Origin of the sequence: Caballeronia udeis, assembly GCF_044909315.1 — a bacterium.
Classification (GTDB): domain Bacteria; phylum Pseudomonadota; class Gammaproteobacteria; order Burkholderiales; family Burkholderiaceae; genus Caballeronia; species Caballeronia udeis_A.
Map to the genome: position 1 here is coordinate 169,279 of NZ_JBIYEB010000014.1, position 57,671 is coordinate 226,949.

Consider the following 57,671-nt stretch of genomic DNA (forward strand, 5'->3'; position numbering starts at 1 on the left):
CGGTGTTACACACGATTAAGGACGTTTATTAACTGCCATGTAACGCCGTCACAAGCATGCGAACGCGGAATAGCACACCTTCCCTCAAACCGGATCCGCGACGCACGCCTAAGTCAAAACTCGATCGATAAAAACAATAGGGAAGCTTGTTTATAAACTTGGAGCCGGCTTCCGGCATTGTCCTGGAGAGGGATTGTTGTCGATCGATGACTGCAGTGTCGTCGTTAACCGAGGTGGCCGAAACCGTGCAAATGGAGGATAGATCCGGATTTTCTGGGAGGGGACCGGAGCCCCGCGAAGGGAGGGTAAAGCCACAGTCACGGCTCATTTCCCGGAACGATAGCAACAGCCGGCAGTGAACGAGACGTCGGAGGTGCGCCTCATGTTCCTGGCTCGAGAGCGGGTTAACCTGCTCCGCTCGAATAAAAAAAGGCGCTCGGAGAGCGCCTCAAAGTGAATCCCGTTATTGTTTTTGCTTTCTCCCTACTGACCTCCAATGCCGACGGCGCCTCAACAAACGAATTGAAGCCATTACCGTGGTGACTTGGAGATACGCCGACACATGAAGGTATTAACGGCATGAATCGGTCAAACTTGAGGGGATAGGGAATCTACGTATACCAACAATATCAACGTACCCGGACACAGCACTCCAAAAAGCGTCTTTCGTCCGTTCTGCCTTCTCTCTGCAGGCAACCAGCGCTCTCGATCCCTGCGCTCCTGATCTTTATTATTTGTCATACCGTGATGGTTCAAAAGAGGAATTTTCGTAGTACACGGACCTCCGCAGTCGCTGCCCGCCGAGTTTATTTCGGTTTTTCGCTATATTTAATGATGACCTGGCCTGCCGCTTCGCTGCCATGACCGCCCGGAACCGGTTCAGGCGATATCTTGATATATGTCATAATCGCATACTATTACGATGCATTCGGCAACAGACGCTGCCCGACAGCGAGGACGTTCCATGTGACCTCGCCCGCTCACGATATCTTCCAAGTTTTCCAAGCTTATGATCCGACCTGCTCTCGCACGCTGGCTTCTCAGCTTCTCCCCCTCACCCGTCACGCTTGGTTGGCCCGAACGTTTAAGGTCCTGTCTCGGCGCACTGATCGGCATATCCTTCACCGCGGGCGTGATGCATGTTTTCCTGGGAGATCACGCGCTCATCCCTCTCCTGGTCGCGCCGATGGGCGCCTCCGCAGTGCTGCTGTTCGCGGTGCCGGCGAGCCCGCTCGCCCAACCCTGGTCGATCATCGGCGGCAATATGATGTCGGCGTTCATCGGCGTGGCGTGCGCAACCTGGATCGCGAACCCGATCGACGCCGCGCCGATTGCAGTGGCAATGTCAATTGGTGCGATGTTCGCGTTCAGGTGCGTGCATCCTCCCTCGGGTGCAGTCGCGCTCACTGCCGTGCTCGGTGGGCCAGCCGTGCATGCTCTCGGATTCGGCTTCGTCTTTGCGCCAGTAGCCGCGCAGTCGTTTGCGCTGTTGGGAGTCGGCATCGTGTTTCATGCGGCGACCGGGCATCGCTATCCTCATGCGGCGCGCTCAGCCAGGGAAACCCGCCGCCGTTCGCCAGGGGCCAGCCCTGGATTCACGCGTGAAGACCTCGAGGCAGTACTCGGCCGTCGCGACGAATTGCTGGACATCGACCCGGCCGATCTCGAATCGCTGCTCCTGGAAATACAGCTGCAATCGTATGTCCGCAGCCTCAACGGACTGAGTTGTGCGGACATCATGTCCAGCCCCGTTGTTTCCATTACACGCGGCACGACGATCGCAATGGCCGCCGCGACACTCAAGCGTCATGGCATCAAGGCGCTTCCTGTCGTTGACGACCGCGGGTCCGTGGCCGGTATCGTCACCCGGGCCGACATCGCAAGAAATATGGCGGCCGGAAGACTTCGAGCGCTGGCGACATTTTTCGAGAGATGGTTCGCCCGCCCTGACTCAACGCTGACAGTAGCGTCCATCATGACGACCCACGTGTCCACGGTCAGCGTCACCACTTCGATCGCGAAACTCGTGCCCATGTTCGCCGCTTACGGCCATCACCATATTCCGGTGCTCGATGCGCGGGAGAAACTCGTCGGCATGATCACGCAAGCGGACCTGATCCGGGGCCTCTACCGGCAAACACACGCCTAGCCGCCGTGAATGCACCGTATATATATCACTATGTGATACAATTCCGATCCAGGAACCTGACTGGACTATCCCCATGAAAGAAACTTCTCGCGCCCTGAGAAAGGAAGACTTTGAACAGCTGTCCCAGTTTCGTTACCAGATGCGCCGGTTCGAGCGGTTCTCCGAGCAGGCTGCTCAGGACGAAGGCATTACTCCGCTGCAGTACTTACTGTTGCTGCATATCAAGGGCTACCCGGACCGGGAGTGGGCGACCGTCGGCGAACTCGCTGAAAGGCTTCAGGCCCATCACCACGGAATAGTCGCGCTCGTCACGCGGTGCGAGGCGCTAGACCTGGTCAAACGAAAGCCTAGCGAGACCGATCGCCGCCAGGTCGAGGTTCATTTGCTGAAACCCGGAGAGAAAATCCTCTCTCGGCTAGCCGAATTGCATCGGGCGGAACTGAAGTCGCTCGCGAACACGTTCCGCGTTCCGCAGATCGATTTTTAAGTCGGGGCATGGCGACACCGCTTGCCTTCAGTGACCGTGCAGCAAGGTCACGCCGCTCCATCAGCCGACGCGGACACATAAATCTGAATTGATGAGGAGTCGAGGTGCACGAAAACGCTTCACGAGGTGATTTTGCAGCGAATGCTCATCTGTTGCGGATCACAGCCATTGCAATAGTGATCGGCGCGCTGAGCACGGTCACGGCCTATGTCCTGCTCCACCTGATCAATTTTTTCACCAACCTTTTCTTCTTCCAGTCCCTGTCGTTCGCCAGCCGCTCGCCCGCGGGCAATACCCTCGGTCTTTGGGTAATCGTGATTCCCGTGATTGGCGGGCTGGTCATCGGATTGATTGCTCGCTATGGCAGCGAAGCCATTCGTGGACACGGCATTCCGGAAGCAATCGAAGCAATCCTGTTCGGCAAGAGCAAGATGTCGCCGAAGGTTGCCGTGCTCAAGCCACTTTCCTCGGCGATCGCCATCGGCAGCGGCGGCCCGTTCGGTGCGGAAGGGCCCATCATCATGACGGGCGGTGCGCTGGGGTCCCTGCTCGCACAATACTTCCATCTGACCGCGGGAGAACGCAAAACGCTGCTCGTCGCCGGCGCCGTAGCCGGGATGACGGCAGTGTTCGGTACGCCTGTGGCGGCGGTCCTGCTCGCGGTCGAACTGCTGCTGTTCGAACTGCGCCCGCGCAGCCTGTTGCCCGTTGCCGTCGCGTGCGCGGTGGCGGGTTTCACGCGCCCTCTCCTGATCGGCAGCGGTGCCCTCTTCCCGTTGCAAACCATCCCGTTGGGTCCGCTCGGCCTCATCTCATGCGTGGTTGCGGGTCTCGTGGCCGGCGCCATGTCGTGGGGCCTGTCATCGGCGCTATACAAGGTCGAGGACCTCTTCGGCAAATTGCCGGTTCACTGGATGTGGTGGCCCGCGCTTGGCGGTATTGCCGTGGGCATCGGCGGATATTTCGAGCCGCGCGCGCTCGGCGTGGGTTATGACGTGATCGGCGATCTGCTGCACAACCATCTTGCTGTCAGCGTCGTGGCCGGCTTGATACTGGTGAAGGCGATCATCTGGGTCATCGCCCTCGGTTCAGGCACATCAGGAGGCGTACTCGCTCCGTTGCTGACGATGGGTGCAGCCATGGGAACCATCCTCGGACCGTTCCTTCCCGGCGGGGAGCCCGCAGTGTGGCCGCTGGTATTCATGGCGGCGACGCTCGGCGGGATGATGCGGGCCCCGATCATGGCGACCGTGTTCGCGTTCGAACTCACTCACGACGCCAATGTGCTGTTGCCGCTGCTCATGGCTTCGGCTGTCGCATACGGATTCACAGTGCTGCTGATGCGGCGCTCCATCCTTACCGAAAAGATCGCGCGGCGGGGTTATCACATCTACCGGGAGTACGGTATTGATCCTCTTGAGCGCCATTTCGTCGAGGAGGTGATGACGCGCAAAGTCGAAACGATCGATGCGGATATGCCGGTCGCGCAAGTGCTGGCGACCCGCTTTGGTGAAAAGCAAATGCATCGCGCGTTTCCGGTGACACGGAACGGCGCCTTGGTAGGCATGATCGATCGCGAGGGATTGATCGCGCGAACCGGCAACCCGGCCGTCCACGTAATGAGCGACCTGTTCGGCGCAAACGCGCCGATCATGGCGTTGCCAGGGGAAACCTGCCGGATCGTGTCCAACCGGCTGGCCGTGCATGGACTCGAGCGCTTGCCAGTAGTGTCGGATGCGCAATCGCGCCATCTGGTGGGCTTGATAAGCCGTAGCGACCTGGTGAAACCGTCGCTCGCCTTCTTCGAGGAAGAGGAGCGGCGCGAGATGTTCCGCCGCTCTCCCCTGCACCACCTGAAACAACGGTTTGCACCGGTGAACGGGCACAAAGACGCCGCGACCCGGGAACGTCCATAAGCCTCCCGGCACGCGGTTCATCGGGTCGGATGACGCATTGATCGAAGCCGCGAGCGGCCATACGGTTATCGCGCTCGCAACGGCAAGCGCGATCGTGCGTCATCCTTCAGTACCGGCAACAGCCTGATCGCCAAGCGGCGCATGGTCGAACGATCGACCGCGACCCGACTCTCGCCCCCCTTTCTTCAAGATCACGCAGGCCCGTGCGCACGCGCCCGGTCGTGATATCGCCATTCACCCGGTGTTTTTCGAGCGCCGGCGGACGAAAAAGTCCGAATCGTGACCGCCCCCCATCTCCGCCACAATCCAATCGTAATAATGATCGATTCGATCGTTTTAGGGTTAACATTGATCGATTGAGTCATTTTTGATCTTATAATGACCGTGTCGATCAATGCATGACCGACTTCTGATCGATAAGATCACGACGCTTTGAACATCAAGAAGCGCCAGAGGCGCTCAAAAAAATTAACGGAGAACACATGCAGATGAAGCGTTCCATGCAGGTCCTGGCCACTCTGGGAGCAGTCGGCGCGTCACAATTGGCCGCCACATGCGCTCACGCCCAGAGCTCGGTCACGCTCTATGGCTTGATCGACACCTCGCTTGTTTACTCGAACAATCAGAAAGGCAGCGCCAACTACCAGATGTCGAGCGGAACGCTTTCCGGAAGCCGTTGGGGCCTGAGAGGACAAGAGGATCTGGGCGGGGGCATGCAGGCGTTGTTTGTCCTGGAAAACGGCTTCAGCAGCACAGCCGGTACGCTCGGCCAGAACGGCCGCGAGTTTGGGCGGGCCGCTTATGTTGGCCTTGGAACTCCATTCGGCAAGTTCACGGCCGGCCGTCAAAACGAAGCTTCAGCCGACTTCCTTGGTACGCTCGTTGCGTCCAACCAGTGGGCCGGTGGCATCGGTGCGCACCCGGGCAATACAGACAACCTCTACGTCAACGCCCGTATCAGCAACAGCGTCAAATATGTCAGCAACGACTACGCCGGTTTTCGCTTCAGCGGCCTTTACAGCTTCGGCGGCACGGCCGGCAACTTTGGCAATAATCGCGTCTGGAGCCTTGGTGCGACCTATGTGAACGGCCCGTTCGTCGTAGCGGCTTCGTACCTGAACGCAGCGCAGCCCAATACGTCGCTCTACGACGGCACTGCCGGGACCGCCGCGATTTCGCCGAACAACACCCCGATCTACTCGGGCTACACGTCGGCGCGCACCTTGCAGGTAGCAGGTCTCGGTGGCGCTTATACGCTGGGCGCGGCGACCTTCGGCGTGGTGTACTCGAACTCGAAGTACAAGGATTTGGGAACCGCTGCGGGCACGCTGCCGGTCACGCGGTTTCTCGGCGATACAGCCACCTTCGACAACGTCGAAGCCAACTTCCGCTATCAACTCACGACGCCATTGCTGCTCGGGGTCTCCTACAACTACACCCGTAGCCACGGCGCGGGCGAAGCGCACTACAACCAGGTCAATTTGGGCGCAGACTATTTCCTGTCGAAGCGCACTGACGTGTACCTGAGCACCGGCTGGCAGCAGGCGAGCGGCACGGATTCGACGGGTCACGCAGCAACGGCAGCTCTTTGGCCGATTACGGCATCGAGCAATTCGCATCAGATCGTGGCTGCGCTCGGCTTGCGCCACAAGTTCTGACTATTTAACTCGCGGCGCGTGCGGGTCTCTCCTGCGTGCACCGCTTCAAATACGAGGACGGCCCCTTGCGTGCCGTTCGCTTAAAGCTTAGGGGAGCCCAGGCATGCCAGTTTCGTTCAAAGGGATCATCCCTGCCCTTATTACACCGATGACCTCATCCGAAGCCGTCGACGAGGACGGGTTGCGCGCACTGATCGAACGTTTGATCGAAGCCGGCGTGCATGCGCTTTTCGTGCTTGGCACGAATGGCGAATTCATCGCGCTGAGCGAAGCGGAAAAGCTTGAAATCGCGCGGATCGCCGTGGACCAGGCACGCTCACGCGTGCCGGTGATTGCGGGCACCGGCGCTTACGCCACCCGCGACGTCATCGCGCTGAACCGCAAGATGCAGGATCTCGGCGTGGACGCTGCGTCGGTGATTACGCCGTACTTCAACGGCGCGACGCAAGCGGAACTCTTCACGCACTACGCGAAGATCGCGGAAGCCACGACGCTTCCCATCATGCTTTACACGATTCCGGCCAAGGCGGGCGTAACGCTCAACGTGGACACCGTTCGCCGTCTTGCCGACATTCCCAACATTCGCGGCATCAAGGACAGCGGCGGCGACTTTGACCGCCTGCTGCAACTGATCAACCTGCGCCGTGACGACTTCGCCGTTTTCACCGGCACCGACTCCATGATCCTCTGGACGCTGATCGCGGGCGGAGACGGTGCGGTTGCCGCGACCACCAACGCAGTGCCCGATGTCGTCATGTCGATCTGGAACAACTTCCAGGCGGGAGATGTAGCGGCTGCTCGCCATGCCCAGGAGTCCCTGCGCGCGCTGCGCGATGCGTTCGCGCTCGGCACCATGCCCGTGGTGCTCAAGACCGCGGCCGAGATGCTCGGCATGCCGGCCGGCCCCGCACGCTCGCCCGCGCAACCGCTCGACGAGAAGACCCGCGAGCGTCTTTTCGAAGCGCTCGCGATCTATCGCGGCGCGGCCAACACGAAGTAGTGGAAACGAGACAACCAACAATGAGCAACCCTTATCATTTCCAGACTGTCAAACACATCGTGCATGGGGCAGGCAGCCTGAACCTGTTGCCCGAAAAGCTTGCCCTGCTCGATACACCCATCAAGCGTATCGCGCTCATCACCCAGCCCGCGATTGAAGCGCTTGGTGTGATCGAGCAGGTCGTGGCGGGCCTCGCCGCGAAGGATGTTGAAGTGCTGGTCGTGCGCGATGTTGAACCGGAGCCGACTATCGGCAATGTGGAAGCCGTGTTCCGCGATCAGATCGCGCCATTCGCGCCGCAAGCCATCCTTTCGATCGGCGGCGGCAGCGTGCTCGACGCCGCCAAGCTCTTCGCGGTGCGCCTGACCAACGACCAGCCGCTACGCGAATGGCTAGGCATTGACCTCATCCGCAACCCCGGCGTGCCGATGATCCTTGTGCCTACCACCGCCGGCACGGGCTCCGAAGTGACGCCAAACGCCATCGTCACGTTGCCTGACGAAGAGCTTAAAGTGGGTATCGTGAGCCGTCACTTGCTGCCCCAGATCGTAATCCTCGATGCCTCGCTGACCCTCGGCTTGCCCAAGGCGATCACAGCCGCGACGGGCATGGACGCATTCGTTCACTCGCTCGAGTCGTACATCTCGACAAAAGCCAACCCCATTAGCGACATGTTCGCAATGGAGTCAATGAGGCTGATCGGCGCAAACATTGTGGAGGCGTACGAGCACGGCGATTCGATCAAGGCGCGCGAAGCCATGATGCTCGGTTCAATGTACGGCGGACTCGCACTGACGGCGGCCGGCACCGCTGCCGTCCATGCACTTGCCTACCCGCTCGGCGGCATGTTCAACATCACCCACGGCGTCGCCAACGCCATGCTGCTGCCGCACGTGATGGCGTTCAACCTGGATGCCATCGTTGAACGTCTCGCCACGGTGGCCCGGGCACTCGACCTGAGCGGACCGGCCGACAGCGCGGACACCGCCGCGCAAAAGCTGATCGATCAGATTGCCGCGTGGACGGCGGCTGTGGATATTCCGCAGGATCTGCGCGTCTTCGGTGTGTCGGAGGAACACCTGGATGCGCTCGCAGTGGCGGCATCGAAGGTCAAGCGGCTGCTGGCGAACAATCCCAAGGCGCTGAGCCTTGACGACACGAAGGCGATTTATCGCCGGCTGCTGCCATGACGTATCAAGGCGCCGACGGACCGAAGCTGCTGATTTTCGGCGACGACCTGTCGGGCACCGCCGATTGCGCAGTCACGGGTGCAAGCCTTGGGCTCGAGAGCGTTGTGATGTTCGATGCCCACATGGCGCGCGCACTGCCGGAGCGCATCGACGTGCTGGCAATCGACCTCGACTGCCGGCGCAGTGCCCCCGACGTTGCCGCCCGCGCCAATGCCGATGCGTGGCAAGCGCTCAGGCAACCGGGTCGACGCTTATACAAGAAGATCGATTCAACGTTGCGTGGCAACTTCGCGGCCGAAGTGGCGGCGCTCGTACCGCTCGCCGGCATGGCGATCGTGGCCCCGGCGTTCCCCGCAGCGGGACGAACAACGCGCAATGCTCGCCAGTGGCTTCATGGGGTAGCAGTAGAAACCAGCGAAGTGTGGCGCAATGAAGGTATCGCAGGTCGCGCCGATCTTGCCGCGATGTTCGCGCAACAGGACTTGCGAGTGGGTGTGCTGACACTCGACGCGGTTCGCGGCGATCCGCCCACGCTCGCCGCGCAGATGAGTGAAGCCCGCACGGACGGCGTGCAGGCATTGGTGTGCGACAGCGAAACCAATGACGACCTGCGCCGCGTCGCACGCGCTTCAGCATCGCTCGATGGCGTTTTCTGGGTCGGCTCGGCGGGGCTTGCGCGCGACTTGATGGCCGCGCTCGAGCTGACGGCCCCAGGAAGCCGGACGCACCCATCACCCCTGGTTTGTTCGCCAGTGCTGGCGGTTGTCGGTAGCATGTCAAGCATCTCTCATGAACAGGTTGCCACGCTTAAGGCCGCTGCCGGCAGCGCGATGCTCTCGCTGGAACTCACTACCGAATCATTGCGCTGCGAGCAGCCTGAGTTGACCGCGGTCGTCATTGAAGCTTTGCAGCAAGGCCGCGACGTGGTCGTCGCGCTCAAGCAGGACGACCGCGCTCATCTCGCGGACGGGCTGCTGTTCTGCCAGCGCCTCGCGGCCTTGCTCGCACCGGCCGTGCAGCACGCGGCGAGTGTGATCGCAACAGGCGGCGAGACCGCACGGACGTTGCTGGCCGCAGCCGGTATCAGCACGCTGCGTGTTGTCGATGAAATTGAAAGCGGCGTGCCCTTGCTGCATGCAACGCATGCCGGCCGGACCCTGCAAGTCATCACCAAGGCTGGCGGTTTCGGCACACCCGGCACTCTTACTTCAGCCTGGCGACAGCTCGCCGGCGGCCCCCGCGCTGGCGCGCGGCCATCCCATCAAGGAACTACCGCAATGACCTATCGTCCTGTTATTGGCATCACCATGGGCGATGCCGCCGGCGTCGGCCCGGAAATCATCATGAAGAGCCTCGCGCATGAGTCGGTCTATGCGCAGTGCCGGCCGCTCGTGATCGGCGACGCAGCCCGCCTGCGAGACGCCGCAAAGCGCTCCGGCGTCTCGCTCGACGTGCGCTCGATCGAGCGCCCGGCAGACGCCGAATTCCGCCACGGCGTGGTCGACTGCATCGACCTGGGGTTGATCCCTGCCGACTTGCCCTACGGTAAGCTGTCGGCCATCGCGGGCAACGCGGCGTACCAGTACATTGCCCGCACTGTCGAGCTGACGTCGGCGGGAGAACTCGACGCGATCTGCACCGCGCCGCTCAACAAGGAAGCCCTGCACGCGGGCGGCCATATCTTCCCCGGCCACACGGAAATGCTCGCGCACCTGACCGGCATCGACGAGGTTTCGATGATGCTCGTCGCGCCGAAGCTGCGCGTGATCCATGTGACGACTCATATCGGCCTGCTCGACGCCATTCGCCGCATTGAACCGGGACTCGTCCAGCGCACCATCGAACGCGCGCACGAAACGCTCACGCGGGCGGGCATCGGCAATCCGCGGATCGGCGTGTGCGGCATCAATCCGCACGCAGGCGAGAACGGCCTCTTTGGATATGGCGAAGAAGAAGAAAAGATCATGCCGGCAATCGCGATACTGCAGGCTCGCGGCTGGAATGTGGAGGGGCCGCTGCCCGCCGACACGCTTTTCTTCCGCGCCGGGCGCGGCGACTTCGACGTCGTCGTCGCGATGTATCACGACCAGGGCCATGGCCCGGTGAAGGTGATGGGACTGGAGGCTGGCGTGAATGTGACGGTCGGCTTGCCGGTCATCCGCACGTCGGTCGATCACGGCACGGCATTCGACATAGCCGGCACGGGCATAGCCGATGAACGCAGCATGCTCGAAGCACTCAGGCAGGCGCAGGAACTCGCGACGCGTCATTCGGCGCAAAAAACCTCCGTCGAAGCGTCATGAACCGCTAGCCGCAAACCTCACATATCGGCCGACCCGGCGGAGACACGCCCGGCGGCCACCGCTACCGCTGCAGTACGGCGTCATCAAAACAGGTGGAGACACGCATGACAACTTTCAGTTACTGGGACACCGCGATCATCATCGGGATGGTCGTCCTTTATATCGTGGTGACCAGCATCATCAGCATTCGCTTGCGCAGCCGCAATTCGGAGCAGTTCATGGTTGCCTCGCGCAACATGCCCGTGTTCGTGGTCGCGATACTCTTGATGTCCGAATTCATTGGCGCGAAATCGACCGTGGGCACCTCGCAGGAAGCCTTCAGCGCGGGTATTGCGGCGTCGTGGTCAGTGATCGCCGCATCGATAGGTTTCCTGTTCTTCGGCCTTTTCATGGCGAAGCGTCTTTATAGTTCCGGCGAATTCACCATCTCCGGTTTCATTGCGCAGAAGTACGGCAAGGGTGCGAAGCTGATCGTCTCGGCCATCATGATCTACGCGCTTTTCCTCGTGAACGTGGGTAACTACGTGAGCGGTGCGGCGGCAATTTCCACCGTGATGCGTATCAACCTGCCTACCGCCGCGATCATTACCGCAATCGTCAGTACTATTTATTTTGCCTGGGGCGGACTGAAGAGCGTTGCCTACCTGACCATTGTCCACAGCGCAGTCAAGCTGATCGGACTGGCCATTCTCGTCGTGGTCGCATGGCGGCTGACGGGCGGCGTCGCACCCATGATGCAAGCCATGCCCGAGCACTATTTCACCTGGAAGGGCAGCCTGAGCCAGGGCACGATTGGCGCGTGGATCATCGGCACGGCGGGCGCGATCTTCTCGACGCAGTTCATCATCCAGGCCATCTCAGGCACCCGCAGCGCGAACGCGGCCCGCAGTTCGACGCTCGTCGCCGCCCTGTTGTGTGTACCAATTGGCGTCGCTCTCGGCTTTCTCGGCGTAGCCGCAAAGTTCCTGTTTCCGGGTATCAAGAGCCTCTACGCGCTGCCAATTTTTCTTCAGCACATGAATCCGCTGCTGGCCGGGGTCGTGACGACATCGCTGGTCGCGTCGATCTTCGTGAGCGTGAGTACGGTTGCGCTCGCCATTGCTTCGTTGATCGTAAAAGACTTCTATGTGCCGCGCTATCATCCGACCCCGGAGGTCGAATTTCGCGTGACGCGCCGGATCTCGTTCGTGGTCGGATTCATTCCGCTGATCTTTGTGCTCTTCGTGCCGCAGATCCTTGCGCTGTCGTTCTTCACCCGCGCATTGCGGCTGACCGTCTCGGTGGTCGCTCTGATCGGAATCTACCTGCCGTTCTTCAACAGCAACCGCGGCGCCATTGCGGGCATGGTCCTCGCAACCGTGGCGACCACCGTATGGTATTTGCTCGGCAATCCGTTCGGTATCGACAACATGTACGTGGCACTGCTTACGCCGGCCATCGTGATCGTGCTTGAAAAGCTGTTGTTTCCGTCGGGGCCGTCGCTGAAGGGATCGAAGGACACGCCCGCCGAAACAAAAGGCCTCGCGCAAAACAAATCGCACTAACCCGTATTCAGGAGAAGACCGGATGACATCCGCCCTCGTCAATGCCTCTGTCGAAAGCCTCAACCCCTTGCAGGATGCACAAGTGCGCACGGCCTTCGCCGATGCCGACCGGCGCGAAGCGTTCCTGCCAACCGTGTGTGTGCAAAATCATGCCGCCAATCTTCACGCACTCGCTAACGGCGACCTGCTGTGCGTGTGGTTCGGCGGCACGCAGGAAGGGATCCCCGACGTATCGATCTACCTGTCGCGACTGCCGGCCGGCACCGACACGTGGTCCGCGCCGCAAAAGCTCTCCGACGATCCCACTCGCTCCGAGCAGAATCCGGTATTGTTTAGCGATCCTGATGGGATGCTCTGGCTTATCTATACCGCGCAGTTGTCGGGCCACCAGAATACTGCCTTGGTCCGTCGACGGATTTCGACGGACAACGGGTTGACCTGGGGTCCTGTCGAGACGCTCTTCGAGCGGCCCGGCACGTTCGTACGTCAACCGATCGTGGTGCTGCCGGACGGCGCGTGGATTTGTCCTGTGTTCCTGTGCCGCACCGAACCGGGCGAGCGTTGGGTCGGCAACAATGACGTCAGCGCCGTGATGGTCTCGAACGACCACGGTGCGACATGGAGCGAGCACCCGGTGCCGGAGAGTGTCGGCTGTGTGCACATGAACGTCCAGTTGCTGCAGGACGGCACCCTTCTCGCCCTCTTTCGTAGTCGCTGGGCGGACTTTATCTATGCGAGCCGTTCACGGGATGGTCGTGTATGGAGCACGCCGCAGCCAACCGAGGTGCCGAACAACAATTCATCCATCCAGTTCGTGGCGTTGCAAAACGGCCATATCGCACTGGTATTCAACGAGAGCGATGCCTCGCATGCCACGCAACGGCGCGCCTCGCTCTATGACGACATCGAGGATTCGGAGGACAGCGGGGAATTGCGCGAGCAGGGTTCATCGTCGGCAGGGTCGGCTTTCTGGGGCGCTCCGCGCGCGCCGCTGTCGCTGGCCATTTCCGAGGATGACGGCAAGACCTGGCGGCGCCGCCGCAACCTCGAGATCGGCGACGGTTACTGCATGACCAACAATTCCGCCGACCAGCGCAACCGGGAATATTCCTACCCGTCCATCGTGCAGACGCCGGACGGGGCGTTACATATCGCCTTCACGTACTTCCGCCAGCGCATCAAGTACGTGAGTGTCGGGGAAGCGTGGGTGCGGGGCTGAAACGCGGCGTCCTTCTTCAAACGGACGCCGGGGCGAGGGGAGCCGGAAGCTGGCCAATAAGCTGACCGGGTAGGCTGGGGCCGAAATTGACTACACTAGGCGCTTTCGTTGCGCGCCGCTTCGTTCATGGCGCGCCTGACCTCCCCTACCCAGCCCAAAGATTATTGACCATGAAAGTCGCTAAGCGCCGTGAGGCCATGCTCAATGCCGTCCTTGGCGGAATGAACGATGTCAGTACGCTGTGCGAGCATTTCGGCATGTCCGAAGCAACGGTGCGGCGTGATTTGCGGGCCCTTGCGGGTGACCGGCGCATCCTGCGCACCTATGGCGGCGCGGCAGCCGTCGGAGCGCATGAACCCGAGCCTTCGCTGGACGAACGCCGCGAAAGCTGGCGTGAACAGAAAGAAGCGATAGCGCGCGCGGCGTTCGCGCATATAGAAGAAGGGGACACGGTGTTCCTCGACGGCGGGACGACCACCGCGGCGCTCGCGCGTTACCTTGCGGGACGCAGTTCGGTCCACGTCGTCACGAACAATTTGCTGGTCATCGGCGCATTGGCGTCGACCACCACGAAACTCACGCTGATCGGCGGCGATGTGCGCCCGTCCAGCATGAGTACGCTCGGACCGCTCGCGCAGCTCGTGCTGAGCCGGCTAAGTGTGGACAAGGCGTTCTTCGGTGCAGACGGCGTGGTCGCATCGCGGGGGCTGTGCGAGGCGACCGCGGAGCAGGCCTATCTGAAGGAGTGTGTCATTCGCCAGGCCGCAAACGTGTTTGTCCTGGTGACCGCCGACAAGATAGGCCGCGCGAGCCAGCAGCATTGGACGCCGCTCGAGCGCGACTGGACGCTGATCACCGACGCAGCCGCGCCTGCCCAGGAACTGGCCGCATTCACCTTGCGCGGCGACGTGAAGGTGCAAACCGTGACAGTTTGAACAACGCGGTTTTTATCCGCGTCGACGCGCCCGATTTTCACGAGGAGCGTTTATGAACTTGGAAGGCAAACCGCGGCATGCGGTCGTGACCGGTGCGTCGTCCGGCATCGGTCAGGTTATCGTCAGGCAACTGCTGAAGGATGGCTGGCGCGTGACGGGCTTATGCCGGACGGTTGGCGCGGATGTCATCGCCGGGCTGACCATTGTGCCCGTCGATCTGATGGACTTCGATCGGCTCGAGGCCATTGCGCAAGAGATGGAACCCGCCGATGCGCTCATCCATGCCGCCGGTTTCATGCGTACAGCGCCCCTTGGTGAATTGTCGATGGACGAAGGCGCGCAGATGTGGCGGGTCCACGTCGACGCCGCTGCCTTGCTCGCGGATCGTCTTGCACCGGCCATGCCGCAGGGGGGGCGCATTGTGCTGGTCGGCAGCCGCACCGCGAATGGTGCACCCACGCGAAGTCAGTATGCCGCGACGAAGGCAGCGCTCGTCGGCATGGCGCGTTCGTGGGCTGCGGAATTGGCGCCAAGAGGGATTACGGTCAACGTGATTGCCCCAGGTGCCACCGACACCCCGTTCCTGCGTGATCCCGGCCGCGCAAAGACCCTGCCGAAAATACCCCCGATGGGCCGCTTCATATCGCCCGATGAAGTCGCGGCACTCGCTGTCTTTCTGTTGAGCGACGGCGCGCGCAGCATAACCGGCCAGCAGATCGTGATGTGCGGTGGCGCATCGCTTTGAGCAGTCGTTCGACGGACTGGCCCTTCCTCAAAAATCGTCCGGAGTCGGAGATGCTAACCCGGGAGTTCGTAGCAACTCAGCATCGGCGCAGTGTCCGGATCCGGATAAGGTGACCAGGGCCCCGACAGCAGGCGCAATGGCTGGGTCGCGAGGACCTCCGCTTCGTTCTTCTCACGCAGGGTCAGCGGGGGAGTTCCTGGGGGCGGAGAAACGGCTGCTTCGTTGACCGCGCAGCGGACGGCTTTTCCGTCTTTCAGCCGGACATCTGTTGTGTAGGATGAACTGATTGTCGATGCGCACGAAACCGAAGCAATCACGGTGAGCGCAAGCAGTACCGCCCTGAGCGATTTCATCACAGATCCCCTCGTGCCCGATTGCGTGGCGGCACTTCTTTATTTCTAGCACACCGGGTATTCAACGGAAAGACCTTCGGGGTTCATCCCGGTCTGGGCGCGCTAGAGAAAACGGGTGAATGAACGGCACGTTCGACGCTATCCGCAAATATCCCGTCTCAGCGAATCGGGTCGCGAGATTATCAAAGCGCTTAACTCAATCTACGTCAGTCATGCTTATTGCCGTTACCGGGAACAAGCAATTGCCTGCGTGCGGGGTCAGCAAAACAAATCCGGTCGAGATGACAAATTCTTCATGATCGCGTCAGCTTGCCGTTAGAGGGATTTTCGTATCGTGTTCGAGTGTTTGAAGCACGGGCCAGATCATCCAGCGGTGCCGATCGAAGATGCTCTACGAACGGTCAAATGATATTAGGAATGCTCCATGAAAACCACACTCAAGCTTCTTGTCCTTTCTCAGCTTTTAATTGTCAGCACGGCTTCCATGGCGGAAGGAACGCTGACAGCGCAGCAGTGCAACGACTATCCGTTTGTCCATACCCAGGGACCCGTTACACACGCGCAGGTGATGAATGAACTCTACGAACTCGAAGCGGCCGGTTACGACGCAAGTGCACCCAACGCGCCTTATCCGGATAATCTGAACGATGCACAAAACCGCCTTAGTGCGGAATATGCGCGGGACTGTAAAGCGCAGTGAACGGTAAGCCCGCAGTAAGCATCAGCACTCATTCGACCGGGCTAGCGCGGGTCGGGTGCCAGAATGACAAAGCCGGCACCGCGCCCACCCACCGTTCAGAAGCGCGTACGAATGCCTGAAGTCAGCTCGAGCTGATTGGTCGCGCCGAAGGTTGTGGCAACCGTGTAGCCACCATGCAGCTTCATGTAGTCGCCGGCGATGTACACCTCGGTACGCTTCGAAAGATGATAGAAAACGGATGCGTAAAGCGTCTCCTTGTATCCGTTGGCAATGCCGTTTGTCATGCTGAATGTCCCTATGTTCGCGTTCGGGACATCTCCGTCACTGTTGTACGCCGCGTTCTTGACGTGCATTTGCTGGTATCCGACCTCGTAGTCGAAGGCGCCCGTCGGTGCGAGCTTCAACGACACAGTCCATGCGTTGTCATGGCGCTGCCCAAGTGCTCCCTGGTCACCCGTGTAGTGGAAATAGCCTGCGTTCACGCGGACGATGCTGAACGTATAGTTGCCGCCGGCCGAATACGATTGGTTGATGAATCCAGCGTTATCGGCGTGACTATAGAACGCGGAGAGATTGAACGGACCGCCGTTATAGCCGAGTGCTGCCTGGTAATTCGAGCCCGTCGGGAAAGTGGTCGTGTTGCCGAACGCATAACCGGCGCTCATGAACAAGCCATTGCTGAAGAGCTTCTTCCACGCAATGCTGTTGTTGTAGCGCGTGCCCGTGGCACTGCCCGCATAGAAAATGAGCTGCTTGAAATTGTTGGCGTTGGTCCAGCCGCCTTCCTCGGTCGTCAATGCAGCGCTGCCGTACGGATCGCCATAAATCGTCGAGGCATCGCGCGCGATCGTGTTCTGAAAGCCTGCCGTGATCTTACCCACCGTATCGTCTTCATAGCCAACCCATGCGTCGCGGTCGAAGATCTGGCCCGGGTCCTCCATCTGGCCGTCGCTCATGCGGTATTCGCTTTCCAGCCGGAAGATGATCCGCGACCCGTTACCGATGTCTTCAACGCCCTTGAGACCCCAGCGGCTGCCGCTAAACCACGGCTCGCCGCCAATGCCCATGCCGACCACGTGATCGCCCTTTGCGTCGGCGTGCGTTTGATAGGACGGCGCACTCAAGTCGACCAGCCCGTAGAGCTGCACGCTGGACTGTGCGTGCGCGCTTCCGGCTATCAGGGTGCCTGCGCTTGCAGCCAATACCATGTAGGTCTTTTTCACGACGTTCTCCTCATGACTTCACGTTGGAATAGGTTTTAATGATTCGTTCGATGCCGAACAAAGCTTAACTACCCCAATCCTTCGTGAATCTTTCACGAGCCCCGGAAAAACGTCGGTGGAAATACCGATTACCGCTTATTTAAGGTATCCGAATAATATATCCAAGACCACGCAACGTCATGATCTGCGCAGTCGAGACCGCCAGATGCTTGCGCAGCCGATGAATGTAGATGTCGATGGCGTCAGCGCTGGGCTCGTCATCGATTGCGAATACACATTCCATCAATGCCGCCTTCGACACCGTCTTCCCCTGGCGAAGGATCAGCGTCTCCAGGATCGCGTGCTCCCGGCGCCGCAGACGCAAGGGTTCGTCTGCGACAAAAAACTCGCGTGACTCGAAGCGGTATTGAAGATCGCCGCAAACGATCGTCTGGCTTTCGTCTCCGCCCGCCTTGCGGCGAATGATCGCTTTTATCCTGGCAACCAGCTCGCGCGCGTCAAATGGCTTGACGACGTAATCGTCTGCGCCGGCCGCGAAACAAGCCACTTTGTCATCAGTCGATCCATTGGCGGTCAACATCAGGACCGGAACGTTGTCGCGTCCACGACGCAGGCGCGTCAGCACGTCCTTGCCGTTAATGCCGGGCAGGCGCAGGTCAAGAAGGACCGCGTCGTAGCCTTTCGTCTTGAGCAGGGTCTCCGCCTGCTCTCCGTCCGCCGCCCAATCCACCATGAAGTGTTCGGCTTGTATCAGGTTGACCACCCAGCGCGCCAGATCTGCATTGTCTTCCACCAGCAGCAATTTCATTCATCGCCCCTTTTCTTCGGCAACCGCGCTCGCCGGATCGCACCATAAGCGCATGGTAACCGTCGCAAGCAGGCCCACACCTCGTTTGCCCGGTGTGAGCCTCACGGTACCGCCATGCCGATTCGCAATCTCGCGCACGATTGACAAGCCGAGTCCGGAACCCTCTGTATCGGCGGATGCGCGATAGAACCGCTCGAATACCCGCGAGCGCGCTTCCGCCGAGATGCCGGGGCCGTTATCTATCACCTGGACCACGGCGCTGGCGCCGCTGCGCTGCGCCGTCACCGTAACCCACCCTCCCCGTTGCGTGTAGCGCAGCGCGTTATCGACGAGATTGGTCAGCAGCGCGGTCATCAAGGTCTCGTCACCCGCCACGCACATGTCGTCGCTGATCTCCGCACCGAGATCAATGTCTTTTTGCTGTGCAAAGGCGACGAGGTCCCCGAGTACCCCGGAGATCGCCGCACTCAGGTCGACACACTCCTCGCCACGCCCCGGCTGCGAAGACTCCGTATGCGCAAGCAAGAGCAGCTTGCTGGTAAGCACCGCCATCTTCCTGCTGCTTTTATGCATGCCTGCGAGCGCCTCGGCTAGTTGCTCATCCTCGCTTGGCCGCTGCCGGGCAAACTGTATCTGCGTGTCCAGAAGCGTCAGCGGCGTTCGCAACTGGTGCGCGGCGTCGGATATGAACTGGCGTTGCGTAGCCGCCTGCAGGCTCATGCGGGAAATGCACTGGTTGATCGCATCGACAATAGGCCGAAGCTCGAAATGCAGTCGTTCGGCGCGAATCGGCTGCAGTTGGGATGGCGCCCGGTCGGACACGTCATCCTTCAACTTCATCAGCGGCCTCAACTCGAAGGTCAGGCCAAAATAGACCAGCAGCATTGCCAGCAGCAGCATTAGAACAAGGCGGATGAGTTGGGGACGCCATTGGGCCGCGACCATCGCGTCTCGCGAAAACTCCGTCTTCGCCACCGCCACCGTGACGTTTTCCACGCGCCCGGAATCGAACAATTGCCGGACATACACAGCGGCACGCACCCGCCGGCCGTCATTGAGGACCGCGTCGTAAAACGCCGGCGTGGAAGAGAAGGTGTCCGGCAACGGCAGGTCGGGGTTGCCCGCCAGCAGCCTGTTGTGTCCATCCACGATCTTGTAGAACACATTGTCACGCTCGGGCGACTCGAACAGTTCGAGAGCCGCCGGCGGAATCTGCACGACGATCTCGCCATTGTCCCAGTCGATGTCTTCGCCAATGATCCGCATCGACGAAATCAGCGCGTTGTCCTGCAGGAGATTCGCGGTGGACCGCGCATTTTGCAAGGACATGATTCCGGATATGCAGACGAACACCGTCAGCGGCAGTAAAAGCCATCCTAAAAGCCTGGCCCGCAAGCTGCCTAATATCACGAAATCACGTTCCCTGAATATGCATGAAATAGCTGTTTAAAACGCTGCCGGTTTCCATTTGAGCAGACGTCGCTCGACACTCGTCAAAAGGTAATCGGCGGCGAGCGCAACGACTGCAAGCACGATCATGGCGGCAAACACACCGCTTGCGTTGAATGCGCCTTGGGCGGTCGAGATGAGCAAGCCGATGCCCTGCTTCGAACCGAGAAATTCCCCGACCACCGCGCCCACCAGCGCGAACCCGAAGCTCACATGCAAGCTGGCAAGTATCCAGCTCAGGGCTGACGGAATCACGACCGTCATTGTCACCTGATGCTTCGACGCCCCCAGGATTTGCGCGTTCGCGATCATATACCGGTCGGCTTCCCGAACTCCCTGGAATGCATTGCCGAACACCACGAAAAACACCATGACAACGGCCAGCGCAACTTTGGAAGCCATCCCGAGACCCAGCGCAATGACGAACACCGAACCGAGCACGACACGGGGGATCGAATTGGCGATCTGAATATACAGGCTGAAAACATCAGACAATAGTTTGTTGCGCCCCAGTGCAATCCCGCACACGATCCCGCCTGCCGCACCTATCAGGAAGCCGAGCACGGTCTCCTCCAGCGTCACGAAAACCTGCATCCAGAGCGGCCCTTGCGACGTGCCGTTGGTGAACCATTCCACGAGTTGAAGATAGATCAGCGACGGCATCGAGAAGAAAAAGGAGTCAATCCATTTCAAGCGAGCCGACAGTTCCCAGCCGCCGAGAGCGATGACCAGCACCGCGATGCGCAGTGCAATGATGGTCCATTTACGCATGCGAATGCGCCGCTGTGCTATCTGTTCATCCCGGGCTAGCGAGACCGCGTCGAGTTGTTTCGGCAGGGCTGTGTCCTTCATTTTCATGCTTCCGTGATTAGCCAATTTGCACTTCCTCGCGCAAGTCGTGCCAGATATCCCGTGAGATTTCAATGAAGCGCGGTTCATACCGGACTTCGGATGTCACCCGCGGGCGGGGCAGGTCGATCTCGTACACCCGCTTGAGCGTTGCCGGCCGCGCGGTAAGCACGAAGACCCGGTCCGCAAGCGCGATCGCCTCTTCGAGATCATGGGTGACGAACACAACGGAACCCGCGTTGCCCGACCACAACTGCAGGAGCTCGTCCTGCATAAGCGTGCGCGTCTGCATGTCCAGCGCGGAAAACGGCTCGTCCATCAACAGGATTTCCGGGTTGTTAATGAACGTCTGGGCCAGCGCCACGCGCTTTCGCATCCCGCCGGACAACTGATGAGGATAGTGCTTCGCGAACTTGTCGAGGCCAACGCGGCGAATCCAGTCATGAGCAAGTTCGTGCGCCGCCGCCTTCGAGCGGCCACGGTAAATAGGACCGGCCGCGACGTTATCGAGTACCGAGCGCCAGGGGAATACCGCATCTGCCTGAAACACGAAACCGATGCGCGGGTCGATGCCATCGACCGGCCGCCCCATGACGCGAACCTCGCCCGTTGTAGGCTTGAGCAGCCCGGTAATCATGCTGAGCGTGGTCGACTTGCCGCAACCGGTCGGCCCTACGATGGCTACGAACTCTCCCCTTGCAATCGACATATTGAACTCTCGCAACGCAACGGTCGCGTGGCCATCGGCTGATATGAAACGGCACGACACGTTGCGAAACTCAATCGCAGGCCCATTTTGAGCGGTGACATGATTCATTGGTTGCCTTTTGTCGATGTGCGCACGGTCGCTTACTTCACCTGGCTCACGAACTGGTTTGTGAACGTACGCGACAGGTCGATATGCTTGTCCTTGACCGACGGGTTAAACCCGGCGAGTACCTTCAGCACGGTGTCGGGTCCATCGGAAGGCATCTTGCCGTCGACGGTGTACATGGGCAGGGAAGCCTTCAATGCGCTCACGTACAGCGCCTTGTCACTGCCGTAGTAATCCTTGGGCATCTGCGCGGCGATTTCGTCAGCCGTATGCGTGTGCAAGTACTGCAAGGTGTGGACAAAAGCGCGGGCGAGCTTTTGCGCTTCGTCTTTATGCGTGTCGAGCCACGCGCTCTGAACGTAGAGACTCGACGCGGGATAGGTTCCACCCAGCGCGGCGCGCGTGCCATCGAGGCTGCGCATGTCAACCAGGATCTTCGCATCGCCGGATTTCAGCAGTTGCGATACGGTCGGTTCAGTCGTCATTCCCGCGTCAATCCGGTTTTGCTTGATAGCCGCAATGAAGCTGTTGTCTGCGCCGACAGGCAACACCGTATAGTCAGAGTTCGGTATGCCTTTCAGATGCGCGAGGTACTGCGTGAGAAAGTTCGTCGACGCACCAAGCCCGGTCACACCAAGGGTTTTGCCCTTCACGTCGGCCATGCTCTTGATCGTGTCTGCCTGTTTGGTCGCAACCATTTCGACTTCGCCCGGCACCTGACCGAATACGACGATGGCTTTGACTTCCTTGCCCTTCGCCTGCAAGTCGATTGAGTGATCATAAAAGCCGACCACGGCTTGCACGGCGCCGGCTAGCAGTTCGTTTTCCGCATCCACGCCGGCGGGCTGGGATAGAAGCTCGACATCGAGGCCTTCAGCCTTGAAGTAGCCCAGTTGTTCGGTGAGACGTGCCGGGAGATAGATCAGCTTGGTGATCCCGCCCACCATGATGGTGATTTTCTCCGGCTCGGCTGCGCGCGCAGCCTGCGTGAACGCGCAGAATGCGCCAAGCGCCAGTACCGATGAAACGGCGTGCTTGCCCAAACGATTATATTTTCGCGCAGCGAAGGTCATTCTTTGTCTCCTTTAATCCCGATAAGCCGGGTGGCGTCAATTGATTTAAACGCCTTGATAATCGCCGTCGAAATTCTACGATTCGCAATCCTTCGCCAACCTTTCACGCCCGCGAATTTTCGTTTGAACAAGGGTTTGTCATAGGAATGGCCGGTCAGGAGAGTCGAGTGCACCCGGTTGGTTGAAGTACGCCGACGGCCGAATCAGACAGATTGCGAAAACGTCAAAGCGGCGTAGTCAAGCTGGGGCAACCCAAACTGCCGCAAGGGATGGAAGATCAGGAATTGCTGCGGCATTCGGTTTAGTGACGAATCGGGACGCAATCCAGTAAGGATTCCTCTTAGTATCGACATCGCCTGGAAGAGGTGTGGCAGCGTCGTCAAACCGGCGCGACGGATCGATCGATGGCCGGAGCAATCGATCGATCCGTCGCGGCGTTGAACCGGTCACATCAGGTAATACAGCAGGACCATGTTGACGATGAGCACGATCATCGCCGTAGGCGCCTGTGCCTTGATCACGCCATAACGGTCGGGCAGCTCCAGCAACGCCGCCGGGATCAGGTTGAAATGCGCGGCCATGGGCGTCACCAGCACGCCCGTGTAGGCGGAGAACATGCCGAGCGCCGCGACGACCGCGGGATTGCCATGGAACGTGTCGATCAGCGCCGGCACGCCCACACCGCCCGCCATCAGCGGAAAGGACGCGAAGCCGCCGCCCATGATCACGGAGAAGATCGCCATGCCGAGGCAATAGATCACCACGGCGATCCAGCGCACGTCCACTGCCGCGTAATGCTCGGCGAGCGACGCAATCGCGTGGCCCACGCCCGTGTGCTGGAACATCGCCCCGAGCATCGCCAGCATCTGCGGCAGCACGAGGGTCCAGCCGATCACATCGGTCAACTCGCGCGACTGGCGCACCGCCTGCGTGACGCTGTCGCGCGTGAGCCAGCACGCAATACCGAGCGCCACGACACAGCCAACACCGAGTGCCGCGAGCGTGCTGTTGGCCGGGTCCAGCACGAAGAGCGAGCCGATCTTCGTCTTGTCGAACGCAAGCGAACCGATCAGCGTGATGACCGGAATCGTCAGCGCAGGAACCAGCAGCTTTGGTCCGAGACGGACCGCGGCGGCCTCGCGCACGCTCTGCGGCAAGCGCCGCGCCGATCCATGGCGCAGCCCGCCGCACGCGGCGATCGCTGTCAGCAGCAGCACCTGCAAGCCGGCCACCGCCGGCGGCATGCGGTCACCGGCAATGAACAGCACGCCGAGATCGGCCCAGAACAGCGCCGACCACAGGCGTCGCGGATGCGCGGCGTCGCGCAGGATCATCGCCGCTCCGGCGAGCAGCAGCGCACCGGCAAGCCAGTACAGGTATTGGGCCGAAACGATCATGTGCTTTGCTCCTCGAGCTCCGAAGCCTGCTCGGCGGCCGTGGTGGCGTTCTTGTCCAGTTCGCGTGCGAGCCAGTTGTCGAGCCGGTACAGGCGGAACCCGTGGATTGCAAAGACGCAGACCGCCGTCGGAATGCCTGCCACCGCAAGCCGCACAGCGCTCACCTCGATGCCCGCGCCATGCAGGAAGTTCTGCATGAACAGCACCACGCCGAATGCGACGAACACGTCTTCACCGAAGAACAGGCCGATGTTGTCCGCCGATGCGGCAAACGCGCGCAACCGGTAACGCGTGTCGCCGATCGGGCCGTGACGCTCCTGCGCCAGGCCCTCGGCCATCGGCGCGATCAGCGGGCGGACCATCTGCGCGTGGCCGCCGAGGCTCACCAGCCCGAGCGCCGCCGTCGCTTCCCGGACGAACAGATAAAGCACCAGCAGGCGCCCCGCCGTGGCCGCGCGTATACGGACGATCACGCGTTGCGCATATTCGCGCAGGCCGTGCCGCTCCAGCAGGCCGATCACCGGCAGAGGCAGCAACGTGATCAGTGGCAGGTTGCGCGCCTTGACGAAGCCGGTGCCCAACTGGGCGAGGAGGTCCTGCAGCGGCATCTTCGCCGCGACGCCGGTGGCAATCGCCCCTACCGTGACGACCAGCATCGGGTTGAAGCGGCAGGCGAAACCGAGTGCAACTACGGCAACCCCGATAAGGGGCCAGAAATCGACCGTGGAACTCATGGCTCACTCCTTTGAAAAGACAGGAACTAGGCAAGTGTCGGAATCGGGCCCGCAACTCCGTATTCGGCGAGCATCGCCGCGCGGGACACCTTGCCGTCCAGCACGTCGCGCTCGAGGTCATCCGGCCGGCGGCCTTCCGGCTCGCCGTACCCGCCACCGCCGCAGGTCTCGATCCGGATGCTCTCGCCGGCCACGAGCCGCATTGCCGCCGGCTTCGAGCCGAGCACCGTCTCGCTGCCGTCCGCCGCGCGCTTCAGCAGCCTCGCGCGACGTCCCGGGCGGCCGCCCGCAACACCTTCCGGCAAGCCGACGTGATGGCTGTCAGAGCGCGCGGAAAACATCAGGCCGTCGTCGAGCGCCGTGATCTGCCGCGCGATGCCGAGGCCGCCGCGCGTGCGTCCGGCGCCGCCCGAGTCCACGATCAGCGCATATTCATCCACCAGGAGGGGATACTCGTTTTCCATGGCTTCGACCGGCAGGTTCGACGAGTTCGTCATGTGGACGTGCACGCCGTCCATGCCGTCCACATCGAGCCGTGCACCCGACCCGCCGCCAATGCTCTCCAGATAGACGAACTCACCAGGGCGCGTGTTGAGCCGCCCGGAGAACACGATCACCGGACACACGTCGTTGCTCGCGGCCATCACCCTGCTGTCCGGCAGTACGCCGCGGAACGCGCCGAAAATTGCACCAGCCACTTTTTGCGCGGTGATCGAGCGCGCGCCGACCGCCGCCGGCGGTTCAGGATTGACGATGGTGCCGCGCGGCGCTTCAATATCGATCGGCTCGAACAACCCGGCATTGGCGGGCAGCTCGGGATCGAGCAGCGCCTTCACCGCGTAGTAGACGCATGCGTTCAGCGCGCTTGTCGGCAGGTTCATCGCGCCGCGCGCCTCGCGGCCGGAACCCGCAAAGTTGAAATGCAGGCGGCGCCCGCTGACCGTGACCGCGACGCGGATTTCCACCGGCTCGCCGCCCAGCCCGTCGTCGTCGAGCCAGTTGGTGAACGTGTAGCTTCCCTGCGCCAGTTGCGCGATACGGTTCTCCAGCCGCAGCCGCGTATAGCGGATCACGTCGTCCACCGCTTGCAGCACGCGTGTCAGGCCCATCTGCGCGATCAGCGCCTCGACCGCGTCAACACCGCGCTGGTTCGATGCAATCTGCACGCGCAAGTCGAGGTTGCGTTCGTCCGGGTCGCGCGTGTTGCTGCAGATAAGGCTCAACACTTCGTCGTCGACCGGGCCCGCGCGTGCAATGCGCAGGGCCGGAATGCGGATGCCTTCTTCGAAGACGGTCCTCGCGTCGCCCGAGATGGACCCCGGCACCCTTCCGCCAACATCCGAGTGATGTGCGATGTTGGCGGCGAAGAAGACCGGCACGCCGTCATGGAACACGGGCGTCACGATGTTGATGTCCGGCAGGTGGCTCCCCTTGGAAAGATAGGGATCGTTGCAGATGAACACGTCGCCCGGCTGGATCGACGGTGCGGGAAAGCGCGCGAGCACCGCCTCCACGGCGCCGTTGAGCGAGCCCAGATGCAGCGGGATCTGCGTGCCCTGCGCGACCAGCCGGCCGCGCACGTCGAAGAGCGCGACGGAGCAGTCCTTGCGCTCCTTGATGTTGGTGGAGAACGACGCACGCACCAACGTGTTGTTCATGTCCTCGGTGATCGACAGCAGCCGGTTCATGAACACTTCCATCTCGATGGGATCGTGCAGCTTGACTTCGTCTTGCGGTACCTCGGCGTTCGGTTTCATTTGCAGTGCGTGCCTTTCAGGAAATGCGGATGATCAGGTTGCCGAAGTCGTCGACTGTCAGCCGGTACGCGGGGCCCATCACGGTCGTCGAACTCATCTCCTCGAGGACCGCAGGTCCCGCGATAACTGCGCCGCTGCCGAGCCGTGTCCGGTCGAACACCGGCGTGTCGATCCAGCCGTGCGCACTGCCGTGATAGACGGAGCGGCTGCCCGTCCTGGCCGCGTCGGCGTTCACGTCACCGGCGGGCAGGCGGGCGAGCGGCGCCTTCGCGACCTGCCCCACCGCCTTCAGCCGGCAGTTGATCACTTCAATTGCGCGGCCCGGCACGTTGTAGCCGTACTCCCGCAGATGCACTGCTTCGAACCGCTCGGCGAACGTTTCGAAATCCTCGGCGAAGACCGTCTCCATCGGCACCTGGACTTCGAAATTCTGTCCGGTATAGCGCGCGTCGAGCACGCGATACAGCGCGCGCCGTTCAGCGCCCACACCTTCGCGATTGAACCAGTCCGACGCCTGCCGCTCCAGCACGCCGATGCTCTCGACAATGCCCCGCCAGTTGTCCGGATCGACGATCGCGATCTGGCTGCGAACGAAATCGAACGACACGTCCGACAGCAGGATGCCGCGCGCGCACATCGTGCCCGGCTCCTGCGGGACGATCACGACCGGTATCCCGCACTCGTGTGCCACGTCGAGCGCGTGAAGCGGCCCCGCGCCGCCATACGCATACAGCGCGAACTCCGACAGCGCGTAACCACGCTCGGTTGAAACCGAGCGAATCGCGCGGCTCATGTTCGCATTCGCGATGCGCAGGATCCCTTCGGCGGCTTCCTCCAGCGTGAGCCCGAGCGGCCCGCCCACCTTGTCCATCATCACACCGCGCGCGGCCTCGCAATCGACCCGCATGCGCCCGTTCAACAGCGAAACCGGATTCAGGCGCTGCAGCGCGACCTCGGCGTCGGTAATGGTCGGCTCGGTGCCGCCGCGTGCATAAGCGACGGGGCCGGGCACCGCGCCCGCGCTGTGCGGGCCGACTTTCAGCGAGCCGGCGTCGTCGAGCCACGCGACGCTGCCCCCGCCGGCACCGATCACGTGGATGTCGACCATCGGTGTCCTGACCGGATAACCCGCCACATGCCGATTCGACGTAAAAAGAGGCTCGCCGCGATAGACCAGCGACACGTCGGTACTGGTGCCGCCGACGTCGAAGGTGACGAGGTTCGGAAAGCCGATCGCGCGCCCCACCGCAGCTGCGCCCACCACGCCGGCCGCCGGACCGGACAGGCAGGTTCGCACCGGGTAGCGGCGCACGGTGTCAATCGACATCAGCCCGCCGTTCGAATGGATCGTGAACGGTTCGTCCTGAATGCCGAGTGCGGCGATACGCTCGACGAAACGCTGCAGGTAGCGCGCCATCTTCGGCCCGATCGTCGCGTTGAGCACCGTCGTGGACAGGCGTTCGAACTCGCGGAATTCGGGCAATACGTCGCTCGACAAGCTCAGGTAGGCATCGGGCAGCACCTCGCGCACGATGTCCCTCGCCCGGCGCTCGTGAGCCGGGTTCCGGTAAGAGTGAAGAAAACAGATCGTGACCGCCTCGATACCCGCATCGCGAAACTGCTGCGCAGCAGCGCGCACGGCGTCTTCGTCGAGCGGCACCCGTACCTTGCCGTGCGCGTCAATACGCTCGCGCACTTCAATGCGATGCCTGCGCGGCACCAGCGCCGGCGGCTTGCCGACGCCGTAGTCGTACAGGTGCGGACGCACCTGGCGGCCGATCTCGAGCACGTCCCGAAAGCCATGGGTCGTGATCAGTCCGGTCGCCGCGCCCTTGCGCTCGATGACAAGATTGGTGGCGACCGTCGTGCCATGGCCAATGTGCGCGACCTCCGAGGCCGCAATGCGATGCATGTCCAGCAGCCCCGTGATACCGTGCCCAATCGCCTCGGACGGATCGTGCGGCGTGGACGGTACCTTGTGAAACGCGACCTGTGCGCCGGTTTCGTTGACGAGCGCGAAGTCGGTGAAAGTGCCGCCTACATCGATTCCAATTCGATACATAAAGAATCCCGGATTAACCGCCGGCAGTCCGTAACCGGCAGCCTTGTGAGCGCTGCAAAATGCGCTGGAAGCAGGGGGGCGGATATTGCCCTATTGCCCGGCCTATTTCGGTCCACTATGCTTTGGCCAGTCTGCATCGCATCGAGCGGTCATCCCGCGCGGCGCTCCATGCGCGACCGGCCGAACCATCGTATGCGGTCAATTTGGGGGCGTCGAATAAGGTCGCGTTATGTTTCAATCAATCGCGTTTATGGTTCCATGAAGCCGGCAGACCTCAATCTCCTGTTCCATCTGGATGCACTCCTCACCTGCCAGAACCTGTCTCGCGCAGCAACGCAGATGGGTGTCACGCAGCCCGCCATGAGTGCCGCGCTCAGCCGTCTCAGGCGCATCTTCAACGATCCGCTGCTGATCACCGGTCACGGAGCGGTCGAGCCGACCGAGCGCGCGCTTGCCATCCACCAGGAATTCGCACCGCTGCTCGAGAGCTGGCGGCGCGCAACCGCGCCGCGTGACATCCTGGACGAGAGTGCGCCGGCGCGGGCCTTTACGCTGTATGCAAGCGACTACCTGCAGTTCGCGTGGCTGCCGGAACTTGCTTGCGCACTCGAACGGGATGCGCCCGCCGTCCGGTTGCGCATCGTGCCGGCACGACCGCATCACGGGCTCGGCATGCTCGCGTCGAATCACGCGGAGTTCGTCGCCGGGTATTACCCCACGCCGTCGAACGATCTGCGCGCGCGCCCGCTGTTCCAGGACCCGGCCGTATGCCTGATCCGGCGCGGTCATCCATGCCTCGAACACGAATGGAATATAGACACGTGGCTGGCATGCCGTCATGTCGACCTCGCGGTCCACACGCGTCACTACGGCGAAACGCTTGACCAGAACCTGCAGCAGATCAACCGGCAGCGCGTGATTGGAATGACGCTCGCGAGCTATCTGGCAGCACCGTTCGTCGTGGCGAAAACCGACCTGATCGCGACGCTGCCGGCCAGCATCTGCAAGCATTTCTCGAAGCATCTCGACGTCGTGATGATGCCGCCGCCCCTGGAACTCCCGCCGATCGACGTGTCGCTCTACTGGCACGAGCGCTATCAGACCGATCCCGCGCACGCGTGGCTGCGCCGTTTCATCGGCGAACATACGCCTGCCTTCTCCGGGTAAGGGACGGACACGCCGCGTGAGCGTCAGGAGACGCTCCGCATACGGCGGCCCGCGCTTCACAGGGGGCCGCCCTGCATCGCCTAGAAGCTGTGACGGATACCAATACGCACCACCACCTGGTTAGGTGTGTCGGACGGCGTGATGTTGTTGTTCGCCGCCATGGCCTGGGTGCCCACCGAGTTCGTTCCGCTCGAGTGCTGCCACACCCCGCTCAGGTACAGCAGCGTGCGCTTGGACAGCGAATACGTCGACCCGAGATTCACTTGCCCGTAGCGCGCACCGCTCGCCCACGTATAGCTGTATGCAGCCCCCAGCAACAGGGCCGGCGACACGTTGTATGTGTAGTTCCCTTCAAGCGTGTCGAAGTGCGCGTTGCCGCCCAGCGGCGTCGTAGTGGTGACCACCGCATTGCTGAACTGCACGTTCGTGTACAGCAGCCCGAAGTTCGACGCACCCAGCTGGTATTTCGCGCCGCCACCGGCAATCTGCAGCGAGGACGCCGTTGCATAGCCGCGATAGATCGGCGTCGTCAGCGGGTTCGTGTACGCCGCGCCGGCTACCGGCGACGCGGTCGCATTCCACACTGCCGTCGCCGGGTTGTTCACCTTCAGGTACGCCGCCGCGAGACCCAGCGGGCCGTTGCCGTACGTCAGCGAGAAGTTCACGACCTGGTTGCGTCCCATTGCCCCCGCCACGTTGCCGAACGCGTATGCCGCCCCAAGCCTGAACCCCGCCAGCGTTGGCGACAGGTATTTCACCGCGTTGCTCAGGTTGAAGTCGCCCCACACGTTGTCCACGTCGCCCGCGTGCGCGCCCAGTCCGCCCGCGAACTTGCCCGCCGCCGACATCGGCACCAGGCTCTCGAACAGCAGGTCATACTGCTTGCCGAGCCTCACCTCTCCGTACTGGTCGCTGCCCACCCCCACGTACGCCATCCGGCCGAACAGCGCGCCGTTGTTGCCAAGCGCCCCGTTGCTCGGGTTGAAACCGTTCTCCAGCTTGAAGAAAGCGTGCAGCCCGCTCCCCAGATCCTCGATGCCCGTCAGTCCCCACTTGCTGCTGCCAAGTCCTCCCTGCGACATGGCATACGACGACGACCCGCCCTGGTTGTTCGTGTACTGGAAACCCTCGTCAACCACGGCGTACAACGTTACCGAACTCTGCGCGTGCGCCACGCCCGCCATCGCGCCACAAGCCACCACTGCCATGATCTTCTTCATCGCCTTCCCCTATATTCGAAACGATCGTTGAAAAATATCCATCTATTAATCAGTCATGCAAAATAATGAATGAGGAGCCGGACATATCGAATCGCGATACGTCCAAGCCTTTCTTTCACCGTACGCGTATAGAGTGCCGCCAGGACGCGCCGGGTCTGCCTGGTCCTGCCTGGCACGGAAGGCACCCCGTGAAACGAGGTGCCCGATGCCTATTTCAAGCGGGTGTTTTCCAGCGAATAACCCGACTGGAAGCTGAGGAACGCGGGCATGTTGGTAAATCCCGTCACGTTGCTGCGAACCGCATAACTCTGGTCGCGCCACATCAGGAAGAGGACCGGCGACAGATCGAGTGCCCGGTCGACGAACTGCTGGTAGACCACTGCTCGCTTGGCCGGATCGACGCTCGCGCGCCCCTCGTCAAGCAGACGGTCGATCTCCGGGTCGTCGAAGTAGGCGGAATTGGAGAGACGCACCGGCACCTTGCCGCCGTAGTACACATTGCTCAGCCAATCGGGATCCGTCACTTCTCCAACGTCGCCAATGATCGCCAGTTCATAGTCGCCGCCCGCCACCTTGCTGGTCCGCGTGGTCCAATCGGGCATGTCGAGCTTGAGCTTGATGCCGATCTGCGCGAGCTGGGCCTGCAGGACCACCGCGATCTTCGAGTAGAAGCTGTACTGCGAAGTGGCGACGAGCCGCGCCTCGAATCCATTCGGATAACCGGCCTGCGCCATCAGCTGTTTCGCCCGCGCGATATCGACCTTGTAGAAGTTCTTCTTTGCGTCCGAGTAGCCGAGATAGCCCTGCGGAATCGCCAGCCCCCAAATCGGCGTGCCCACGCCATCGACCGCGGTCTTCACAATGGCGTCGCGGTCGACGGTGTACGCAATCGCGCGCCGCACATCCGCATTCGCGAACGGCTTGCTATGCATGTTGAAAACGATCCCCATGAACGGCCCGAGCGTGCGTTCGAGCCGAACGTCCGGGTCCTTCTGCAACTCGGCGAGCGAGCGCGACGGTACATAGTCGATGATGTCCACGTCACCCGACTTGATCGCATTCACGCGCGTATTCTCGTCGCTATAGAAGTTGTAGACGATCTCGTCCACGTACGGCTTGCCCTTCTTGTAGTAGCCGTCGAACTTCTGCACGACCAGCTCGCGCCCACGCGTCCAGCGCACGAACTTGAACGGTCCCGCGCCTATCGGCGTCGCCGTACCCGCGTCGTCCTTGTGCTTCGCGAGCCACGCAGCGGGCACGATCACCGCCTCGGGCAGTGCGAGGTAATGGATGAACGACACCGACGGCTGCTTGAGCACGAACCGGATCGTCTTCGGATCAACAACGTCGATGTGGTCAACAATCACGAACTGGTTGCGAAACGACGCCGTGCTGTTGGGCGCCATGATGTGGTCGAAGGTCGCCTTCACGTCGGCGGCCGTGACCGTCGAGCCGTCGTGGAACTTCGCGTCGCGCAGGTGGAAGGTCAGCGTCTTGCCGTCCGGGCTCAGCTCGTAGCTCTGGGCCAGCTCGGGCGACAGTTTCCCGTCGACGCCGTAGTTGACGAGCCCGCGGAAGATCGCCAGCTTCACGGTGCGGAACGTGGTGCCGGTCATGATGAACGGGTCCATCGTGCTCGGCTCGCCGGACAGTCCGAAGTAAAGCGTGTTGCCCGCGGCATGTGCCGCGCCGGTGCCGCACAGCCCCAGCGATAAAACCATCAGCGCGACGTATAGGAGTCTTTTCATTGCATGTTCTTCCTGGTAGCGGATTGAGGAACGTTCATGACTTGCTTAGCCGCGGGTCCAGCAGATCGCGCAGACCATCGCCAATGAGATTGACTGACAGCACCGTGAGCGCAAGGCAGAGCGACGGCCAGAAGAGGTACATCGGGTGCTGCGAGAGGTAATCCTGAGCAGTGCCGATCATCTGCCCCCACGAAGGCTCGGGGGGCACAATGCCAAGCCCGAGGAAGCTCAGGCCGGATTCGAGCAGGATGGCTTCGGCAACCGTCAGCGTCGCCTGCACAACGAGCGGCGACAGCACGTTCGGCAGCACGACAACACTCACCACGCGCGGCCATGTTGCGCCCATCGCGAGCTCGGCCTGCACGTACTCCTGTTGCACGACGCGCGCTACCGCCGACTGCGAGACGCGGGCGAAATGCGGCACGTAGACAATGCCGATCACGATCGCAAGACTGCCGATGCCGCTCGGCCAGAAGCCCACCGCGAGCAGCGCCAGCAGGATCGGCGGGAAGCACAGCAGGATATCGACGCCACGCATCACGAAGAACGCCAGCGGCGCCGGGCCGTAGCCGCCCGCCAGGCCGAGCGCGGTGCCGAAGAATGCGGCGAACAGCGTCGCACCGAGCGACACGAGCACCGTTGGGCGAATGCCGGTCAACAGACGGCTGAGCAGATCACGCCCGAGCTCGTCGGTACCGAGCCAGTGCAGTGCCGACGAACCCTGGTTCACGGCGCTCTGGTCGATCAGGTAGGGGTCGCAGGGCGCCAGCTCGCGTCCGAAGATTGCGACGAGCACCACGAGCGCGACGACGGCGAGGCTCGCGCAGGTCACCGGGCGGCGGCACAGTTGCAGCAGGATGCGTAGGTTCATGTCCGTTTGCGTCGAATGCGTGGATCGAGCAGGCCATACAACAGATCCACGCCAAGGTTGATCAGGATGTACAGCGCGGCTATGGTCAGGATGCCGCCCTGCACCAGCGGATAGTTGCGCTTCGATACAGCGTCGACGAGCAGTGTGCTCAGGCCCGGCCAGTTGAACATTGCCTCGACCAGCACGGTGCCGCCCATTAGGTTGCCAAGCTGCAGGCCGATGATTGTCACGATCGGAATCGCCGCGTTGCGCAGCACGTGCCGCCACACGATGCGGCGCTCGGACATGCCCTTCGCGCGCAACGTGCGGACGAAATCCCGGCTCAGGATGTCGAGCATCGACGAGCGTGTCATGCGCGAGATCGACGCGGACAATCCGAAGCCGAGCGTGAACGCGGGCAGCACAAGACGGCGGAAATGCTCGACCGGATTGCGGGAGAAGTCCATGTATCCGCTCGACGGCAGCCAGTGGAGGTGCAGGCTGAACAGCACGACGAAGAGCGCGCCGAGGATATACACCGGCACCGACATGCCCACGGTCGAGACCGATGTCGAGACCGCGTCGACCGGTGTGCCGCGCCGCAGCGCCGAGACTATCCCAAGCGGCACACCGATAACGATCGCCACGAGAATCGCGGCCAGCGCGAGTTCGAGCGTATTCGGCAAGCCGCTGCGGATGTAGTTGGTGACCGGATAACCGTCGAACACCGACTGGCCGAAGTCGAAGTGCAGCATGTCGCGAAGCCAGTGCGCGTACTGCGTCAGCACCGGCTGGTCGAGACCGAGCTTGCTGCGCATCGCGGCGATCGCCTCGGGCGACGGATCGCTGTTGCTGCCGAGCAGCAGCCTCACCGGATCGCCCGGCATGACGTACATGAGCGAGAACACGAGGGTCGCGATGACGTAGAGCTGGACCAGCGCAGTGAACAGCTTGCGCGTAGTCAGCAAGGAGAACGAAGTGAGTTTGCCTTTCATGACTGGAGCGCCTGCGTAAAGGGAGGCGGGGGAAGCGGGGGAGGCGGAGGGAGCGGGCGCACCGCGCGCGGCACCGCGCCGAGCAGCGTCTTCGTGTAGTCGTGCGTGGGCGCGGCGAAGATCGCGTCGGCCGACCCGGTTTCGACGATCCGGCCGCCCTGCATCACGGCGATCGTGTCGCTGACGTGCTCGACGACGGACAGGTCGTGCGAGATGAACAGGTAGGTCAGGTCGAACTCATGCTGCAAGTCCTTCAGCAGGTTCAGCACCTGCGCCTGCACGGAAACGTCCAGCGCCGACACAGCCTCGTCGCAGATAACGAGCGCCGGATGCAGCGCCAGCGCACGGGCGATCGCGATGCGCTGGCGCTGGCCGCCGGAGAACTCGTGCGGATAGCGCCCAAGCGCACTGCGCGCCAGGCCCACGCAATCGATCATCCGCGGGACGACGTGCGCACGCTCCGTGGCACGGCCATTGACGACAAGCGGCTCCGCGATCAGCTCCTCGACGGTTTGCCGCGGATTTAGCGAACCGTACGGGTCCTGGAACACCATCGCCATGTCGCGGCGCGCCTGGCGCAACGCCGGGCCGGAGAGGCCGGCCAGATCCTGTCCGTTGAAGACGATGCTGCCCGAGTCGCACGCCGTCAGCCGCATGATCAATCGCGACAGCGTCGACTTACCGCAACCGGATTCGCCGACAAGACCCAGCGTCGTGCGGAACGGAATGTCGAAACTGACGTCGTCGACCGCGCGAAACGCGCGGCTGGGCGAAAACGCGCCGTCGCGCACCACGTAGGTCTTGCGCAAATTCCGCACGGACAGCAGCGGCATACGCGTGTCCGCCGTGCTCCGCGCCGCATCGCGCCGGGGGCCAGGCTCAGCCGGCACGGCATAGAGCCGCGGGTGAGCCTCCGTGTGCACGGCCGTCGACCCGACGTCTTCGCCGTCCACGGCGTCGAGCGCGCTCGCCACGGTCGGCAGCCGGTCGCGGCGGTCGCCGAGCGAGGGCATCGCCGCAATCAGCGCACGCGTGTAGTCGCTCTTCGGCGCCGCGAACAAGTCGGCCGTGGTCGCCTCTTCCATCTTGACGCCGCGATACATCACGACAACGCGATCAGCCACTTCATAGATCACACCGAGATCGTGCGTGATCAGGAGGATCGCGGCGCCGACCTCGCGGTTCAGGTCGCGCAGGATGTCGAGCACCTGCTTCTGCACGGTGACGTCCAGCGCCGTCGTCGATTCGTCCGCGATGATGATCTGCGGCCTGCACGCCACCGCCATCGCAATCATCACGCGCTGGCACTGCCCGCCGGAAAGCTCATGCGGGTACGACTTCATGCAGCGCACCGGATCCGCAATGCGTTCCTTGCGCAGCAGTTCGACGCCGCGCCGGTACGCTTCAGCGCGGCTCACGTCCTCGTGCAGGCGGATCGCGTCGACGATCTGGTCTCCGCAGGTAAACACCGGATCGAGCGATGACAGCGGGTCCTGAAACACCATCGACATGCGGCTGCCGCGCATCTTGCGCAGCGATTCCGCGTCGAGCGAAAGCAGATCCGTGCCGCCGATCCTGACCGAGCCGGCGGTCACTTTCGCGTTCGCCGGCAGCAGTCCCATGATGCCGAGCGACATCAGCGTCTTGCCGCTGCCGCTCTCGCCAACGAGCCCGACGATCTCGCCGGGCCGCACCGAGAACGACATGTTCTTCACGGTCGGGCGCATGCCCTGCTTCGTCTCGAACGCAATACAAAGGTCATCGACTTCGAGCATGGAGTATCCCCGCTAGCCGTTCAGGATGACACATCGTGATCGATTCAAATCCTATACGTCGAAAACAGATCACAATCTATCTCAATGAGCCGGACACTATCACGGAGAATTTGATTTCAAAAATGTTTCAAGTGGCCGATAAATGGCATTTATAGCGGTATTTTTGTCGTAATGTGTTCGGCCTAGGCGAAACCCTGAAACAATACCAATCAAATTCTTCCATGAAAAATCTGAATTCACTCATAATCAATCATTACAACGAGCGAGACAGGAGCAACATGAGCAGGATCATTCCGGACCCCATCGCGACGAACGCGACGGCACTGCCACTCGAGACGGATGTCGTTGTCATCGGCGGCGGCATTGTCGGCGTCAGCACGGCGCTGTCCCTCGCGCAGCGCAAGGTTCGCGTTGTACTGTGCGAGAAAGGCCTGATCGGGGCGGAGCAGTCGGCGCGGAACTGGGGCTGGGTTCGCCAGATGGGCCGCGACGCGGCGGAGATTCCGCTCTCGGTCGAAAGCCTGCGCCTGTGGCGAGAACTGCAGCCGCGCTTCGGCATTGACACGGGCTTCCGGGAAACCGGCATCACCTATCTGTGCCGTACGGACCAGGAGATGAACGAGTATCACGAGTGGATCGGCTCTGCGAAACGCTTCGGCATCGACACCAAAATGCTTGGGAGAGCTGAACTTCCTCATTACGTGCCGGGCGTTTCAAGCGATTTCGTCGGCGGCATGTATACCGCCTCGGACGGCCGCGCCGAGCCGCTGATGGCCGCGCCCGCGATCGCGCGGGCAGCCCAGGCGGCCGGCGCGCACATCGCCACGCGCTGCGCGGTGCGCGGCATCGAGCGCGAGGCGGGACGCGTGAGCGGCGTCGTCACGGAGCACGGCGAGATCCGCTGCTCGTCGGTCGTGCTGGCGGGCGGCGCGTGGTCGCGTCTCTTCGCAGGCTCGTTCGGCGTGTCGCTGCCGCAGCTCAAGGTGCTCGGCAGCGCCGCGCGCATCGCCCCGGTCGAAGGACTCACCAGCATGCCGGTCGGCGGCGATCACTTCGCATTCCGCCGGCGGCTCGACGGCGGTTTCACCATCGCGATGCGCAACACGACGCTCGTGCCGATCGTCCCGGACAGCTTCCGGCTGTTCTCCGATTTCTGGTCGCGGCTGCGGCAAAACCGCCGCGAGCTGCGCCTGCGTATCGGCAAGCGCTTCATCGATGAATGGATGATGCAGCGGCACTGGGCGCTCGACGCGATCTCGCCGTTCGAGCAGATGCGCATTCTCGACCCGGCGCCGTCCGAATCGACCATCCGCGCCGGCCTCGCGCATCTCGCGCAGGCGTTCCCTGCGTTCGCGCAGGCCCGCGTGCTGCAAACCTGGGGCGGCCTGATCGATGTGACACCCGACGCGGTGCCGATCATCGGCCCGCTCTCGACGCTGCCCGGCTTTTTCATCGCCACCGGCTTTTCCGGCCACGGCTTCGGGCTCGGTCCCGGCGCCGGCCAGATGATGGCGCAGATGGTGACGAACGAGACGCAGACGGTCGACCCTGCTCCGTTCCGCTTCGAACGGTTCAACCGTTTCCCGGCTGCCTCGCTGCAGGCGGCCTGACTTCTGACAGAGGATCTGACGACATGGCTTGGCGATTAGGGGTTGATTCGGGCGGTACCTTTACGGATGTCTGCATGTTCGACGATGCGACTGGCCGCATCAAGATCTGGAAGGTGCCCTCGACGCCGGCGGACCCGTCGCTCGGCATCGCCAACGGGGTGATCGAGGGCTTGAAGACAGTCGGGGCCGAGGCCGGCGAGATCAGCTTTCTCGGCCACGGCACGACGGTCGCGACGAACGCGCTGATCGAGTTGCGCGGCGGGAAGACCGGGCTCGTTGTCACGGACGGCTTTCGCGACCTGCTCGAAATCGGCCGGCAAAAGCGCCCGAGCCTCTACGACATGAACGCCGAAAAGCCGCAAGCGCTCGTCACGCGCGATCTGCGTATCGAGGTCCGGGAACGTCTGCGATCGAACGGGGAAGTCGAACTGGCGCTCGACGAGGACGGTGTGCGCGCCGCCGCGCAGAAATTCGCGGATGCCGACGTCAAGGCGGTCGCGATCTGCTTCATCTACGGCTTTCTCAACACCGCGCACGAGCAGCGCGCGCTGGAAATCGTGCGCGAGATGCTGCCGGGCGTGTTCGTCTGCGCATCACACCAGGTCGCGCCGGAGTTCCGCGAGTACGAGCGCCTGTCGACCACGGTGGTCAACGCGTATCTCGGCCCGATCATGCAGCGCTACATCCAGCGTCTGCAGACCCGCTTCAGCGAGCTCGGCCTGCGTGTCGCGCCGCAGCTCACGCAGTCGAACGGCGGCGTGATCGGCTTCGAGACGGCTGCCGGGCTGCCGGTGCGCACCGTGCTGTCGGGACCGAGCACCGGTGTGGTCGCCGCGCAGGAGATCGGCCAGCTCGCCGGCTATGAAAACCTCATCACGTTCGACGTCGGCGGCACGAGCAGCGACGTCGCGCTGCTGCAAGGCGGCCACTGTGCGCTGACCGGCGAGGCGAACGTGCACGGCTACCCGATCAAGGCGCCGATGCTCGACATCCATACGGTCGGCGCAGGCGGCGGCTCGATCGCCTACGTCGACAGCGGCGGCCTGCTGAAGGTGGGCCCGCGCAGTGCGGGCGCCGACCCCGGCCCGGTGTGCTATGGCCGCGGCAGCGTCGAGCCAACCGTCACCGACGCGAACATCGTGTTGCAGACGCTGAACCCCGTCGAGATTCTCGGCGGCCGGATGAAGGTGCGCCGCGATCTCGCGCTCGACACCATGCAGCGTCTCGCGGACCAGCTCGGCATTGGCGTGATGGAAACCGCGCAGGGCATTGTGTCGGTGGTCACCGCGAACATGGCGAAGGCGATCCGCGTGATCAGCGTGCAGCGCGGGCACGATCCGCGCGACTACGCACTGATGGCGTTCGGCGGCGCCGGCCCGCTGCACGCGGCACGCCTCGCACAGGAACTCGACATGACGCGCATCGTCGTGCCGCTTACGCCGGGCGCGCTGTGCGCGCTTGGCCTGCTGCTCACCGACCTGCGTGCCGACTTCGCGCTGAGCCGCGCGCTGCGTCTTGCGCCGGAATCGCTCGACCCGATCGAACAGGGTTTCAAGGTGCTCGACGCCCAAGCACAAGACTGGTTCACGCGTGAAGGCATCGAGGCCGGCCAGCAGTCGACAAAACGCACGGCCGACATGCGCTATCTCGGGCAGAACTACGAGCTGTCGGTGCCGGTTCCGGCCGGCCCCGTCACCGAAGCGACACTCGCGCAGCTCGCCGTCGGCTTCGAGCAGGTGCATCGCCAGCGCTTCGGTTTCATCGCCGAAGGCGAAACCATCCAGTTCGTCACGCTGCGCGTTGAAGCTGCGGGCCGCGTACGCAAGGCGAAGTTCGCCGCCGCGCCTTCAGCGGGCCCCGACGCGAGCGCCGCAATGATCGGCCGGCGCGAGGTGTACATGGCCGAAGCCGGCGCATTCGTCGATTGCCCGATCTACTCGCGCGACCGGCTGGCTTCCGGCAACACCTTCCGGGGACCGGCCATCGTCGAACAGATGGACGCCACCACCGTCGTATTGCCGAACATGAACGCCACGGTAGATCCGTACCTGAACCTGATCCTGGAGATCGAAAAATGAGCACGACGCCGTATATCGATCCGATTACCGTCGAAGTGATTGGCAGCGCACTCGCGTCGATCACGGAAGAAATGGGCGAAGCGCTCGTGCGGGCGAGCTATTCGACGAACATCAAGGAACGCCGCGACTGTTCGACGGCGTTGTTCGACCGCGCCGGCAACACGCTGTGCCAGGCCGAGCACATCCCGATGCACCTCGGCAGCTTCCTCGAAACGATCCCGCACATCACGCGGCGCTTTGCTCTTGACCAGATCCATCCCGGCGACGTGTTCATCGGCAACGACGCATATGAAGGCGGCGGCACGCACCTGCCCGACATCGTGCTCGCGGAGCCGGTTTTCTACGACGACGAGCTCGTCGCGTGGGCGATCAACACCGCGCACCATGCCGATTTCGCGGACCGGGGCCACGCCCACGTCTATCAGGAAGGCCTGCGCATTCCGCCCGTCAAGCTGTACCGCGAAGGCGTGCTGCAGAACGATATCCAGGAGCTGATCCTGCTGAACTGCCAGGTGCCGCACGAGCGCGTGTCCGACCTGCGCGCGCAGATGTCGGCGAACCGGGTGGGCGTGCAGCGGATGCAGGCGCTCTGCGCGAAGTACGGTGCGGGGCGTGTGCAACAGGCCGGCGACGCGCTGCAGGACTACGCGGAGCGCAAGATGCGCGCGGGCATCGCGGCGATTCCCGACGGCACCTACCGCTTCAGCGACCGCTTCGACAACCTGCAATTCGACGGCGAAGTCGAGTTGAGCGTCGCCATCACGATCGAGGGTGACGAAATGCGGCTCGTATTCGACGCGCCGCCGCAAATGCGCAACGGGCTGAACGTGATCTATACCGGCCTGCTCGCCACCTGCTACTACGCGGTGAAATCCGTCGTCGATCCAACCATCCTGCCGAACGCCGGGCTCGCGCGGCCGCTCAGCGTCGAGGCGCCGAAAGGCTCGCTGCTCAACTGCAGCCATCCGGCCGCGGTCAACAGCCGCCTGTCGGCATGCCAGCGTGTGGCGGACATGGTCTGCGGTGCGCTCGCACAGGCCCTGCCCCACAAGGTCATGGCGGCCGGCAACGGCTGCTGCGCGGCGGCGGTATTCAGCGGCACGCAGGACGACGGCAGCCTGTGGGTCTACCTCGAAACGATCGGCGGCGGCGGCGGCGCACGCCCCGCATCGGACGGATTGAGCGGCATCCACGTCCATCTGACCAATACGTCGAATCTCCCGGTCGAGGCGCTCGAACTCGAATACCCGCTCACCCTGCTGCGTTACGAGCTCGTCAACGATTCGGCCGGTGCGGGAACGTGGCGCGGTGGCATGGGCTTGCGCCGCGTGTACCGGGCCGAATCCGCCTGCCGGATCAGCATGGAAACCTCGCGGCTGATGTCCCAGCCGTGGGGCCTCGAAGGCGGCGGCGCAGCGCAGGGCTCCGCGTGTGTCGTGAACGGCGGCCCGTTGTCGGCCAAAACCACGCAGCTCAAGCCCGGCGACATTGTCGAGATCGTCACGCCCGGCGGCGGCGGCTTTGGCGCACCGTCGAGCCGCCCGCGCGAGCGGGTCCGGCGCGACTTGCTCGAAGAACGCATCACCCCTGAGTTCGCCCGCCGCGCTTACGGCGACCTCGCCCTGCAACCGGGCTGAAGGCTGACGCACGCCCGATCACACCAAAAGGAATCGCAATAATGCAAACCCCGCAGGTCACCAAGCTGAAGTCCGGCAGCCTCTACGAAGACAAGCTCAGCTACTCGCGCGCGGTCGTGGTGGACAACTGGATCCTCGTCGCCAATACGGCCGGCCGCAACTATCGCACCCGCGAAATCTCGAACGACGCCGCCGAGCAGACCCGGCAATGCTTCGCGAACATCGAGGGCGCGCTCAAAGCCGTGGACGCGAGTCTTGCCGATGTCGTGCGCACGCGCGTTTCGGTGCCGTACCTCGAGCACAAGGACGCGATCATGGCTGTCGTCGCGGAGAAGTTTCGTGGCGTCGATCCGGCCAGCACGATCACCGCAACACCGCTCGCGGGCCCGGAGTATCTGGTCGAGATCGAGATCACCGCTTACCGCGGCGCCGGCACGGCGAAGGCTACGAACCTGAGAGTCAGCCTTTGAGCGTCGGCCCGGCGGGCAACCGTGCACATCGTGTATCTTCGCGGGACAGAAACTGAATGAAGATGCCCGAGGAGAAGCAAAAGATGGCCAAAACGCCCAGCGACCCGACGAACGGCGGCAAGACCGGGTCGGAGGACCGCCCTGCGGCCATGCCGGAGGACATGATCCAGGCTGAGCGCCAGCAGCGCATGGCGGACTGGTTCGAGCGCAACGTCGGCGGATCCAACCAGGAACTGGCGCGAATCTTCAACGCATCCATTTCCACGATCCGCCGCGACCTCGACGCGCTCGCCGCTCGCGGCGTCGTGCGGCGCACGCACGGCGGCGCGGTCCGGATCCGGCAACGCGCGACCTACGAGCCGTCGATCGACGAAGCCCGCGGCACCGCCACCGAGGAGAAGCATGCGATCGCGCTCGAAGCGGCCAAGCGCCTGTCGGATGGACAGAGCATCCTGATCGACACCGGCTCGACCATGCACCATTTCGCGCAGGCGGTCGCCGAGCTGAAAATTTCGCTGACGGTGGTGACGAGCGACCTGTTCGTCGCCAACATCCTGACCGACAAGCCGCACGTCAAGCTGATCGTGCCGGGCGGCCAGTGCCGCCCGAAAGCCTATACGCTCCTTGGCGAGCCGGGCCTGTCGTTCCTGCACGACATTCGCGTGGACCAGTTCTTCCTGTCCGCGCAGGCAGTCGACGATCAATGCGTATCCGATACCTTCCTCGAACTGGTCACGCTCAAGCGCGCGATGATCCGCGCGGCCAGCCAGACCACGCTGCTGATCGACAGCAGCCGCTTTGCGGGGCGCGCGATCCACAGCATTGCCGAACTGAACGACATTCACGAGATCATCACCGATGACGGCCTGGCCGACAGCGAATACCAGCAATACCGGCAATTGCGGGTGAAGATCACGCGCGTTTCAACGGACGACGACGCCGCCAGCCCGCCTTCCGGTGGCGGCGCACTTCCCGACCCCACATGAAAATCCGGCAAATCGACATCTACCTTACCCGCAGCGGCAAGCTTCGACCCATCGTTGTCGAACTGATCACCGACGAAGGTGTGACCGGCATCGGCGAAGCGGGCGTGGCTTACGGCTGCGGCAGCCACGCCGCCGCTGGCATGCTGAAGGATCTCGCGCCCAGCCTGCTTGGCTGGGATGCGTCCCGCATCGAGGCGTTCAGCACCCACGTCCATGACCACACGTTCTGGGGCAAAGGCGGCGGCACGATTGTCTATGCCGCGCTGAGCGCGATCGAGCAAGCGCTGTGGGATATCAAGGCGAAGGTGTGCGGCGTGCCCGTCTACGAACTGCTCGGCGGTGCGGCCCGCGACCGGGTCCGCTGCTACGCGAACGGCTGGTACGAGTCAGCGCAGACGCCCGACCAGTTCGCACGCGCGACCGAGCGGCCGCTACGCGACGGCTATACGGCATTGAAGTTCTATCCGCTTGGCGAAATGGTCGGCGTCAACATGCGCCACGTCAGCCAGCGCATGGTTGACCGTGACCGGCTGAACCTGGCCGTCGCGCGGGTCAAGGCCGTGCGTGAGGCCATCGGGCCGGACGTCGAACTGATGCTCGACCTGAGCGGCGGCCTGACACCTGCCGAGTCGGTACGGCTGTGCCAGCGCTTCGAGGAATACGACATCCTGTTCGTCGAAGAGCCGACCGATCCCTCCGATGCGCAGGCCATGGCCTACGTCGCCTCGCACACCTCGATTGCCGTCGCGGCGGGCGAGCGCAACTATGCGAGACACGGTACGCGGCCGCTGCTTGAGGCACGCGCGGTTGACATCGTTCAGCCTGACCCCTGCAATACCGGCGGCATCATGGAAACGAAGAAGATCGCGGCAATGGCGGAAGCGTGGGGCATGCGCGTCGCGCCGCACGTATGCGGCAGTCCGCTCGCCACGCAAGTTGCGCTGCATCTGTCGGCCAACCTGCCCAACTTCTTCATCCAGGAGCTTTATCCGTATTTCCGCTTTCACGAGGGTTATATAGATACGGTCCTCGAAGCGCCGGAAGCGAGGGTCACGAACGGGTATCTGGCGCTGCCGGAAGGGCCGGGCCTCGGTGTGACGCTGAATCGCGAGACGCTTGCGCCGTTCCTGTGGGATCGGATCGTGCAATAAAAAAGCTCCCTGAGGAGCTTTTTAAAGGTGTTTGGTGGGCCTCCCGTGAGTCGAACACGGCACCAACGGATTATGCTTACCAGCTACGGTTTTCACCGCCCCTTTCGGGTTTGTGGTCTGGACTGTCTCTTGTCTTTACGACCTGCCCGTTCAGTCTCTACACGTTCTCTCTAAGAGAGCTTCGCTCGGGATTGCCACGCTGCCGAGGCAGCAGAGGTTTCCCCGAATTTGAGCAGTTCTACCAAGGGGCAGAGCTAACTTACCCCAAGGCAACCCATTCATGACTCACCATGCCGCGCTGCATGGTTTAGGTGAGTCCTTGCTAAGTCCGCTGCTCTAACCAAGCATGAGCTAGAGGCCCTAAGAACTAAATATTTTACCGTATCCCAAGACTATCAATGCGAGGAACTTGAGTAGCCCGGGACACAACCTGATCATGTAACCTGATCGCGCAACCGCTTTTTCATCCTCGCGGAGGTCTGCGAGTTTGCCTTGAAACGGTCTATAAAACAAGCGCGGCGGACCTGTTCGGGCCGCCGCGCGCTTGAATCTCACAATCTCACCAACCCAACATCAATTCCCTTCCAGGAACGACTTGAGCTTGTCCGAACGGCTCGGGTGACGGAGCTTGCGCAGCGCCTTCGCCTCGATCTGGCGAATCCGCTCACGCGTCACGTCGAACTGCTTGCCCACTTCCTCGAGCGTGTGGTCCGTGCTCATCTCAATACCGAAGCGCATCCGCAACACCTTCGCCTCGCGCGGCGTCAGCGAATCGAGCACGTCCTTCACCACGTCGCGCATGCTGGCGTGCAGCGCGGCGTCAGCCGGCGCCACCGTGTTCGTATCTTCGATAAAGTCGCCCAGATGCGAGTCGTCGTCGTCACCGATCGGCGTCTCCATGGAGATCGGCTCCTTCGCGATCTTCATGATCTTGCGGATCTTGTCTTCCGGCATTTCCATCTTTTCGGCGAGCGTTGCCGGATCCGGCTCAAGACCGGTTTCCTGCAGGATCTGCCGCGAAATACGGTTCATCTTGTTGATCGTTTCGATCATGTGAACCGGAATCCGGATGGTGCGAGCCTGATCGGCAATCGACCGCGTAATGGCCTGGCGAATCCACCACGTGGCGTACGTAGAGAACTTGTAACCACGGCGATATTCGAACTTGTCCACCGCCTTCATCAAACCGATGTTGCCTTCCTGGATCAGATCCAGGAATTGCAGGCCGCGGTTCGTGTACTTCTTGGCAATCGAAATCACGAGACGCAAGTTCGCTTCCGTCATCTCACGCTTCGCCTGACGCGCCTTCAGCTCGCCGGCCGCCATCTGACGGTTGGTTTCCTTCAGGTCCTTCAGCGGCAACACAACACGCGCTTGCAGATCAAGCAGACGTTGCTGCTGTTCGCGAATCGCCGGCACGTTACGCGCCAGGATCACGCTATAGCCGTGGTTCTCGGCAACGACCTTCTCCGACCACTCGAGATCCGTTTCGCTACCCGGGAAACGGGCGATGAATTCGGCGCGCGGCATGCCGCATTTGTCGACGACGGTATGCAGGATCTGACGTTCCACCTGACGCACTTCGTCCACTTGCGCGCGCAGCGTGTCGCACAGGCGCTCGACAGTCCGCGCGGTGAAGCGGATGGTCATCAGCTCGCTCTGAATGGCTTCCTGCGCCTTCAGATAAGCCTTCGACTTATAACCTTCCTTCTCGTACGCGCGGCGCATCTTGTCGAACCACTCACTGATCAGCGAGAACTTCTCAAGCGACGCACGCTTGAGCGCCTCTAGTTGCGCGGCGTTGGCGTTGGCCTGAGCGGTGGTTTCGTCGACTTCTTCCTCGTCCTCGTTCGGCTCTTCCTCTTCTTCCTCTTCGCTTTCTATAGCCTCCGCTTCCTGCTCGGAGAAACCGTCGGCGTCGGCGGCGTTCGGGTCGATCAGGCCGTCCACCAGCTCGTCCACGCGCGTTTCTTCGTTCTGCACGCGCTCAGCCATGGCCAGAATGTCGGCGATGGTCGTCGGACAGGCAGAAATGGCCATGACCATGTGCTTGAGGCCGTCTTCAATCCGCTTCGCGATCTCGATTTCGCCTTCGCGCGTCAGCAGTTCGACGGTACCCATTTCGCGCATGTACATGCGGACCGGGTCAGTCGTGCGGCCGAATTCAGAGTCGACAGTGGAAAGCGCGACTTCAGCTTCCTCTTCAACTTCGTCGTCCGATGAAGCCGCCGGCGCGTTGTCGTTGAGCAGCAGCGTTTCAGCGTCGGGCGCTTGCTCGTAGACTGCCACGCCCATGTCGTTGAACGTGCTGATGATCCCTTCAATAGCTTCCGTTTCCGTGAAGTTATCGGGCAGGTGATCGTTGATTTCCGCGTAGGTCAGGAAGCCGCGTTCCTTGCCGAGCTTGATCAACGCGCGCAGCTTCGCACGCCGCTCCTCGAGCTCTTCAACCGTACCGGGCGCGCTCGAAGCGAACGCGTCCTTCAACAGCGCTTTTTCCTTCGCACGCCGGTCGCGCGCCTTGACCTTTTCGACCTTGGCCGCAGGCGCGGCTACAGCATCCGCAGCGGAGGCCGCGGCCGGGTCGGCCTGCACGTTTTGCGCGTTTTGCGTTGCGTCGTCATCGACGGGTACTTCGTTCAGCTTTTTCGTCATGGAGTTCGCCGTACCGGCTTTAGTCTCGACTCGCGGCTGCTGGACGACAGCCGATGGAACCGTGGATACAGAATATGCGCGCACTGCCTTGTCCTGCGTACCCTTGGCAATGCGCCGCCCCGAGTCCTGCGCCGGCCCCCGCTTCACGACGCGTACGCGAGCCAGCTTCGACCCCTGCTTCGTGTTGCGTTTCCGGCCCGCATTAGCAGCCGCTTCCGTTGCACTCGCTTGCTTGCCGGCCGAATTTCCGGCCTTACCACTCCTGCCAGTCTCTCCCGCCATCAGGCCGACCTGATCCTTCGACTGACCCAGCGTCTTCTTGCCCACCGGCCTCACGACTTTCGCCGTCCTGGCCGGACCCGCACTCACTGCCGACGCAACCGAGTTTTTTTTCTTCGTACCCAATGGAGGAGAGGGAACAGCAATCGCCCTGGTCTTCGACACTCCGGGGGAAGGAACTGACCGGCTGTGGGCCACTGCCCGTTTCGACTCGCTCGAGCCGCGTACCGTCGTTTTCTTCCCGCTAGCAGTCTTAACCATGCGTGCCTCACCTCTTTCGCAAATGAGCACAAAAGTCAAAAAAACAACTTGCTGAAAACCTTTAATTGTAGCATGTACGTCTTAAATGTCCCGACTCACCCCGCGCAAGGCCTTAATTTGAGCAGCTTTAGCCGATAAATCCGAAAATTCGGCAATTTCTTCCGCAGTCAGGCTCGATTGCTGCGCCAGTTGATCCAGCCGATTCCTATAGCTGTCGTGACGCAGTTTGACAACCGTTGCATGCAACTCTTCCGCGAGCAGCTTTTTCTGCTCCTGCACGCGTTCGTTGGCGCTTTCGTCTGCCGGATCGCGCATCAACAGATCCCGTACATTTTCATCATAGGCGAGAATTTCCTGGAAGATATCCTCGTAAGTCGGAGCATTTGCGGCGTTGCGCAACAGATCCGACAACATCTGGAACTCCGCCGTTTCCCCCAATTCCCGTGCGTGCCCGATCACCTCGCTGAACAACTCGCCGTGCTCGGTCATGGTGACCAGCGTCTGCTCGCTGTCGTGATCGAGCGTGGCGTATATAGCCGGGTACATCACCAGGTTGCGCAGCGCACGCTGCTCATGACCCTTTACGCGACGACGCTCGCTCTTGGGCAACGCGGCCCGGGCGACGGCTGCCGCTCGCGAATCGATATCACACAATGCCGCGATTTCACCGAACGGTGTATTCAGCCGATCGGCCAGCATGTGCAGGATCTGCACGCGCAACGCGTTGGCCGGCAATGCCTGAAGCAGCGGCTTCGCGTCGAAGAGCGCCTTGGCGCGGCCTTCCGGCTGGTCGAGTTCCTTGTCGTTCAGGACTTCGTTCAGCAGGAACTGCGATAGCGGCATCGCGCGATCGACCTGCTCGCCGAAACCGTCCGTGCCGAATTCACGCACATAGCTGTCCGGGTCGTGTTCCTTCGGCAGGAACAGGAAGCGGATCGTGCGATTGTCGGCGGCGTGCGGCAAACAGGCGTCCAGTGCACGGCGCGCAGCACGGCGGCCGGCCGAATCGCCATCGAAACTGAACACCACCGTATCCGTCTGACGAAACAACTTCTGAACGTGGATAGCCGTGCAAGCCGTGCCGAGCGTGGCAACCGCGTTCGCAAAACCCAATTGCGCCAGCGCCACAACGTCCATGTACCCTTCGACGACCAGCGCGTACCCAAGTTCGCGAATGGCCAGCCGTGCTTCAAAAAGGCCGTATAACTCGCCGCCTTTGCTGAATAGCGGGGTTTCCGGAGAATTCAGGTACTTCGGCTCACCGCCGTCGAGCACGCGCCCGCCAAAACCGATGACGTTACCCTTCACATTGCGGATGGGAAACATGACACGTTCGCGGAAGCGGTCATACCGGCGAGATTGGCCCTGGTTGTCGCTTTTCTCGCTGACAATCACCAGACCCGCTTCCACCAGATTGTCGTTCTTGTAATCGGGGAACACCGCTTCCAGGCTCTGCCAGCCGTCGGGGGCATAGCCGAGCCCGAAGCGCAACGCGATTTCTCCCGTGAGCCCGCGCTTTTTCAGATAGTCGATAGCGTTGGGCGCCCCGCGCAACTGCTTGCGATAAAACTCGCAGGCGGTCTGCATCACTTCGGTCAGCGCGACGCTGACGGCCTTGCTTGGCGCGGGCGCATAACCCTCGCCGCCCGATCCGCCGCCGCGCATCGACTGTTCCTGCGGCACGGTCAGGCCGCACGACTGGGCGAGATCCTTGACCGCTTCGGGAAACGTCAGCCCGGTGTGCTCCATGAGAAAGCTGATTGCCGTGCCGTGCGCGCCGCAGCCGAAGCAGTGATAAAACTGCTTCGTCGGACTGACGGTGAACGACGGGCTCTTCTCGTTATGGAACGGGCACAGGCCCATGAAGTTCGCGCCGCCCTTCTTCAACTGGACGAACTTGCCCACCACGTCGACGATATCGACGCGGTTCAGCAAGTCCTGAAGAAACGAATGCGGAATCACTTAGTGAGTTTTCTTGGTCAGACTTTCTTAAGCACTTAAGCGGCCTTATGCAAGCTGGTTTCGTAAGCTTATTTGGCAAGCGCCGCTTTGACCAGGCCCGACACCGCCGTCATGTCTGCACGGCCCGCCAGTTTCGGTTTCAGCACGCCCATGACCTTGCCCATGTCCTGCGGTCCGGCAGCACCGGTTGCGGCCACGGCCGCCTGAATCTCGGCGTTGATGGCGTCATCGGACAGTTGCTCGGGCATGTAGGCCGCCAGAACACCGAGTTCGGCTTGCTCCTTCGCCACCAGGTCGTCGCGTCCGGCCGTCTGGAACTGGCTGATCGAGTCCTTCCTCTGCTTGATCATTTTGTCGATGACCGCCGTGATGGCTGCGTCGTCCAGCGTCACACGCTCGTCGACCTCGCGTTGCTTGATTGCCGCGAGCAGCAGCCGGATGGTGCCGAGACGCTCGGTTTCGCGGGCGCGCATCGCGGTTTTCATGTCGTCGGTGATCTGGTCTTTGAGGCTCATTGCTTGGGAACTCTGCTGGTGCTGTGTTGAGAGAATGCGGACGTCAGCCGTTCATGGCGCTAAAGCAAAAACCCGCTTGGGACGTTTCCTCAAGCGGGATCATGAACAGGGTAATTCGGGTACCTTTGAAGCCAGCCGGCACGAAAGACAGTGTCGAGACAGTGCCGAGTGGTCGCTCGCGGCAGGGATCGCCTTCTTTCCTCATGGATCACCACCCGGTTTTCACTCATTTTGCGCTCGTGCCGATTGCCGCTACGAACAAGGCAGTATAGCAGGTCGAAACCAGGATTTCCCAAGGGAAGCAGCGTTCCGCCGGCACCGGCCCTTACAGGCGGAAGCCATGCTGGTCATGCCTTTGCGGCTCTACGCCCGGACCAGTTCGGCCGCCGCTTTGCCCGCCGCCACGCCCGACGCCCACGCCCACTGGAAGTTGTAGCCGCCGAGCCAGCCGGTGACATCGACGGCTTCGCCGATGAAATATAAACCCGCGACGCGCGAGCTCATCATGGTCGTGGATGAAAGCTCGCGAGTGTCCACGCCGCCGCGTGTGACCTCGGCCTTCCGGTACCCCTCCGTGCCGTTTGGCGTAAGCGTCCAGCGCGACAATGATTCGCCAATCTGGCGCAGTGTCTTGTCGGGGAGATCGGCGAGGCGGGCGTCGGTGGGCACGCGCTGTACGTCGAGCCAGGTTTGGGCGAGCCGTGCCGGCACGCGCTCGGCGAGAAACGTACCGACTTGCTTGCGCGACTCCCGTTTGGCCGCGATCAGTTCACCGGTGGCATCGGACCCAGGCAACAAGTCGATGCAGATGGGCTCCGACGGGTTCCAATAGCTCGATATCTGCAAGACGCCCGGGCCGGATAATCCACGGTGCGTGAGCAGCAGATCCTCACTGAATTCCCCACGGCCGCGGCCCGCGCCCGCGCTGAGCTCCACAGGCACGGACAAGCCGGACAACGCCGCGAACGGCTCCCAGTCCGCAGGCGCGAAGGTCAGCGGCACCAGGGCCGGGCGGGTATCGACAAGCTTGTGGCCAAACTGCTTCGCCAGCCGGTATGCAAAATCCGTTGCGCCAATTTTCGGGATCGACAGGCCACCGGTTGCTATCACCAGCGCGGAGCTTGAGAGTGTGCCCGCATTGCTGTCGAGGAAAAACCGGGCGCCGTCGTGGCGGATGGTATCTACGGTGACCGGGCGCCGCCACGTTACGCCGCCCACGTCGCATTCGCTTTTCAGGAGCTGGATGATTGATTCGCTGGAGTCGTCGCAGAAGAGCTGGCCTTTGTGTTTCTCATGCCAATCCACGCGATGACGCTTGAGCAGCGCAAGGAAATCCTGCGGTGTATAGCGGGCGAGCGCGGAGCGGCAAAAATGCGGATTCGCCGAGATGAAGTTGGCCGGTCCGGCGTTGATGTTCGTGAAGTTGCAGCGACCGCCGCCGGAGATGCGGATTTTTTCCGCGAGCCGTTCCGCATGGTCGATCAGCACCACGCGACGGCCGTTTTGCGCGGCTACCGCGGCGCACATCATGCCCGCCGCGCCCGCGCCGATGACTGCGATATCGTAGGTTTCCATGGCGCGCATTGTAACGGGTGGTGTACCCGGGTTCGAGGAGGGGCTGGAATGCATCGAGAGCCCGAACCCGCCCGCTGCTATACTTGTCTGTTACCCCAGACACCTGCGCCCCATGCTTGTTCTAGGCATCGAAAGTTCCTGCGATGAAACCGGCCTTGCGCTCTACGACACCGAGCGCGGCCTGCTTTCGCACGCGCTGCATTCGCAGATCGCCATGCATCGGGAATATGGCGGTGTAGTGCCGGAACTGGCCTCCCGCGATCACATCCGCCGGGCATTGCCTCTTCTCGAGCAAGTCATGGCGGAAGCCGGGACGGTGCCAACGGATATCGACGCGATCGCATTCACGCAAGGCCCCGGCCTCGCCGGCGCGCTGCTGGTGGGCGCAAGCATCGCCAATTCGCTCGCCATGGCGTGGGACCTGCCCACCGTCGGGATTCATCACCTGGAAGGGCATCTGCTGTCGCCGCTGCTGGTGAGCGAGCCGCCGCCATTTCCGTTCGTCGCGTTATTGGTGTCGGGCGGCCATACGCAGTTGATGCGCGTGACCGACGTTGGCGAATACGAAACGCTCGGCGAGACGCTTGATGACGCCGCCGGCGAAGCCTTCGATAAAACCGCAAAACTGCTGGGCCTGGGTTATCCAGGCGGCCCGGAAGTCTCGCGGCTCGCCGAATTCGGTACATCCGGCGCCGTCAAACTGCCACGCCCAATGCTGCATTCCGGCGATCTGGATTTCAGCTTCAGCGGGTTGAAAACCGCTGTACTCACCCACAGCCGCAAGCTTGGCGCGAACGTCTGCGAGCAATCGAAAGCGGATCTGGCGCGGGGTTTCGTCGATGCGGCTGTCGACGTGCTGACCACCAAGTCGATCGCGGCGTTGAAGCAGACGGGTTTGAAGCGGCTGGTCGTGGCGGGTGGCGTGGGAGCGAACCGGCAATTGCGCGAGGCGTTGTCCGCCGCCGCGAAAAAGCGCCGCTTCGAAGTGCACTACCCGGATTTGTCGCTATGTACCGATAACGGCGCCATGATCGCGCTCGCCGGAGCGTTGCGCCTCGCGCGCTGGCCCGATCAGGCCGTGCGCGATTATGCGTTCACGGTGAAGCCGCGCTGGGACCTGACATCGCTGACGGCGGCTTAAGTGGCTTAAGTTGCCACACGAACGTGATGCGCCATCACAGCCTCAGCACTTCAAGCAGCCGCGGCTGATACCCGCTTGTCATGCTCGATCACGGCATAAGCGCTGTGATTGTGGATCGACTCGAAGTTCTCGGCTTCAAGCACATACGCCACAATTCGTTCGTCCGCATTCAGTCGCGTGGCGACATCGCGGACCAGGTCTTCAACGAATTTCGGGTTCTCGTAAGCGCGCTCGGTCACGAACTTCTCGTCGGGACGCTTCAGCAAACCCCACAACTCGCACGACGCCTCTTCCTCCGCAATCCCGATCAAGTCCTCGATCGCAAGATCACCCTCGAATTCCGCCGCGATAGTCACATGCGAGCGCTGGTTATGCGCGCCGTACTGCGAAATCTGCTTCGAGCATGGGCACAGGCTGGTCACCGGCACGAGCACTTTCAGCGAGATTCGCGTCTCGCCACCCCGCATCTCGCCGGTCAGCGTGACCTCGTAATCCATCAGGCTTTGCACGCCCGACACGGGCGCCGTCTTCATGACGAAGTACGCAAACGACACCTCAATACGCCCTGAATGCGCCTCGAGCTTCGCCAGCATCGCCGTGAGCATGGTCCGGAATGCAGCCTCGTCGAGCGGCGCGCGATGTTCGTCGAGCAACGCGACGAAGCGCGACATGTGCGTGCCTTTTTGATCGGCGGGAAGATGAACGTCGAGATTCCAGACGCCAACGCCCGGCTGCAATTCGCCGCTCGACGTCCGGATGGTCAGCGGATATCGAACTGCCTTTACGCCCACGCGCTGGATTGGAATCTGCCGGACGTCGAGCGAACTCTGGACATCGGGCATCGCAAAGGCGGGATTCATCTGATTCATTCTTTTTCCTTGTCCGTGGCGTGAATCTCGTCGCGCGAACCTTGACGCGCACGGATGAAACCGGACGGGCGTCCCTGACGCCCGCCTTCACCACGCGTTTGCCGGTCAGGCGACGCGTTTGGTCAGCTTGCCTGCATCGGCTTCGACGTTGTTGAGAAAGCGCTCGCGAATGGACTTGGCGATACCTGCGCCGTCCAGCCCGCACGATGCCAGCAGCTTGACCGGATCGCCGTGATCGATGAATACATCGGGCAGGCCCAGTTGCAGCACGGGCTTGATGACCGCGCTCGCCAACAGGCTCTCCACGCATGCGGAGCCCGCGCCGCCCATGATCGCGCCTTCTTCCACGGTCACGAGCACGTCGTGGGTGGCGGCGAGTTCACGCAGCAATTCGGCATCGACCGGCTTCACGAAGCGCATGTTCGCGACGGTCGCGTCCAGTTCCTCCGCCGCCGCCAACGAGGGAGCGACCATGGTGCCGAATGCAAGGATCGCGATGCGCTTGCCGGAACCCACTTTCTGCGTGGACTCGCGGCGGATTTCGCCCTTGCCAAGCGGAATGGCGGTCATCTTCTTGACGGTCTTCACGCCCGTGCCCGCGCCACGCGGGTAACGGACAGCGGAAGGACCGGGCTGCTGCAAGGCCGTGTACAGCATCTGACGGCATTCGTCTTCGTCTGAAGCCGCCATCACGGTCATGTTCGGGACGCAGCGCATGAACGCGAGGTCGTAGTTGCCGGCGTGCGTCGCACCGTCCGCGCCCACCAGACCGGCGCGATCGATAGCGAACACCACCGGCAGGTTCTGCAACGCGACGTCATGAATCAACTGGTCGTAGGCGCGCTGCAAGAACGTGGAATAGATCGCAACCACCGGGCGCATGCCGTCGGCAGCGAGACCGCCCGCGAACGTCACAGCGTGCTGTTCGGCAATACCCACATCGAAATAACGATCCGGGAAACGCTTTTCGAACTCCACCATGCCCGAGCCTTCGCGCATGGCCGGTGTGATGCCCACCACCCGTGAGTCCTGCTCAGCGGCGTCGCATAGCCATTCGCCGAATACCTGCGTATAGGTTTTCTTCGATGGCGCCGTCGACGGCTTGATGCCTTCCGCCGGATTGAACTTGCCGGGACCGTGATAGAGGACCGGATCGGCTTCGGCGAGCTTGTAGCCCTGCCCCTTCTTCGTCACGACGTGCAGGAACTGCGGACCGCGCAATTCCTTGATGTTTTGCAGCGTCGGAATCAGCGATTCCAGATCATGCCCATCGATCGGACCAATATAGTTGAAGCCGAATTCCTCGAACAACGTGGCCGGCACGATCATGCCCTTCGCGTGTTCCTCGAGCTTGCGAGCGAGGTCCAGCATGGGCGGTGCGACACGCAGCACGCGTTCCACGCCGGCACGCGCCGCCGCATAGAAACGCCCCGACATCAGGCGCGCCAGATGGCGATTCAGCGCACCGACCGGCGGGGAGATCGACATGTCGTTGTCGTTCAGGATCACGAGCAGCGGCACGTCGTCGGCCACGCCCGCATTGTTCATGGCCTCGAACGCCATGCCGGCGGTCATTGCGCCATCGCCAATCACGGCGATCGAATAGCGGTTGTCGCCCTGCAGCTTGCTGGCGATCGCCATGCCGAGCGCCGCCGAAATGGACGTGCTGGAATGCGCGGTGCCGAAAGTGTCGTATTTCGATTCGCTGCGGCGAGGGAAGCCGGAAATGCCGCCGGCCTGGCGCAGCGTCTTCATCTGGTCGCGACGTCCGGTCAGGATCTTGTGCGGATAGGTCTGGTGACCGACGTCCCAGACAATGCGGTCGTGCGGGGTATCGAAGACGTAATGGAGCGCGATCGTCAGTTCGACCGTTCCGAGATTCGACGACAAATGCCCGCCCGTCTGCGACACGCTGTCGAGCACGTAGGCACGCAGCTCTTCGGCCAGCGGTTTTAGTTCGTGGCGGTCCAGGGCGCGCAAGGCGGCCGGATCGTCGATGGTTTTCAGCAAGTCGTACATCGTCGTCCCATTTAGGAAAACTGGCGGAAGCCGTTCGGTTGTTGCCCGGCGCTGCTTGAAGCAGCATGCGTGACGCGCATAGGGCTCGCCCGCCGGTCCCGCGTTTTATCGTATGTTTCAGTGCACCCGGTTCACAACCAGGTCAGCCAATTCCCCGAGCCGACCGGCACGCGGGCCGAAAGGCGCGAGCGCAGCGTGCGCGTCGCGGCCCAGTTGTGCCGCCAGTTCGCGCGATGCATCGAGTCCGATGATCGACACGTAGGTCGGCTTGTCATCCTTCGCGTCCTTGCCCGCCGTTTTGCCCAGCGTGGCCGAGTCAGCCGTGACGTCGAGGATGTCGTCCACCACCTGGAACGCAAGCCCCACCGCGGCTGCATAGGCGTCCAGCGCGCTCATGGCGGCTGCATCCGGCGCTTCGCCACAGAGTGCGCCCATTCGCACGGCCGCGCGCAGCAATGCGCCGGTTTTCTTGCGATGCATGGTTTCCAGTTCCGGGCGCGTCAGCTTGCGGCCCACGCTTTCCAGATCGATTGCCTGACCGCCGGCCATGCCGACCGAACCGCTTGCAAGCGCCAGTTCGCGCGTAAGCGACGCCTGCTGAGCCGCGCTCAAGCCGTTGTCCGCCGTCAGCGCAACGAAAGCTTGCGATTGCAAAGCGTCTCCGACTAATAATGCCGTTGCTTCGTCATATTGCACGTGTACCGTTGGTTTTCCGCGACGCAAATCGTCATTGTCCATGGCCGGCATGTCGTCATGCACCAGCGAATACACATGAATCATCTCGAGCGCCGCGCTGGCCGCTTCCAGTTGCTGCGAACCGGCGCCTGTCAGCTCACCGGCTGCGTGGCACAACAGCGGGCGAACCCGCTTGCCGCCCCCGAGCACCGCGTAGCGCATGGCTTCATGCAGTTTGGCGGGCGCGACGTCCGTTCCCGGTAAATAATGCTCCAGAGCCGTTTCCACGCGGTCGAGACTCGCTCGCATCCATTGATCAAAATTCATAGGTCGTCCCCGTTATCTGCCGTTGTGCCGGCGCCCTGACTGGCGCGCTGGACCTCGGCGGGCAGCGGTTTTAGTGTGTCGCCGTCGAGCACGCGAACCTGCTGCTCGACCTTCTCTAGTTGTTGCTGGCAAAAGCCGACGAGCGCCGCGCCGCGCCGATAAGCCGCCAGCGATTCCTCGAGGCTCAGCGCGCCACCCTCCATGCGCGCCACGAGCCCCTCCAGTTCGGCCAGCGCCGTTTCGTAATTCTCCGGGAGCGGCGCGTTCTCCGCGCTAGCCGAGCCTTCCTGCGTTGCGGTCTTCGCCATGAATCGTGGGTGTGATGTCGGATTTTGGGAAACAAGTCGGACATTCTACGGCAAAAGCTGCTTTTCCGACCTCAGGCGTGCTCTCACCCATGCCTATGGCCTGTCTCAGGCTCTTGCCGCCTATCTCTGAAAAGCCGCAGGAAGAGCGTCGCCGCGCGGAACTCCTCACTAGGAATTGACCCAAATCAAGACCTTAAGTGCCCCGTTGAGGGGGTTTTCGGTATAATCGCGGGCTCCCTAAATCGAATTTTCGATGGTTGGGTTGTTCACTGCTTTCACGTCTTCACGGGAGTGGGAATGTCCAATCTGAGTAATGCATTGCAACTGAACGCAATTCACAGTCAGTTGCCAGTCACGGCTTACTTTGACGAAGCGCTTCTCAAGCGCGAAATCGACACGCTGTTCAAACGCGGTCCCCGCTATATCGGCCATGAACTCATGGTGCCCGATGCGGGAAGTTATTTTGCTTTGCCCGGCGAGGGCGAAGGGCGTCTGCTCGTCCGCAACAGGCAGGACCAGATCGAGCTGCTCTCCAATGTCTGCCGCCACCGCCAGGCCATCATGCTCAAAGGGCGCGGCGCGGCGGAGAACATCGTGTGTCCGCTGCACCGCTGGACCTACGACCTGGACGGCCAGTTGCTCGGCGCTCCGCATTTCGCCGACAACCCGTGCCTGAACCTCGGCAAATCCCCGTTGCAGAACTGGCAAGGGCTGCTGTTCGAGTCCAGTGGACGCGACGTTGCCGCCGATCTGGCCCGGCTGGGTCCGGCGAAACATTTCGACTTTTCGGGCTTCATGTTCGATCACGTCGAAGTGCACGAGTGCAATTACAACTGGAAGAGCTTCGTCGAGGTGTACCTCGAGGACTATCACGTCGCGCCGTTCCATCCGGGTCTGGGAAGTTTTGTTTCCTGCGACGACCTGACCTGGGAATTCGGCGACTGGTACAGCGTTCAGACGGTTGGCGTACACAAGAACCTGGAAAAGCCGGGTAGCCCGACGTACCGCAAGTGGCACGACGAAGTGCTGCGCT

The 57,671-nt window shown here is 62.1% G+C and carries 45 protein-coding genes (1 of these 45 running past the window's edge); 21 read left to right on the forward strand and 24 right to left on the reverse strand.

Translation table 11 applies throughout. From position 1 onward, the window contains the following. The first annotated feature begins 1,009 nt into the window (after positions 1-1,009). The 11 genes from ABH944_RS22775 (at position 1,010) to ABH944_RS22825 (ending at position 15,146) form a co-directional block, all read left to right on the forward strand. A complete protein-coding gene (locus tag ABH944_RS22775) occupies positions 1,010-2,149 on the forward strand; it encodes an HPP family protein (RefSeq protein ID WP_404609001.1) in 1,140 nt (379 codons plus the stop codon). 73 nt (positions 2,150-2,222) lie between these two features. Next, the gene (locus tag ABH944_RS22780; protein ID WP_062086182.1) at positions 2,223-2,636 is read left to right on the forward strand and encodes a MarR family winged helix-turn-helix transcriptional regulator; all 414 of its coding nucleotides are present in this window, start codon (positions 2,223-2,225) and stop codon (positions 2,634-2,636) included. Positions 2,637-2,740: 104 nt separating this feature from the next. Then, the gene (locus tag ABH944_RS22785) at positions 2,741-4,552 is read left to right on the forward strand and encodes a chloride channel protein (protein ID WP_404609003.1); all 1,812 of its coding nucleotides are present in this window, start codon (positions 2,741-2,743) and stop codon (positions 4,550-4,552) included. 488 nt (positions 4,553-5,040) lie between these two features. After that, the gene (locus ABH944_RS22790; protein ID WP_404609103.1) at positions 5,041-6,210 is read left to right on the forward strand and encodes a porin; all 1,170 of its coding nucleotides are present in this window, start codon (positions 5,041-5,043) and stop codon (positions 6,208-6,210) included. A 103-nt stretch (positions 6,211-6,313) separates the two neighbouring features. Further along, positions 6,314-7,210 (forward strand): 4-hydroxy-tetrahydrodipicolinate synthase, encoded by an 897-nt coding sequence (gene dapA / locus ABH944_RS22795; RefSeq protein WP_404609004.1) that lies wholly within the window; start codon positions 6,314-6,316, stop codon positions 7,208-7,210. A 20-nt stretch (positions 7,211-7,230) separates the two neighbouring features. Continuing rightward, on the forward strand, positions 7,231-8,400 hold the full coding sequence (locus ABH944_RS22800; RefSeq protein ID WP_404609006.1) for an iron-containing alcohol dehydrogenase: 1,170 nt from the start codon (positions 7,231-7,233) through the stop codon (positions 8,398-8,400). Continuing rightward, a complete protein-coding gene (gene pdxA / locus ABH944_RS22805) occupies positions 8,397-10,703 on the forward strand; it encodes a 4-hydroxythreonine-4-phosphate dehydrogenase PdxA (RefSeq protein ID WP_404609008.1) in 2,307 nt (768 codons plus the stop codon). Before ABH944_RS22800 ends, pdxA begins: the two co-directional genes overlap by 4 nt. 104 nt (positions 10,704-10,807) lie before the next feature. Beyond that, positions 10,808-12,247: a sodium:solute symporter family protein gene (locus ABH944_RS22810; protein WP_404609010.1), complete on the forward strand. Its 1,440-nt coding sequence runs from the start codon at positions 10,808-10,810 to the stop codon at positions 12,245-12,247. A gap of 22 nt (positions 12,248-12,269) precedes the next feature. Continuing rightward, a complete protein-coding gene (locus ABH944_RS22815; protein WP_404609012.1) occupies positions 12,270-13,466 on the forward strand; it encodes a sialidase family protein in 1,197 nt (398 codons plus the stop codon). Between the two features lie 170 nt (positions 13,467-13,636). After that, positions 13,637-14,401, forward strand: a complete 765-nt coding sequence (locus ABH944_RS22820; protein ID WP_404609014.1) for a DeoR/GlpR family DNA-binding transcription regulator — start codon at positions 13,637-13,639, stop codon at positions 14,399-14,401. Between the two features lie 52 nt (positions 14,402-14,453). Continuing rightward, entirely contained in the window at positions 14,454-15,146 is a 693-nt protein-coding gene (locus tag ABH944_RS22825; RefSeq protein WP_404609016.1) for an SDR family NAD(P)-dependent oxidoreductase, read from the forward strand. Positions 15,147-15,199: 53 nt separating this feature from the next. On the opposite strand, the gene ABH944_RS22830 is transcribed toward ABH944_RS22825, so the two are convergent. Next, entirely contained in the window at positions 15,200-15,499 is a 300-nt protein-coding gene (locus tag ABH944_RS22830; RefSeq protein WP_404609018.1) for a hypothetical protein, read from the reverse strand. Between the two features lie 424 nt (positions 15,500-15,923). Here ABH944_RS22830 and ABH944_RS22835 point away from each other — a divergent pair, with 424 nt between their 5' ends. Further along, positions 15,924-16,199, forward strand: a complete 276-nt coding sequence (locus ABH944_RS22835; protein ID WP_404609020.1) for a DUF4148 domain-containing protein — start codon at positions 15,924-15,926, stop codon at positions 16,197-16,199. 95 nt (positions 16,200-16,294) lie between these two features. On the opposite strand, the gene ABH944_RS22840 is transcribed toward ABH944_RS22835, so the two are convergent. From ABH944_RS22840 to ABH944_RS22885, 10 genes are all read right to left on the reverse strand, one after another. Continuing rightward, entirely contained in the window at positions 16,295-17,407 is a 1,113-nt protein-coding gene (locus ABH944_RS22840) for a porin (RefSeq protein ID WP_404609105.1), read from the reverse strand. 154 nt (positions 17,408-17,561) lie between these two features. Next, a complete protein-coding gene (locus ABH944_RS22845; protein WP_062086193.1) occupies positions 17,562-18,230 on the reverse strand; it encodes a response regulator transcription factor in 669 nt (222 codons plus the stop codon). Next, a complete protein-coding gene (locus ABH944_RS22850) occupies positions 18,231-19,637 on the reverse strand; it encodes a sensor histidine kinase (RefSeq protein ID WP_404609107.1) in 1,407 nt (468 codons plus the stop codon). 39 nt (positions 19,638-19,676) lie between these two features. Further along, positions 19,677-20,531 (reverse strand): ABC transporter permease, encoded by an 855-nt coding sequence (locus tag ABH944_RS22855; protein ID WP_404609021.1) that lies wholly within the window; start codon positions 20,529-20,531, stop codon positions 19,677-19,679. Positions 20,532-20,547: 16 nt separating this feature from the next. Further along, the gene (locus tag ABH944_RS22860) at positions 20,548-21,345 is read right to left on the reverse strand and encodes an ABC transporter ATP-binding protein (protein ID WP_404609023.1); all 798 of its coding nucleotides are present in this window, start codon (positions 21,343-21,345) and stop codon (positions 20,548-20,550) included. Positions 21,346-21,377: 32 nt separating this feature from the next. Further along, entirely contained in the window at positions 21,378-22,415 is a 1,038-nt protein-coding gene (locus tag ABH944_RS22865) for an ABC transporter substrate-binding protein (protein WP_404609024.1), read from the reverse strand. Positions 22,416-22,861: 446 nt separating this feature from the next. Then, positions 22,862-23,812 (reverse strand): DUF979 domain-containing protein, encoded by a 951-nt coding sequence (locus ABH944_RS22870; RefSeq protein WP_404609025.1) that lies wholly within the window; start codon positions 23,810-23,812, stop codon positions 22,862-22,864. Then, a complete protein-coding gene (locus tag ABH944_RS22875; RefSeq protein WP_404609027.1) occupies positions 23,809-24,546 on the reverse strand; it encodes a DUF969 domain-containing protein in 738 nt (245 codons plus the stop codon). The genes ABH944_RS22870 and ABH944_RS22875 overlap by 4 nt, the downstream gene beginning before the upstream one ends. 26 nt (positions 24,547-24,572) lie before the next feature. After that, the gene (locus ABH944_RS22880; protein ID WP_404609028.1) at positions 24,573-26,303 is read right to left on the reverse strand and encodes a hydantoinase B/oxoprolinase family protein; all 1,731 of its coding nucleotides are present in this window, start codon (positions 26,301-26,303) and stop codon (positions 24,573-24,575) included. A 16-nt stretch (positions 26,304-26,319) separates the two neighbouring features. Beyond that, positions 26,320-28,365, reverse strand: a complete 2,046-nt coding sequence (locus ABH944_RS22885; protein ID WP_404609030.1) for a hydantoinase/oxoprolinase family protein — start codon at positions 28,363-28,365, stop codon at positions 26,320-26,322. 258 nt (positions 28,366-28,623) lie between these two features. Here ABH944_RS22885 and ABH944_RS22890 point away from each other — a divergent pair, with 258 nt between their 5' ends. Further along, the gene (locus ABH944_RS22890) at positions 28,624-29,532 is read left to right on the forward strand and encodes a LysR family transcriptional regulator (RefSeq protein WP_404609031.1); all 909 of its coding nucleotides are present in this window, start codon (positions 28,624-28,626) and stop codon (positions 29,530-29,532) included. A gap of 80 nt (positions 29,533-29,612) precedes the next feature. On the opposite strand, the gene ABH944_RS22895 is transcribed toward ABH944_RS22890, so the two are convergent. From ABH944_RS22895 to ABH944_RS22915, 5 genes are all read right to left on the reverse strand, one after another. Then, complete coding sequence (locus ABH944_RS22895) at positions 29,613-30,752, reverse strand: porin (RefSeq protein ID WP_404609033.1); 1,140 nt, start codon at positions 30,750-30,752, stop codon at positions 29,613-29,615. 209 nt (positions 30,753-30,961) lie between these two features. Further along, positions 30,962-32,500 (reverse strand): ABC transporter substrate-binding protein, encoded by a 1,539-nt coding sequence (locus tag ABH944_RS22900; protein WP_404609035.1) that lies wholly within the window; start codon positions 32,498-32,500, stop codon positions 30,962-30,964. 34 nt (positions 32,501-32,534) lie between these two features. Next, entirely contained in the window at positions 32,535-33,371 is an 837-nt protein-coding gene (locus ABH944_RS22905; protein WP_404609036.1) for an ABC transporter permease, read from the reverse strand. Continuing rightward, a complete protein-coding gene (locus tag ABH944_RS22910; protein WP_404609038.1) occupies positions 33,368-34,345 on the reverse strand; it encodes an ABC transporter permease in 978 nt (325 codons plus the stop codon). The genes ABH944_RS22905 and ABH944_RS22910 overlap by 4 nt, the downstream gene beginning before the upstream one ends. Continuing rightward, positions 34,342-36,120 (reverse strand): ABC transporter ATP-binding protein, encoded by a 1,779-nt coding sequence (locus ABH944_RS22915; RefSeq protein ID WP_404609039.1) that lies wholly within the window; start codon positions 36,118-36,120, stop codon positions 34,342-34,344. Before ABH944_RS22915 ends, ABH944_RS22910 begins: the two co-directional genes overlap by 4 nt. A 278-nt stretch (positions 36,121-36,398) precedes the next feature. Between ABH944_RS22915 and ABH944_RS22920 the strand changes: the two genes are divergently transcribed. From ABH944_RS22920 to ABH944_RS22945, 6 genes are read left to right on the forward strand one after another with little or no spacing between them, the layout of a single operon-like run. Beyond that, positions 36,399-37,730: an NAD(P)/FAD-dependent oxidoreductase gene (locus tag ABH944_RS22920; protein WP_404609041.1), complete on the forward strand. Its 1,332-nt coding sequence runs from the start codon at positions 36,399-36,401 to the stop codon at positions 37,728-37,730. Positions 37,731-37,753: 23 nt separating this feature from the next. Next, complete coding sequence (locus ABH944_RS22925) at positions 37,754-39,808, forward strand: hydantoinase/oxoprolinase family protein (protein WP_404609043.1); 2,055 nt, start codon at positions 37,754-37,756, stop codon at positions 39,806-39,808. Further along, entirely contained in the window at positions 39,805-41,445 is a 1,641-nt protein-coding gene (locus ABH944_RS22930; RefSeq protein WP_404609044.1) for a hydantoinase B/oxoprolinase family protein, read from the forward strand. Before ABH944_RS22925 ends, ABH944_RS22930 begins: the two co-directional genes overlap by 4 nt. Positions 41,446-41,486: 41 nt before the next feature. Beyond that, positions 41,487-41,915: a RidA family protein gene (locus ABH944_RS22935; RefSeq protein ID WP_404609046.1), complete on the forward strand. Its 429-nt coding sequence runs from the start codon at positions 41,487-41,489 to the stop codon at positions 41,913-41,915. Between the two features lie 56 nt (positions 41,916-41,971). Then, positions 41,972-42,901: a DeoR/GlpR family DNA-binding transcription regulator gene (locus ABH944_RS22940; RefSeq protein WP_404609048.1), complete on the forward strand. Its 930-nt coding sequence runs from the start codon at positions 41,972-41,974 to the stop codon at positions 42,899-42,901. Continuing rightward, positions 42,898-44,052, forward strand: coding sequence for a mandelate racemase/muconate lactonizing enzyme family protein (locus tag ABH944_RS22945; protein ID WP_404609050.1), 1,155 nt, complete (start codon positions 42,898-42,900; stop codon positions 44,050-44,052). Before ABH944_RS22940 ends, ABH944_RS22945 begins: the two co-directional genes overlap by 4 nt. 573 nt (positions 44,053-44,625) lie before the next feature. On the opposite strand, the gene rpoD is transcribed toward ABH944_RS22945, so the two are convergent. The 4 genes from rpoD to ABH944_RS22965 all read right to left on the reverse strand — a co-directional run bounded on the left by rpoD (position 44,626) and on the right by ABH944_RS22965 (position 51,299). Next, positions 44,626-47,247, reverse strand: a complete 2,622-nt coding sequence (gene rpoD, locus ABH944_RS22950; protein WP_404609052.1) for an RNA polymerase sigma factor RpoD — start codon at positions 47,245-47,247, stop codon at positions 44,626-44,628. Positions 47,248-47,328: 81 nt separating this feature from the next. Next, positions 47,329-49,209, reverse strand: a complete 1,881-nt coding sequence (gene dnaG, locus ABH944_RS22955; protein WP_404609054.1) for a DNA primase — start codon at positions 49,207-49,209, stop codon at positions 47,329-47,331. Positions 49,210-49,277: 68 nt separating this feature from the next. Beyond that, positions 49,278-49,724, reverse strand: a complete 447-nt coding sequence (locus tag ABH944_RS22960; protein WP_404609055.1) for a GatB/YqeY domain-containing protein — start codon at positions 49,722-49,724, stop codon at positions 49,278-49,280. A gap of 363 nt (positions 49,725-50,087) precedes the next feature. After that, complete coding sequence (locus tag ABH944_RS22965; protein ID WP_404609057.1) at positions 50,088-51,299, reverse strand: BaiN/RdsA family NAD(P)/FAD-dependent oxidoreductase; 1,212 nt, start codon at positions 51,297-51,299, stop codon at positions 50,088-50,090. A gap of 112 nt (positions 51,300-51,411) precedes the next feature. Between ABH944_RS22965 and tsaD the strand changes: the two genes are divergently transcribed. Further along, entirely contained in the window at positions 51,412-52,440 is a 1,029-nt protein-coding gene (gene tsaD, locus ABH944_RS22970) for a tRNA (adenosine(37)-N6)-threonylcarbamoyltransferase complex transferase subunit TsaD (RefSeq protein WP_404609109.1), read from the forward strand. A gap of 50 nt (positions 52,441-52,490) precedes the next feature. Here tsaD and folE2 read toward each other — a convergent pair whose 3' ends face one another. The 4 genes from folE2 to ABH944_RS22990 form a co-directional block, all read right to left on the reverse strand. Further along, complete coding sequence (gene folE2, locus ABH944_RS22975) at positions 52,491-53,309, reverse strand: GTP cyclohydrolase FolE2 (RefSeq protein ID WP_404609058.1); 819 nt, start codon at positions 53,307-53,309, stop codon at positions 52,491-52,493. A 105-nt stretch (positions 53,310-53,414) separates the two neighbouring features. Then, a complete protein-coding gene (gene dxs, locus ABH944_RS22980) occupies positions 53,415-55,328 on the reverse strand; it encodes a 1-deoxy-D-xylulose-5-phosphate synthase (RefSeq protein WP_404609059.1) in 1,914 nt (637 codons plus the stop codon). 117 nt (positions 55,329-55,445) lie between these two features. Further along, positions 55,446-56,330, reverse strand: a complete 885-nt coding sequence (locus ABH944_RS22985; RefSeq protein ID WP_404609061.1) for a polyprenyl synthetase family protein — start codon at positions 56,328-56,330, stop codon at positions 55,446-55,448. Beyond that, positions 56,327-56,638 carry an exodeoxyribonuclease VII small subunit gene (locus tag ABH944_RS22990; RefSeq protein WP_404609062.1) on the reverse strand — a complete coding sequence of 104 codons (312 nt, stop codon included), beginning with the start codon at positions 56,636-56,638 and terminating at the stop codon, positions 56,327-56,329. The genes ABH944_RS22985 and ABH944_RS22990 overlap by 4 nt, the downstream gene beginning before the upstream one ends. 297 nt (positions 56,639-56,935) lie before the next feature. Here ABH944_RS22990 and ABH944_RS22995 point away from each other — a divergent pair, with 297 nt between their 5' ends. Further along, positions 56,936-57,671, forward strand: partial view of an aromatic ring-hydroxylating oxygenase subunit alpha gene (locus ABH944_RS22995; protein WP_404609064.1) — the 5' portion only. It continues 371 nt past the right edge of the window; only the first 736 of its 1,107 coding nucleotides appear in the window; the start codon lies at positions 56,936-56,938; its stop codon lies off the right edge, out of view.

Excerpts from the sequence above, each read along its gene's own strand:
- ABH944_RS22775 (WP_404609001.1), top strand. The coding sequence starts at position 1,010 with ATGATCCGACCTGCTCTCGCACGCTGGCTTCTCAGCTTCTCCCCCTCA.
- ABH944_RS22780 (WP_062086182.1), top strand. The coding sequence starts at position 2,223 with ATGAAAGAAACTTCTCGCGCCCTGAGAAAGGAAGACTTTGAACAGCTG.
- ABH944_RS22790 (WP_404609103.1), top strand. The coding sequence starts at position 5,041 with ATGAAGCGTTCCATGCAGGTCCTGGCCACTCTGGGAGCAGTCGGCGCG.
- dapA (WP_404609004.1), top strand. The coding sequence starts at position 6,314 with ATGCCAGTTTCGTTCAAAGGGATCATCCCTGCCCTTATTACACCGATG.
- ABH944_RS22800 (WP_404609006.1), top strand. The coding sequence starts at position 7,231 with ATGAGCAACCCTTATCATTTCCAGACTGTCAAACACATCGTGCATGGG.
- pdxA (WP_404609008.1), top strand. The coding sequence starts at position 8,397 with ATGACGTATCAAGGCGCCGACGGACCGAAGCTGCTGATTTTCGGCGAC.
- ABH944_RS22810 (WP_404609010.1), top strand. The coding sequence starts at position 10,808 with ATGACAACTTTCAGTTACTGGGACACCGCGATCATCATCGGGATGGTC.
- ABH944_RS22815 (WP_404609012.1), top strand. The coding sequence starts at position 12,270 with ATGACATCCGCCCTCGTCAATGCCTCTGTCGAAAGCCTCAACCCCTTG.
- ABH944_RS22820 (WP_404609014.1), top strand. The coding sequence starts at position 13,637 with ATGAAAGTCGCTAAGCGCCGTGAGGCCATGCTCAATGCCGTCCTTGGC.
- ABH944_RS22825 (WP_404609016.1), top strand. The coding sequence starts at position 14,454 with ATGAACTTGGAAGGCAAACCGCGGCATGCGGTCGTGACCGGTGCGTCG.
- ABH944_RS22830 (WP_404609018.1), bottom strand. The coding sequence starts at position 15,499 with ATGAAATCGCTCAGGGCGGTACTGCTTGCGCTCACCGTGATTGCTTCG.
- ABH944_RS22835 (WP_404609020.1), top strand. The coding sequence starts at position 15,924 with ATGAAAACCACACTCAAGCTTCTTGTCCTTTCTCAGCTTTTAATTGTC.
- ABH944_RS22840 (WP_404609105.1), bottom strand. The coding sequence starts at position 17,407 with ATGGTATTGGCTGCAAGCGCAGGCACCCTGATAGCCGGAAGCGCGCAC.
- ABH944_RS22845 (WP_062086193.1), bottom strand. The coding sequence starts at position 18,230 with ATGAAATTGCTGCTGGTGGAAGACAATGCAGATCTGGCGCGCTGGGTG.
- ABH944_RS22855 (WP_404609021.1), bottom strand. The coding sequence starts at position 20,531 with ATGAAGGACACAGCCCTGCCGAAACAACTCGACGCGGTCTCGCTAGCC.
- ABH944_RS22860 (WP_404609023.1), bottom strand. The coding sequence starts at position 21,345 with ATGAATCATGTCACCGCTCAAAATGGGCCTGCGATTGAGTTTCGCAAC.
- ABH944_RS22865 (WP_404609024.1), bottom strand. The coding sequence starts at position 22,415 with ATGACCTTCGCTGCGCGAAAATATAATCGTTTGGGCAAGCACGCCGTT.
- ABH944_RS22870 (WP_404609025.1), bottom strand. The coding sequence starts at position 23,812 with ATGATCGTTTCGGCCCAATACCTGTACTGGCTTGCCGGTGCGCTGCTG.
- ABH944_RS22875 (WP_404609027.1), bottom strand. The coding sequence starts at position 24,546 with ATGAGTTCCACGGTCGATTTCTGGCCCCTTATCGGGGTTGCCGTAGTT.
- ABH944_RS22880 (WP_404609028.1), bottom strand. The coding sequence starts at position 26,303 with ATGAAACCGAACGCCGAGGTACCGCAAGACGAAGTCAAGCTGCACGAT.
- ABH944_RS22885 (WP_404609030.1), bottom strand. The coding sequence starts at position 28,365 with ATGTATCGAATTGGAATCGATGTAGGCGGCACTTTCACCGACTTCGCG.
- ABH944_RS22890 (WP_404609031.1), top strand. The coding sequence starts at position 28,624 with ATGAAGCCGGCAGACCTCAATCTCCTGTTCCATCTGGATGCACTCCTC.
- ABH944_RS22895 (WP_404609033.1), bottom strand. The coding sequence starts at position 30,752 with ATGAAGAAGATCATGGCAGTGGTGGCTTGTGGCGCGATGGCGGGCGTG.
- ABH944_RS22900 (WP_404609035.1), bottom strand. The coding sequence starts at position 32,500 with ATGAAAAGACTCCTATACGTCGCGCTGATGGTTTTATCGCTGGGGCTG.
- ABH944_RS22905 (WP_404609036.1), bottom strand. The coding sequence starts at position 33,371 with ATGAACCTACGCATCCTGCTGCAACTGTGCCGCCGCCCGGTGACCTGC.
- ABH944_RS22910 (WP_404609038.1), bottom strand. The coding sequence starts at position 34,345 with ATGAAAGGCAAACTCACTTCGTTCTCCTTGCTGACTACGCGCAAGCTG.
- ABH944_RS22915 (WP_404609039.1), bottom strand. The coding sequence starts at position 36,120 with ATGCTCGAAGTCGATGACCTTTGTATTGCGTTCGAGACGAAGCAGGGC.
- ABH944_RS22920 (WP_404609041.1), top strand. The coding sequence starts at position 36,399 with ATGAGCAGGATCATTCCGGACCCCATCGCGACGAACGCGACGGCACTG.
- ABH944_RS22925 (WP_404609043.1), top strand. The coding sequence starts at position 37,754 with ATGGCTTGGCGATTAGGGGTTGATTCGGGCGGTACCTTTACGGATGTC.
- ABH944_RS22930 (WP_404609044.1), top strand. The coding sequence starts at position 39,805 with ATGAGCACGACGCCGTATATCGATCCGATTACCGTCGAAGTGATTGGC.
- ABH944_RS22935 (WP_404609046.1), top strand. The coding sequence starts at position 41,487 with ATGCAAACCCCGCAGGTCACCAAGCTGAAGTCCGGCAGCCTCTACGAA.
- ABH944_RS22940 (WP_404609048.1), top strand. The coding sequence starts at position 41,972 with ATGAAGATGCCCGAGGAGAAGCAAAAGATGGCCAAAACGCCCAGCGAC.
- ABH944_RS22945 (WP_404609050.1), top strand. The coding sequence starts at position 42,898 with ATGAAAATCCGGCAAATCGACATCTACCTTACCCGCAGCGGCAAGCTT.
- rpoD (WP_404609052.1), bottom strand. The coding sequence starts at position 47,247 with ATGGTTAAGACTGCTAGCGGGAAGAAAACGACGGTACGCGGCTCGAGC.
- ABH944_RS22960 (WP_404609055.1), bottom strand. The coding sequence starts at position 49,724 with ATGAGCCTCAAAGACCAGATCACCGACGACATGAAAACCGCGATGCGC.
- ABH944_RS22965 (WP_404609057.1), bottom strand. The coding sequence starts at position 51,299 with ATGGAAACCTACGATATCGCAGTCATCGGCGCGGGCGCGGCGGGCATG.
- tsaD (WP_404609109.1), top strand. The coding sequence starts at position 51,412 with ATGCTTGTTCTAGGCATCGAAAGTTCCTGCGATGAAACCGGCCTTGCG.
- folE2 (WP_404609058.1), bottom strand. The coding sequence starts at position 53,309 with ATGAATCAGATGAATCCCGCCTTTGCGATGCCCGATGTCCAGAGTTCG.
- dxs (WP_404609059.1), bottom strand. The coding sequence starts at position 55,328 with ATGTACGACTTGCTGAAAACCATCGACGATCCGGCCGCCTTGCGCGCC.
- ABH944_RS22985 (WP_404609061.1), bottom strand. The coding sequence starts at position 56,330 with ATGAATTTTGATCAATGGATGCGAGCGAGTCTCGACCGCGTGGAAACG.
- ABH944_RS22990 (WP_404609062.1), bottom strand. The coding sequence starts at position 56,638 with ATGGCGAAGACCGCAACGCAGGAAGGCTCGGCTAGCGCGGAGAACGCG.